Annotated in this window: 49 protein-coding genes (2 of these 49 cut by a window edge); 14 read left to right on the top strand and 35 right to left on the bottom strand. The window is 60.2% G+C overall.

What is annotated here, in order from left to right:
* The 11 genes from ACYVI2_RS02315 to ACYVI2_RS02265 all read right to left on the bottom strand — a co-directional run.
* On the bottom strand, positions 1-378 hold the 5' portion of the coding sequence (locus ACYVI2_RS02315; RefSeq protein ID WP_415822219.1) for a hypothetical protein. It extends 9 nt beyond the left edge of the window; only the first 378 of its 387 coding nucleotides appear in the window; the start codon lies at positions 376-378; the stop codon falls past the left edge of the window.
* Positions 379-484: 106 nt separating this feature from the next.
* Positions 485-1,162 carry a 3-oxoacid CoA-transferase subunit B gene (locus ACYVI2_RS02310; protein WP_415822220.1) on the bottom strand — a complete coding sequence of 226 codons (678 nt, stop codon included), beginning with the start codon at positions 1,160-1,162 and terminating at the stop codon, positions 485-487.
* Entirely contained in the window at positions 1,152-1,844 is a 693-nt protein-coding gene (locus ACYVI2_RS02305) for a 3-oxoacid CoA-transferase subunit A (RefSeq protein WP_415822222.1), read from the bottom strand. Before ACYVI2_RS02305 ends, ACYVI2_RS02310 begins: the two co-directional genes overlap by 11 nt.
* A 33-nt stretch (positions 1,845-1,877) precedes the next feature.
* A complete protein-coding gene (locus ACYVI2_RS02300; protein WP_415822223.1) occupies positions 1,878-3,050 on the bottom strand; it encodes a thiolase in 1,173 nt (390 codons plus the stop codon).
* On the bottom strand, positions 3,047-3,436 hold the full coding sequence (locus ACYVI2_RS02295) for a Zn-ribbon domain-containing OB-fold protein (RefSeq protein WP_415822236.1): 390 nt from the start codon (positions 3,434-3,436) through the stop codon (positions 3,047-3,049). Before ACYVI2_RS02295 ends, ACYVI2_RS02300 begins: the two co-directional genes overlap by 4 nt.
* A gap of 43 nt (positions 3,437-3,479) precedes the next feature.
* Positions 3,480-5,576, bottom strand: a complete 2,097-nt coding sequence (locus tag ACYVI2_RS02290; RefSeq protein ID WP_415822224.1) for a 3-hydroxyacyl-CoA dehydrogenase NAD-binding domain-containing protein — start codon at positions 5,574-5,576, stop codon at positions 3,480-3,482.
* Positions 5,573-5,785 carry an acyl-CoA carboxylase biotin carboxyl carrier protein subunit gene (locus ACYVI2_RS02285; protein ID WP_415822225.1) on the bottom strand — a complete coding sequence of 71 codons (213 nt, stop codon included), beginning with the start codon at positions 5,783-5,785 and terminating at the stop codon, positions 5,573-5,575. Before ACYVI2_RS02285 ends, ACYVI2_RS02290 begins: the two co-directional genes overlap by 4 nt.
* 10 nt (positions 5,786-5,795) lie before the next feature.
* On the bottom strand, positions 5,796-7,160 hold the full coding sequence (locus ACYVI2_RS02280; protein ID WP_415822226.1) for an acetyl-CoA carboxylase biotin carboxylase subunit: 1,365 nt from the start codon (positions 7,158-7,160) through the stop codon (positions 5,796-5,798).
* A gap of 10 nt (positions 7,161-7,170) precedes the next feature.
* Positions 7,171-8,718, bottom strand: a complete 1,548-nt coding sequence (locus tag ACYVI2_RS02275; protein ID WP_415822227.1) for an acyl-CoA carboxylase subunit beta — start codon at positions 8,716-8,718, stop codon at positions 7,171-7,173.
* A gap of 29 nt (positions 8,719-8,747) precedes the next feature.
* Entirely contained in the window at positions 8,748-9,725 is a 978-nt protein-coding gene (locus ACYVI2_RS02270) for a Bug family tripartite tricarboxylate transporter substrate binding protein (protein WP_415822229.1), read from the bottom strand.
* Between the two features lie 99 nt (positions 9,726-9,824).
* The gene (locus ACYVI2_RS02265; protein ID WP_415822231.1) at positions 9,825-10,790 is read right to left on the bottom strand and encodes a tripartite tricarboxylate transporter substrate binding protein; all 966 of its coding nucleotides are present in this window, start codon (positions 10,788-10,790) and stop codon (positions 9,825-9,827) included.
* A gap of 176 nt (positions 10,791-10,966) precedes the next feature.
* Between ACYVI2_RS02265 and ACYVI2_RS02260 the strand changes: the two genes are divergently transcribed.
* From ACYVI2_RS02260 to ACYVI2_RS02250, 3 genes are read left to right on the top strand one after another with little or no spacing between them, the layout of a single operon-like run.
* On the top strand, positions 10,967-12,430 hold the full coding sequence (locus ACYVI2_RS02260; RefSeq protein WP_415822232.1) for an aldehyde dehydrogenase: 1,464 nt from the start codon (positions 10,967-10,969) through the stop codon (positions 12,428-12,430).
* A 30-nt stretch (positions 12,431-12,460) separates the two neighbouring features.
* Positions 12,461-13,360: an NAD(P)-dependent oxidoreductase gene (locus ACYVI2_RS02255; RefSeq protein WP_415822233.1), complete on the top strand. Its 900-nt coding sequence runs from the start codon at positions 12,461-12,463 to the stop codon at positions 13,358-13,360.
* 15 nt (positions 13,361-13,375) lie between these two features.
* Positions 13,376-14,095, top strand: a complete 720-nt coding sequence (locus tag ACYVI2_RS02250) for an IclR family transcriptional regulator (RefSeq protein ID WP_415822235.1) — start codon at positions 13,376-13,378, stop codon at positions 14,093-14,095.
* 508 nt (positions 14,096-14,603) lie between these two features.
* Here the strand turns inward: ACYVI2_RS02250 and ACYVI2_RS02245 are convergent.
* The 7 genes from ACYVI2_RS02245 to ACYVI2_RS02215 form a co-directional block, all read right to left on the bottom strand.
* On the bottom strand, positions 14,604-15,371 hold the full coding sequence (locus tag ACYVI2_RS02245; RefSeq protein WP_460490255.1) for an ABC transporter ATP-binding protein: 768 nt from the start codon (positions 15,369-15,371) through the stop codon (positions 14,604-14,606).
* Entirely contained in the window at positions 15,368-17,206 is a 1,839-nt protein-coding gene (locus tag ACYVI2_RS02240) for a branched-chain amino acid ABC transporter ATP-binding protein/permease (protein WP_415821143.1), read from the bottom strand. The genes ACYVI2_RS02245 and ACYVI2_RS02240 overlap by 4 nt, the downstream gene beginning before the upstream one ends.
* Positions 17,207-17,211: 5 nt before the next feature.
* On the bottom strand, positions 17,212-18,249 hold the full coding sequence (locus tag ACYVI2_RS02235) for a branched-chain amino acid ABC transporter permease (protein ID WP_415821142.1): 1,038 nt from the start codon (positions 18,247-18,249) through the stop codon (positions 17,212-17,214).
* 150 nt (positions 18,250-18,399) lie between these two features.
* Positions 18,400-19,566, bottom strand: a complete 1,167-nt coding sequence (locus ACYVI2_RS02230) for an ABC transporter substrate-binding protein (protein ID WP_415821140.1) — start codon at positions 19,564-19,566, stop codon at positions 18,400-18,402.
* A 334-nt stretch (positions 19,567-19,900) separates the two neighbouring features.
* Entirely contained in the window at positions 19,901-20,464 is a 564-nt protein-coding gene (locus tag ACYVI2_RS02225; protein WP_415821151.1) for a biotin transporter BioY, read from the bottom strand.
* Positions 20,464-21,060, bottom strand: coding sequence for an energy-coupling factor transporter transmembrane component T family protein (locus ACYVI2_RS02220; RefSeq protein ID WP_415821150.1), 597 nt, complete (start codon positions 21,058-21,060; stop codon positions 20,464-20,466). The genes ACYVI2_RS02225 and ACYVI2_RS02220 overlap by 1 nt, the downstream gene beginning before the upstream one ends.
* Positions 21,060-21,737, bottom strand: coding sequence for an energy-coupling factor ABC transporter ATP-binding protein (locus tag ACYVI2_RS02215; protein WP_415821139.1), 678 nt, complete (start codon positions 21,735-21,737; stop codon positions 21,060-21,062). The genes ACYVI2_RS02220 and ACYVI2_RS02215 overlap by 1 nt, the downstream gene beginning before the upstream one ends.
* 65 nt (positions 21,738-21,802) lie before the next feature.
* Here ACYVI2_RS02215 and msrB point away from each other — a divergent pair, with 65 nt between their 5' ends.
* The 4 genes from msrB to ACYVI2_RS02195 all read left to right on the top strand — a co-directional run bounded on the left by msrB (position 21,803) and on the right by ACYVI2_RS02195 (position 23,953).
* Positions 21,803-22,204, top strand: a complete 402-nt coding sequence (gene msrB, locus ACYVI2_RS02210) for a peptide-methionine (R)-S-oxide reductase MsrB (RefSeq protein WP_415821138.1) — start codon at positions 21,803-21,805, stop codon at positions 22,202-22,204.
* Positions 22,201-22,785 carry a septation protein A gene (locus ACYVI2_RS02205; RefSeq protein WP_415821137.1) on the top strand — a complete coding sequence of 195 codons (585 nt, stop codon included), beginning with the start codon at positions 22,201-22,203 and terminating at the stop codon, positions 22,783-22,785. The genes msrB and ACYVI2_RS02205 overlap by 4 nt, the downstream gene beginning before the upstream one ends.
* A gap of 103 nt (positions 22,786-22,888) precedes the next feature.
* Positions 22,889-23,167, top strand: a complete 279-nt coding sequence (locus ACYVI2_RS02200) for a BolA family protein (protein WP_415821136.1) — start codon at positions 22,889-22,891, stop codon at positions 23,165-23,167.
* A gap of 9 nt (positions 23,168-23,176) precedes the next feature.
* The gene (locus tag ACYVI2_RS02195) at positions 23,177-23,953 is read left to right on the top strand and encodes a peptidylprolyl isomerase (protein ID WP_415821135.1); all 777 of its coding nucleotides are present in this window, start codon (positions 23,177-23,179) and stop codon (positions 23,951-23,953) included.
* 752 nt (positions 23,954-24,705) lie between these two features.
* On the opposite strand, the gene ligA is transcribed toward ACYVI2_RS02195, so the two are convergent.
* The 3 genes from ligA to smc are packed head-to-tail and all read right to left on the bottom strand — an operon-like array spanning position 24,706 to position 31,453.
* Positions 24,706-26,805 (bottom strand): NAD-dependent DNA ligase LigA, encoded by a 2,100-nt coding sequence (gene ligA, locus ACYVI2_RS02190; RefSeq protein ID WP_415822485.1) that lies wholly within the window; start codon positions 26,803-26,805, stop codon positions 24,706-24,708.
* Complete coding sequence (locus ACYVI2_RS02185) at positions 26,805-27,878, bottom strand: cell division protein ZipA C-terminal FtsZ-binding domain-containing protein (RefSeq protein ID WP_415822483.1); 1,074 nt, start codon at positions 27,876-27,878, stop codon at positions 26,805-26,807. Before ACYVI2_RS02185 ends, ligA begins: the two co-directional genes overlap by 1 nt.
* Before the next feature lie 44 nt (positions 27,879-27,922).
* Entirely contained in the window at positions 27,923-31,453 is a 3,531-nt protein-coding gene (gene smc / locus ACYVI2_RS02180; protein WP_415822482.1) for a chromosome segregation protein SMC, read from the bottom strand.
* 261 nt (positions 31,454-31,714) lie between these two features.
* Between smc and lplT the strand changes: the two genes are divergently transcribed.
* On the top strand, positions 31,715-33,025 hold the full coding sequence (lplT, locus tag ACYVI2_RS02175) for a lysophospholipid transporter LplT (RefSeq protein ID WP_415822481.1): 1,311 nt from the start codon (positions 31,715-31,717) through the stop codon (positions 33,023-33,025).
* A gap of 143 nt (positions 33,026-33,168) precedes the next feature.
* Here lplT and ACYVI2_RS02170 read toward each other — a convergent pair whose 3' ends face one another.
* Both ACYVI2_RS02170 and tsaB read right to left on the bottom strand, forming a co-directional pair.
* Positions 33,169-34,251, bottom strand: coding sequence for a uracil-DNA glycosylase (locus ACYVI2_RS02170; protein WP_460490254.1), 1,083 nt, complete (start codon positions 34,249-34,251; stop codon positions 33,169-33,171).
* Positions 34,248-35,576 carry a tRNA (adenosine(37)-N6)-threonylcarbamoyltransferase complex dimerization subunit type 1 TsaB gene (gene tsaB, locus ACYVI2_RS02165; protein WP_415822479.1) on the bottom strand — a complete coding sequence of 443 codons (1,329 nt, stop codon included), beginning with the start codon at positions 35,574-35,576 and terminating at the stop codon, positions 34,248-34,250. The genes ACYVI2_RS02170 and tsaB overlap by 4 nt, the downstream gene beginning before the upstream one ends.
* A 133-nt stretch (positions 35,577-35,709) precedes the next feature.
* On the opposite strand from tsaB, the gene risA reads away from it, so the two are divergent.
* The 4 genes from risA (at position 35,710) to ACYVI2_RS02145 (ending at position 39,064) form a co-directional block, all read left to right on the top strand.
* Entirely contained in the window at positions 35,710-36,444 is a 735-nt protein-coding gene (gene risA, locus ACYVI2_RS02160; RefSeq protein WP_094821448.1) for a response regulator transcription factor RisA, read from the top strand.
* A 34-nt stretch (positions 36,445-36,478) separates the two neighbouring features.
* Complete coding sequence (gene risS, locus ACYVI2_RS02155; RefSeq protein ID WP_460490253.1) at positions 36,479-37,873, top strand: two-component system sensor histidine kinase family protein; 1,395 nt, start codon at positions 36,479-36,481, stop codon at positions 37,871-37,873.
* A 69-nt stretch (positions 37,874-37,942) separates the two neighbouring features.
* Positions 37,943-38,491, top strand: coding sequence for a peroxiredoxin (locus tag ACYVI2_RS02150; RefSeq protein ID WP_415808391.1), 549 nt, complete (start codon positions 37,943-37,945; stop codon positions 38,489-38,491).
* A 54-nt stretch (positions 38,492-38,545) separates the two neighbouring features.
* Complete coding sequence (locus tag ACYVI2_RS02145) at positions 38,546-39,064, top strand: carboxymuconolactone decarboxylase family protein (protein WP_094821451.1); 519 nt, start codon at positions 38,546-38,548, stop codon at positions 39,062-39,064.
* A 488-nt stretch (positions 39,065-39,552) separates the two neighbouring features.
* Here ACYVI2_RS02145 and ispF read toward each other — a convergent pair whose 3' ends face one another.
* Together ispF and ACYVI2_RS02135 are read right to left on the bottom strand one after the other, a co-directional pair.
* Complete coding sequence (gene ispF / locus ACYVI2_RS02140; RefSeq protein ID WP_415821905.1) at positions 39,553-40,041, bottom strand: 2-C-methyl-D-erythritol 2,4-cyclodiphosphate synthase; 489 nt, start codon at positions 40,039-40,041, stop codon at positions 39,553-39,555.
* 229 nt (positions 40,042-40,270) lie between these two features.
* Entirely contained in the window at positions 40,271-41,065 is a 795-nt protein-coding gene (locus tag ACYVI2_RS02135) for an IspD/TarI family cytidylyltransferase (RefSeq protein WP_415821904.1), read from the bottom strand.
* 29 nt (positions 41,066-41,094) lie between these two features.
* Between ACYVI2_RS02135 and mfd the strand changes: the two genes are divergently transcribed.
* Both mfd and serB read left to right on the top strand, forming a co-directional pair.
* Complete coding sequence (gene mfd, locus ACYVI2_RS02130) at positions 41,095-44,556, top strand: transcription-repair coupling factor (protein ID WP_415821903.1); 3,462 nt, start codon at positions 41,095-41,097, stop codon at positions 44,554-44,556.
* Between the two features lie 139 nt (positions 44,557-44,695).
* Positions 44,696-45,565: a phosphoserine phosphatase SerB gene (gene serB / locus ACYVI2_RS02125; RefSeq protein ID WP_415821902.1), complete on the top strand. Its 870-nt coding sequence runs from the start codon at positions 44,696-44,698 to the stop codon at positions 45,563-45,565.
* Positions 45,566-45,682: 117 nt separating this feature from the next.
* Here serB and ACYVI2_RS02120 read toward each other — a convergent pair whose 3' ends face one another.
* From ACYVI2_RS02120 to nuoG, 10 genes are all read right to left on the bottom strand, one after another.
* Positions 45,683-48,133 (bottom strand): ankyrin repeat domain-containing protein, encoded by a 2,451-nt coding sequence (locus ACYVI2_RS02120; protein ID WP_415821901.1) that lies wholly within the window; start codon positions 48,131-48,133, stop codon positions 45,683-45,685.
* A 154-nt stretch (positions 48,134-48,287) separates the two neighbouring features.
* Positions 48,288-48,614, bottom strand: a complete 327-nt coding sequence (locus tag ACYVI2_RS02115) for a DUF2818 family protein (protein ID WP_415821900.1) — start codon at positions 48,612-48,614, stop codon at positions 48,288-48,290.
* A 61-nt stretch (positions 48,615-48,675) separates the two neighbouring features.
* The gene (gene nuoN, locus ACYVI2_RS02110; RefSeq protein ID WP_415821899.1) at positions 48,676-50,160 is read right to left on the bottom strand and encodes an NADH-quinone oxidoreductase subunit NuoN; all 1,485 of its coding nucleotides are present in this window, start codon (positions 50,158-50,160) and stop codon (positions 48,676-48,678) included.
* Positions 50,161-50,169: 9 nt separating this feature from the next.
* Positions 50,170-51,672 (bottom strand): NADH-quinone oxidoreductase subunit M, encoded by a 1,503-nt coding sequence (locus ACYVI2_RS02105; RefSeq protein WP_415821898.1) that lies wholly within the window; start codon positions 51,670-51,672, stop codon positions 50,170-50,172.
* Entirely contained in the window at positions 51,669-53,714 is a 2,046-nt protein-coding gene (gene nuoL / locus ACYVI2_RS02100) for an NADH-quinone oxidoreductase subunit L (RefSeq protein WP_415821897.1), read from the bottom strand. The genes ACYVI2_RS02105 and nuoL overlap by 4 nt, the downstream gene beginning before the upstream one ends.
* A 17-nt stretch (positions 53,715-53,731) precedes the next feature.
* The gene (gene nuoK / locus ACYVI2_RS02095) at positions 53,732-54,040 is read right to left on the bottom strand and encodes an NADH-quinone oxidoreductase subunit NuoK (RefSeq protein ID WP_094821460.1); all 309 of its coding nucleotides are present in this window, start codon (positions 54,038-54,040) and stop codon (positions 53,732-53,734) included.
* Positions 54,037-54,684, bottom strand: a complete 648-nt coding sequence (locus tag ACYVI2_RS02090) for an NADH-quinone oxidoreductase subunit J (RefSeq protein WP_415821896.1) — start codon at positions 54,682-54,684, stop codon at positions 54,037-54,039. Before ACYVI2_RS02090 ends, nuoK begins: the two co-directional genes overlap by 4 nt.
* A gap of 17 nt (positions 54,685-54,701) precedes the next feature.
* A complete protein-coding gene (gene nuoI, locus ACYVI2_RS02085) occupies positions 54,702-55,190 on the bottom strand; it encodes an NADH-quinone oxidoreductase subunit NuoI (RefSeq protein WP_094821462.1) in 489 nt (162 codons plus the stop codon).
* A gap of 21 nt (positions 55,191-55,211) precedes the next feature.
* Positions 55,212-56,285 (bottom strand): NADH-quinone oxidoreductase subunit NuoH, encoded by a 1,074-nt coding sequence (nuoH, locus tag ACYVI2_RS02080; protein WP_415821895.1) that lies wholly within the window; start codon positions 56,283-56,285, stop codon positions 55,212-55,214.
* 1 nt (position 56,286) lies between these two features.
* Positions 56,287-57,671 carry the 3' portion of an NADH-quinone oxidoreductase subunit NuoG gene (gene nuoG, locus ACYVI2_RS02075; protein ID WP_415821894.1) on the bottom strand. It continues 943 nt past the right edge of the window, so 1,385 of the gene's 2,328 nt are visible here — the last part of the coding sequence; its start codon lies beyond the right edge, outside the window — the gene reads right to left on this strand; it ends in the stop codon at positions 56,287-56,289.

Here is a 57,671-nt window from a genome sequence, read left to right as displayed (position 1 = left end):
CTCCTCGCGGCCCGTAGCCAACAGATCTTTGACATACTGCAGGTTGGCCATCAAGGGCTGCAAATTGCCCAGAAACTCCAGCTCGCCGCGCTTGCTGAGTGCAAAAATGTCGTGCCAACCTGGGGCCGGTGTTGCCCGCCAAAATTCCTGCCAGGCGTGCTCCGACGCACGCACAGCAAAATCCCATGCGCACATGGGCGGCAACTGCATTTTCACCTGCATGACCGCGCCATCGCGTATGCACACCCGCACAGGGCTGGTGCCAAACTGCACCAACATATCTGCAGTGAACAGACGGTCCCGCGTAAATGTGCTTGCAGCCTGCACAAAACGCGCAGCCAACTGCGCCCCGGCAGACTGGTTTATCTGGATATTCATGTCTCCATTCCCATGGACCGTTCTTTTTGACAGAACATTTATTCTTTCTATAAGAACATTCTAGGCAAGCCAGTTTCTCGCTGTCAACCAACTTGCCGCACAAAAATCAGTTTGCTTCGACGATCAGCTCGCGCCAATTTGGCGCCAAACTCAACGGGTAGTCCGTCACCGCCTGCAATGCCTCCAGCGTCAGGCCAGCCACCATCCCCCGCACTATCAGTTCACCAGGCGTGATATCCATGATGGCGAGATCCGTATAGATGCGATCGACCACCCCTGAGCCCGTCAGCGGGTAACTACATTGCTGGACAATCTTTGGTTCTCCGCGTTTGGTCACGTGCTCCATCGTGATATAGACCTGGCGTGCGCCGGCCACCAGATCCATGGCACCGCCCACGGCCGGAATCGTCCCCGGCTCGCCCGTATCCCAATTCGCCAGATCCCCGCGGCCTGACACCTGAAACGCGCCGAGCACAGTCAGATCCAGGTGACCACCGCGCATCATGGCGAACGACATCACATGATCGGTGATCGACGCACCCGCCAGCAACGTGACTGCCTCTTTACTGGCGTTGATCAGATCCAGATCGAGGGGCATCCCGGGATCTCCAGGCCCCATGCCTACGATACCGTTCTCGGTATGCAAAATGACATCGCGATCGCTGGGCAGGAAAGCAGCCACGAGCGTAGGAATGCCTATGCCCAGATTCACATACGCCCCATCGGAAATATCCTGTGCGACCAGGCGGGCGATTTCCCGCCGCGACAACTTTTCAATGGACATGTTGATCTCCCGCGTGCACCACTCTCTGCACAAAAATCCCAGGGGTCATCACGTGCTGCGGCTCAATTTCCCCCAAGGGCACAATCTCATCCACCTGAGCAACCGTAAGCGTCGCTGCTGTACACATCACCGGCGCAAAATTGCGCCCCGCGTAGCGATAAACGAGATTGCCCCAGCGGTCGCCTTGTTGGGCTTTTACTAAGGCGAGGTCGCCTTTTAGCGGCGTTTCGAGCACATAACCCACGCCATCGATGACCCGCGTTTCCTTGCCTCGCGCGAGAGGTGTACCGTAGGAGGTTGGCGTAAAGAAAGGGCCCATTCCCGCACCGGCGGCCCGCATCCGCTCTGCCATCGTGCCTTGCGGCACGCATTCCAGTTCTATGCGTCCGGCACGATAGGCATCAGCAAAGGCCGCGGCATTGGGATTCTTGCGATCCGATGACCGGGCGAATGAGCAAATCATCTTGCGCACGCGCCCAGCCTCGACCAACTGACTCAGACCACGGGGACCATTGCCCGCGTTATTGTTCACGATCGTCAGATCACGAGCGCCCTGTTCGAGCAAAGCGCAAATCAATGCGGTCGGCACACCGGAAGCGCCGAATCCCCCTATCAGCACCACGGCTCCATCCTGCACATCGGCTACTGCCTCATGCAACGATTCCACGATCTTGTCCAACATGGTTTTCCTTGAGATTTGTCGCAAGACCTGCGCTTAACGTGTCGACGGGCCACCCAACAACGCGGTGGATTGGCTGGACAATGTCCCCCCGTTACCGTGTACCAGGGCAATGTCGGCGTCAGGAACCTGACGATCGCCGGCTTGTGCTCTCAATTGCCTGACTGCCTCGATAATCAGGAAGATGCCGTACATGCCAGGATGAACGCACGACAATCCCCCGCCATTCGTATTCACCGGCAGCCGGCCTCCCGGCGCGATGCCACCATCCTGCACAAAGGATCCGCCCTCACCCTTGCCGCAGAAGCCGAGGTCCTCCAGGAACAACAATGTGTTGATCGTGAACGCGTCATATAGCTCCACCACGTCCACATCGGCAACGCTCAGGCCGGCCATGCCAAAGGCACGCTGGCTGGATTCAGCGGCCGCGGTCACTGTCAGATCAGCCATGCACGAGATCTGACGATTCCACACCGCCGTGGCGCTACCCAATACGTACACCGGAGGCTGCGGCAAATCGCGCGCCCGGTCGGCACGCACCATCACATAGGCACCAGCGCCGTCCGTGACCAAGCAGCAATCACGCACGCTCAGCGGGTCCGACACCATACGCGCGCCCAGCACATCATCGATCGTCAGCGCGTCGCGCATGGCCGCCTCGGGATTGAGCTGCGCCCACTGCCGCGCGGCGACCGCGACTTCGGCCAAATGCCGCCGCGTCGTTCCGTACTCATGCATGTGCCGTGCGGCGGCCAGTGCATAGGAAGTGATGGGAGAAATCGGTTCGTAGGGTTGCTCGAATGGCTGAGGGTCGAGCAAGGCGCGGGCTTTTACCCCAGCCTGACGCCCGAATGTGGCCGTTTTTTGTGTACTGCCGTAGCACACCAATACCGCATCGCATTGGCCCGCTACCAGCGCCATCACCGATGGCAGCAGGTGCGCGACAAAGCTGGAGCCGCCCAACATCGTCGCCTCGATATAACGAGGCCGCAACCCTAGATACTCGGCAACAGGCATGCTCCACATGGTGGCCGACGAACTGCACGTGGCCAGGCCATCGATGTCGCTCATCGACATCCCGGCATCCGCGACCGCTCTCGCGGCCGCCTGCGCCAGGATTTCCATTTCGGTATACCCGTGGGCCGCCCCCAGGCCCGCATGCCCTACCCCGACGATCGCCACCTGGCCGCGCAAACTCTCCAGATTCATTCTGCAGCCTCCGTCACGAAAACCAGCCGCGGTGCGGCATCCTTCTGGCGTACTCGCGCCTGAACCGCCATACCGATACGCACATCCGTAGCGGCAATCCCTTCAACCTGACTCATGAGCCGTACCCCCTCCTCCAGATCGATCAGGGCCACGTTGTAATCCCCGCCTGCCTCAGGCTTGCGCCGTACAACACTCGTGGAATACACCGTGCCTCGTCCAGAAGGACGGATCCAAGTCAGATCCTGTGCACCACAATGCATACACACCGTACGAGGGAAAAACTGGCAGGCCTGGCAAACGCCACAATGCTGTATCTCAAACCGTCCCTCGGACAGCGCGGCAAAGTAATGCGCCTGCGGCCCCACTCCCACGGCCTCACTGGCCATACCCGCTTCCTTTTTGGTATCCAAACGCGTTCTCCTATGCGTCTCAGGCATCACCGAAACTGCGACCGTCACGCACCAGCCGCTGAAGCAGCGGCGCCGGCGTCCACAACTCGCCATGCTGACGATGAAACCGTTCAATCGTGTTCAATACATTCGCCAACCCTATCTGGTCGGCATAGAACATCGGCCCGCCGCGATGTATAGGAAAGCCATACCCATGGGCATAGATCACATCGATATCCGATGCTCTGGCGGCAATACCTTCATCCAGGATGCGCGCGCCTTCATTCACCAGGGCATACACCGTACGCTCGATGATCTCTGCATCACTGATGTCCCGACGCGTGATGCCATCCTCGTGGGCACATTGCTCGATCAGCAGATCCACCTCAGGATCAGGCAGCGGGCTTCTGCTGTCCTTTTCATAGCGATAGAATCCCGCACCGGTTTTCTGGCCGAACCGTCCGCGCTCACACAAGGTGTCCGCGACCCTCGAATAACGTTGATGGGCGGGCCGTGTGGGCGCCAGCCGCTTGCGTGCCGCCCAGCTGATGTCCAGCCCCGCCATATCCGCCATGCGCAATGGCCCCATGGCGAAGCCGAAACGCTGCAGAGCCCCATCCACCTGCGAGGGTGATGCGCCCTCCTCCAGCAGAAAATGGGCTTCGCGCGTATAGGGACTCACCATTCGATTGCCGACGAATCCATCGCATACACCCACCAGTACGGGCAGTTTTTTCATGCGGCGTGCCAGGTCAAATACCGAGGCGATGACTTCGTCTGTCGTCGCTGCCCCGCGCACGACTTCAACCAGGCGCATCACGTTTGCGGGGCTGAAAAAATGCGTGCCCAAGACCAAGCCCGGCCGACCCGTTGCTTGCGCCAGCAGATTGATATCCAGACGGGAGGTATTCGATGCCAGCGCGGTTTGCGGCTTGCAGATCTGATCCAACGCGCGGAACAGTTCAAGCTTGACGGCCATGTCTTCGAAAGCGGCCTCGATCACCAACTCAGTTTCCGCTAGATCCGCCAGACTCAAACTGCAACGAATGCGTGCCAATCGCGCATCACGTTCCTGTTCGGTCAATCGGCCCTTGGCAACCGTTGCGGCATAGTTGCGCTGAATGAGCGCCCAGCCGCGGTCGAGCGCAGCTTGCTCGCGTTCAACCAGAATCACCTTGACGCCCGCGTTAGCCAGGCTCATGGCGATGCCGCCGCCCATCGTTCCGGCGCCCACGACCCCCACGATCTGAAACGAGGCGTTTGCGCGCCCTTGCGTGGGAGGTCTCTGCGCTTTGCGTTCGGCAAAGAACAGGTGACGCTGGGCCTTCGATTGTTCGCCATTGACCAACTCGACGAAACGCTGGCGCTCGTGGACCAAGCCTGCATCAATATCACTGCTGACAGCTTGTTCGATGCAATCTACGCAAGCATCAGGAGCCACGCATCCACGATAACGGCGAGCGCCCTCAGCTCGCGCCCGGGCGTACACCGCAGGATCGGCAGGCGCTTGCGCGCGGCGTGCGCCCAGCACTCGCGCTTGCAACAGGTGTGCGGCCTGCTCGAGAGCATAGGCAACCGCTCGCTCCACAAGCTGGCCGTCGAATACCGCGTCGATCAGGCCCCATTGCATCGCGGTGCCGGCACCGATGGGATCGCCAGTGACGATCATGTTCAGCGCGCGCTCGACACCGATAGCGCGCGGCAAACGCTGCGTCCCTCCGCCACCAGGCAGGATGCCCAGCTTCACCTCAGGCAACCCCAACGAGGTATCGGTATGCGCCACGCGATAATGGCAGCCTAGCGCCAACTCCAGCCCACCGCCCAACACCGTCCCATGCATTGCCGCCACGATGGGTTTACCGGCCTGCTCACACTGCCGCACGATGTCTCGCAATGTCGGCTCTCGTACCGAAGCAGGGGTATTGAATTCGCGGATCTCCGCGCCACCGCAAAACAAGGCGCCCGCGCCGGTCAACACAACAGCCAGCACACCGGGATCCGCCAGGGCTGACGTCAACGCATCATGTAGCCCCTGGCGTATCGACGCACTCAAACTATTGACCGGCGCATTGTCCAGCGTCAATAGCGCAACACGGCCATTTGCGCGATGTTCGGTATGAATCGATGCCGTACTCATGCCAGTTCCAGCAGAGCCTGACCTTCCTCGACCTCGTCACCCACCGCGATCAGAACCTGCGCAACCGTGCCGGCACGCTCCGCCTCCACCGGCAACTCCATTTTCATCGACTCGATCGTTGCTATCGTGTCACCCTCTGCAACGCGAGCGCCGACGGCGACGGTGACTGACAGCACACGGCCTGCTACCGGTGTTTCCAATTTGCTCATTGTGGTCTCCTTACGATATCTGCGCGGGTTCGCGCGTGGCAGTCAATACACGGCTGGCCATGCCAGTCGAGACTCGGCCTGCACGAAAATCTGCATCTGCCAACACTTGCATGACAAATGGAATATTGGTTTTGATACCCTCGATCCGGAATTCGGACAGCGCCCGCTCGAGCAGATTGATCGCGTCGGCCCGAGTCGCCGCATGCGCAATGACTTTGGCCACCAAGGGATCGTAGTGACTCGAGACTCGGCAGCCTGCGGCATATCCCGTTTCGACACGAACACCGGACATGGCAGGCAGCTCGAAGCTCGTCAGCATTCCAGGCGAAGGAAAAAAGCGAACAGGGTCTTCGGCATAGACCCGCGCCTGCACGGCGTGGCCCATAGGTGCCGGTACGGAATCAAGTACGGTGTCCAGACGTTCGCCGGCAGCCAATCGCAACTGCGCCGCCACGATATCCACACCGGTGATCTGTTCGGTCACCGCGTGCTCTACCTGAAGACGCGTGTTGACTTCCAAAAAGGAAAAGCCTGTCTCCGGGGTGTACAGCATTTCGACAGTGCCAATCACGTCGTAGCCCAGACCGCCAAGAATGTTCTGCAGTTGAGTAGACATCGCAGCGAGCGCAGCGCGATCGATGCCGGGCGCCGGCGCTTCTTCGATGACTTTTTGATGGCGCCGCTGTGTTGAGCAATCACGTTCATACAAGCAACGAACATTGCCATACCGGTCTGCCAGGAACTGAAACTCCACGTGGCGTGGCTCTCCCAACAGCTTTTCGAGATACAGATCCGCACGGCCAAAACTGCGGTGCGCCATATCGCGGGCGCGCGCCCATTGCGTTTCGATATCATGCGGTCCGCTCGCAGGCAGCATGCCGATACCACCACCGCCTGCCGCGGGTTTGATCAACACCGGATAGCCCAACGCTGACGCAACGCGCTGCAATTCCTGAGCATCGCCCTCCAACACCGCACTGCTCGCCACCATCGGCATGCCGAGCGCGCGCATCGTTTCCCGCGCCTGCGTCTTGTGCCCAAGCAGACGGATCCAGCGTGGCGAGGGCCCGATAAATATCAGCCCTGCGTCCTCTACCGCCTGCGCAAAATCCGCGTTTTCTGACAGAAAACCATAGCCAGGATGCACTGCATCCACAGCCTGTTCGCGTGCGACGCGCATCAAGGTTTCGACATTCAGATAACTGTCGATCGCTGCTGCCGGACCGATCAGGCATTGATGGTCGGCCTCTTGTATATAAGGCATCGCTGCATCCGCCTCCGAATACACGGCGACAGACTCCATACCCAGCACGCGCAATGCGCGGATGACGCGCCTGGCCACGGCGCCACGATTCGCAACTAGTACCCGTTTCATCTGCCGCTCCTTATGGCCGATAGCCCACGGCGCGCTCGCCCGGTTGGCGCAACGGGATTACCACGTCAATGAATTCCCGCAATACGTCACGGGTCTGCGCGGGATCGATAATGTCTTCGACGACAAATGCCTCGGCACTACGCATAGGCGACGTCAGGCTGCGGACACGCTCCTCGATCTCGCGAGTTTTCGCTTCGGCATCGGTGGCCGCTTCGATTTCGGCCTTGTACGCAACCTCCAGCCCCCCTTCGATAGGCAGGGATCCCCATTGTGCCGAGGGCCACGCATAACGAAAATTGAATCGGCCCGCGCTTTGATGTCCGCCCGCGGCCACGCCGAAAGCCTTGCGCACCAGAATGGAACACCAGGGTACCGTGGACTGCGCGACCGCCGTCAATGCGCGCACGCCGTAGCGCATCGCACCTGATTTTTCAGCCGCCAGCCCGATTTGAAAACCCGGGATATCGACAAAGTTGACCACCGGCAAATGAAACGTCTCGGCCAGATCCAGCAGTCGCGTGAACTTCTCGGCTGCGGGGCCATCCCAACCGCCGCCATACACATAAGGGTCGCTGGCAAACACGGCAACGGGCCAGCCATCAATGCGCGCCAAGCCAGTGATGATGGCACGCCCCCATCGCCGCCCGATCTCCATGAACGAACCCGGGTCCATCAATGCATCCACGATGGGCCGCATCTTGTACACGCTGCGTCCGTCACGCGGTATGGCTTCGCGTAACCAAGCCAAATCAGGCATATCGCCCTCAGGCAACGGCCCACGCGCAGGCAATTCGTGTACCGAACGAGGCAGGTATGAAAGAAAGCGGCGCGCCATGGCAAATGCCTGCTCTTCGGACTCCGCCTCGTCGTCGACTACGCCATTACGAGTATGGATGTCACTGCCGCCCAACTCGTTCTTGCTCAACACCTGGCCGATGCGAGCGACAACAGGCGGACCCGCAATGAACAGCTGCGACGTATCACGCACCATGACCGAATAATGACTCGCCGCTACCCGTGCCGCCCCGAGTCCGGCGACGGAACCCAATGCCAGCGACACCACCGGCACGCAAGCCAGATTCTGCGTCATCAGCGGCCACATGCGCAGTTTAGGCAACAGGGTATGTCCTTTGAGCTCGATGTTTCGCACCGAACCGCCGCCGCCCGTACCATCGACCAGCCGCACCAATGGCAAGCGTAGATCGTGCGCCATCTGTTCAGATTCAACCAGCTTGTCGCCCACTGCACCATCGTTGGCGCCGCCACGCACAGTGAAATCATCAGCGGCCAGCACGATGGGACGGCCTTGCACACGGGCCCGGCCGATCAGCAGATTCGATGGCGTCAGGTCAAGCAATCGTCCTTGCTCATCGTATTGCGCGCTGCCGGCCAATCCGCCGACCTCATGAAAAGACCCCGCATCCACCAAACGCTCAATACGTTCCCGCACAGGCAATTTCCCGCCGTCTCGATGACGCTGAACCTTTTCTGCTCCGCCCATCTGAGCGGCCAGTTTCTTGCGTTGTGCCAGTTCGTCCAGTTCTTTGTGCCACGCCACGCTCTGCTCCTTGTCTTGGGTCGGTACGATCAATCGATCTTGATATTGGCACGATGAATGAGCGCTTGATTCTGTTTAAGCTCATCCCCGATTTTGGTGCGGAACGCCTCGGGGGATTGTGTCAACGGGCGGCCCTGCAACGCCAGGCGCTGGCGGACTGCGGGATCGGACACCACATCGGCAATTGCTTCATTCAACTGCTTCACAATCTCGGGCGGCGTGCCGGCGGGGGCGAATATGCCGACCCAGAACGAAATATCGAAATCGGGATAGCCGAGTTCTGCGACGGCGGGGACATCTGGCAAATCGTGCCAACGATTCGCCGTCGATACCGCCAATGCCTTCAGCTTGCCCGCCTTGATCAACGGCACGCCCGACAAGGTGTCAAAACCAAAGTCAACCTCGTTGGCCAGCAAGCCTGCCTCCATGGGCGCCGCCCCCCGGTAGGGCACGTGCAGCATTTGCACGTCGGCCATCGTAGCCAGTTGTGCGCCGGCCAGATGCATCAGATTGCCATTGCCGGCAGAGCCATAGCTCACCGATGCCGGTTTCGCACGCGCCTGAGTGATCAGGTCTTGCACACTGCCCACATCACGCATACGGCTGTTGTTTGGATTGATCGTCAATACAAACGGCACCTCCACCACCGTCGTGACCGGCGCGAAATCCTTTAGCGGGTGATAGCCGAGGTCTTTGTAGAGCAGCGGGTTGACTGTAATGGAGCTGGAGTTGCTGACCAGGATGGTGTAGCCATCCGGAGCCGCCTGAGCCACCGCCCGGGCAGCAATCATGCCATTGGCGCCCGTCTTGTTTTCGACGACAACAGACTGCCCCGTGCGCGCCGACAGCGCGTCCCCCACAATACGCGCAACGGTATCGATCGTACTGCCAGGGCTGAATCCCACCACGAATTTCACCGGCTCGCTAGGATAGGCCGCATGTGCCGCAATGGTGATCAAACTCATTGCCGCGCCAGCCGCAGCCAGCCAATTGCAAAGACGCTTCATCAATGTCTCCTCATTATGGATATATGTCGCGTCGGACGGTAGCGATAGACCGACGCTGTCGTTAGCTCGATTGCGACGCGCTCAGGGCGTCCTGCATTGCTAAGGTTTGGCTGCGCCTGCAACCTGCACTGCCTTGCCCCATTTTTGTTGCTCGGCGGTAATGAAATCGGCAAAGGCCTGCGGCGTACTGTTCACCACTTCGCCACCCAGGGCCTCGATCCGTTCGCGCATTTTCGGCGTGGCGACAATGCGCGAAATATCTTGATAGATGCGTTGTGCGCGCTCCGGCGGTAACGATGCGGGCGCCAGAACACCAAACCAGGTTGCCGCCTCAAAACCCGGCATGCCTGCCTCATCGAAGGTCGGCACATTGGCCAATGCTGGGACACGCGTGGCGTTTGCGACAGCCAGCGCGCGCAGCTTTCCTGATTCGATCAACGGCAATGCCGAGGTGATGGTCGCCAACATCATCTGTACCTGACCACCGGCGAGATCGGTAAACGCGGGTGCATCGCCGCGGTATGGGACATGGGTGATCTTCGACTGGGTCGCCAGCTTGAATAGCTCACCGCTCAAATGCTGGGCGGTCCCGTTACCCGGCGATGCAAAATTGACCTCATCGCCATGTGTCTTCAGGTAGGTCAGAAACTCAGGCAGCGTGGCCGCAGGTACGCCGGGATTGACCACCAGCACGAGGGGTACTTTCGTGACCAACGTGATGGGCGCGAAGTCCTTGACGGGGTCATAGGCCAGGTCCGGATATAGATATCCGCTGATGGTGTGCGCCGAGGTCGTCATGAACAAGGTATAGCCGTCACCCGGTGCGCGTGCGACGGCCGCGGCGGCAATTGTCGTTCCTGCGCCGCTCTTGTTTTCAACAACGACGGGCTGCTTCCAGAGTTGCGTCAGTTGTTCGGCAACAGCACGTGCGACCACGTCTGTTGCGCCCCCTGCGGGATAGGGAACGGTCATGCTGACAGGCTTGGCCGGATACGAATCCGCATGAGCAGCAGCACCGACTAATGCAGCAGCACAGAGACCTGCGCGCATCCATTGTTTGAGCATTTTTACGAATCTCCTCTTGTCATTTGCGAGCGGTTTGCTTTATTCTTTGCGTTCTGTTTAGCAGAACGTATATTCTATTTTATAGTTTTAGCCTCTTTAGGTGTCAACAAGAAAATGCTGTCATCCAGGTTTTCCCCAACCTGCAGGCAGCCATGCCAAAACAAGGAACTACGTGCATGCCAGCCGCATCTGCATCCCCTAATACCGTCAAGCCACTGCTGATTTCTGGCGAATGGATCACCACTGCCACCAGCACTTTTGAATCGATCAATCCCGCAAACGGAACAGCCAACTTTCTGATCAGTGCGGCCTCGGAGTCACTGGTTGACCAAGCCGTCGAGTCCGCATGGCAAGCGGTGCGTCAGCCTGCCTGGCGCGATATGCTGCCGCACAAACGTGCGTCCATACTGCGTGCGATTGCCGACGGCATGGAGCGTCATGCCGACACATTGGCGCGACTGCAGATGATCGAGAACGGCAAAGTGTGGGCTGAATGCCAAGCACAAGTCGCCAGCGCTGCAGCCACGTTCCGTTATTACGCCAGCGTCTGCGAGACCCTGAATGCAGAGGTCACGCCATCTCGCGGCAATTATTTATCGATGACGCAATACGAACCCTACGGCGTAGTGGTAGCGATCACACCATGGAATTCACCCATGACCATGGAAGCGCAAAAGGTCGCACCAGCGCTCGCAGCGGGTAATGCCGTCATCTTGAAACCCTCCGAGGTCACCTCGTCACCGGCTCTCGAATTAGGACGTATTGCCCTGGAGGCCGGCTTGCCGCCGGGCATTCTGAATGTAGTCACCGGTCTCGGAGCGACCGTTGGGAAACGACTGGTCGAGCATCCCGGCGTACGCATGGTGTCCTTTACCGGCGGCACCGCCAGCGGTCGCGCCATTGCGCTCGCAGCGGCCGAAAAACTCATGCCCGTGGCGCTGGAACTAGGCGGAAAATCGCCTCATATTGTGTTCGCGGACGCCGACTTGCCTAAAGCAGTCGAGGGCGTGATCGGCGGCATCTTTGAAGGCAGCGGCCAATCTTGTGTGGCAGGTTCGCGACTCTATGTGCAACGAGATATCGCTCAGCAATTCATCGACATGCTGGTGAAGCGAGCCTCGCAACTAAAGGTGGATCTGCCCGATGCGGCAGGTGCGCAAATGGGCCCGATTGCCTCGTTCGCCCACCGCGACAAGATCGAACGCATGGTTGGCACCGCATTGGCAGACGGCGGCGAGGTCCTGCTGGGCGGTCAACGGCCCACCATCGACGCACTGCAATCCGGCGCATTTTATCTGCCCACAATTCTGGGCAGCCTCACCCGCAATGCACATGTCGTGCGCGAAGAAATTTTTGGCCCGGTCCTATGCGCGCTGCCCTTCGATGACGAAGACGATCTGATCGATCAGGCGAACGATAGCGCCTACGGCTTGGCCTCGGGTATCTGGACCGCCGACTATCAACGCGCGTGGCGCGTGGCCCGCCGTCTGGAGGCCGGCAGCGTATGGATCAACACCTACAAACAGTTGTCGATTGCGACTCCTTTCGGAGGCTTTAAACAAAGCGGTATCGGGCGTGAGAAAGGCTTGTCGGGGCTGCGTCTGTACCAGCAATCCAAGGGCATTTATTGGGGCATGTAAGCCTTTTTCCATCTTAAGGAGACTATTCACATGACGAATTTCCAGCATGCCGGATTCATCGGCATGGGCGTAATGGGCGAGCCCATCTGTCGCAACCTGGCGCAAAAAGGCGGACTGCCGGTGCGAGGCTTCGACAGCAACCCTGAACCGTTACAGCGCCTGGCGGCGCACGGCGTGACCACGGCAGCTTCGGTGGCCGAAGTCGCTCAAAATAGCGACATCGTATTTTTGTCACTGCCTTCGGGTGAAATCGTCGCGGACGTCGCCCGCGGCCCCGAAGGCCTGTTAACCCATGCCCGCGCGGGACAAATCATCGTCGATACCAGCACCTCGCCCATCGACGTGACGCGAGCACTGGCTGACGAGTTTTCCTCACGCGGCGCGATCTTTATTGATGCTCCGGTGGCTCGCACCCGTGCAGCGGCGGAATCAGGCACATTGTCGGTCATGGTGGGCGGCGATACCGCTGTCTTTGAACAAGTACGCCCGATCATCGCAACCTTTGCCTCCGAGATCACCCATTGCGGCCCGGTCGGCAGCGGTCAGGTCGTAAAGATCCTGAACAATATGGTGTTATTCGAAACGGTGACGGCGCTATCCGAAGCGCGGGCAATTGCACGCCGTGCCGGCGTAGACCCGCAGGTCTTGCTAGAGACATTTACGCGTGGCTCAGCGGACAGCTTCGCGTTGCGCAACCATGGCTTAAAGGCTATGCTGCCCGGAAACTTTCCCGAGAAAGCCTTCTCGGTCGAGTACGCCCGCAAAGACCTGCGCTACGCTCTGGCCCTGGCGGCACAGACTGGCGTGAATGCATCAGGTGCCCGCAATGTCGATGATTGGTTCGCTGCCGCCATCGAACAAGGCCAGGGCACCTGCTATTTCCCGGTCATCAGTCGATACATCGATGCGGACTCGGCCGGCCCCGATTAACTTCTTGCCCGACCAATGAACCGCAGCTCTCAACCTGAACCTTCCTCCGACGGCGTCGCCGCCGTCGAACGTGCCCTATCGATCGTCGACGCCATTGCGCAACGGACCGAGGCAATCAGCCTGGCTGACCTCTCGCGGGCCACAGGGTTCTACAAGAGCACATTGCTGCGACTGATCGCCTCACTGGAAAAATCCGCATTGGTCGTACGCCGTGCGGACGGCCGCTACGCGCTGGGCACCTATGCCCATCGCTTGGGCCGTGCCTATGAGGCGACCTATCGCCTCGCCGAGGCCGTCCAGCCGCTATTGCGGCAGTTGGTCGACCAAGGCACCGAAAGCGCGTCCTTCCACGCTTACCATGACACGCAGTCGCGCGTGTGCCTGTTACGCGTCGACTCGCATCACTCCACGCTCGACCGTATCCGTGTGGGCGATCTGCTGCCGTTGGACAAAGGGGCCGCTGGCCGATTGCTGACGACGTATCTGGTCAAGCACCAGCCCCTGCCCCCGTCCGAGCTGACGCTCATCTCCATGGGTGAACGAGACCCGAATTGCGCGGCCGTCGCCTGCCCGGTGTTTGGTCCAGATGGAGAAATGTGCGGGGCAATCTCTTTATCCGGGCCGAAAGAACGCTTTACGCCAGCAGCCATCAAAAAAATGTCGCGCCTTGCCAGTCAGGCTGCTGCGGCTGCGACACAGGCACTCGGTGGGCGGTGGCCGGTTGGTAAAGGTTGAGTTGAGGTTGAGTACTGATGGACGTCGATCGGGACAAAAGGTCTCTCGAGCTGCATTGACGTGAAGCCAAGGAATGACACACGCATGTAATAGATGCACCATCAAAGAAGTGCACTACGCATCATCGTCACAGGCCTCACTCGCGGCCAAGCAGATCTTCCAACCAAGCACCACGCCACCCCGCCGCATGCCCGGACCGATCGTTTGAGGGGGACGCGCTGGGCGTCCGCCGAAAGCAGCACCGCAAGATCTTTCTCTCTACCAATGCGGCTGCAAAAAAACGCCAAGCACAAGAGTCGTGCCAGCGGTGCAGAGAATTCTAATTGCTGCCAGTCGAGCCGAGGCAATCGGCCTGGCCGGGCGCCTCAAAGTCGAGTGGAGCGGATGCTGAAGGTAGGCCCGCAGGGGCCGGACGAAGCGAGCGAACACGATGTCCGGCGCCCGCGCGCCGGACCGACTTTGTGAAGCCCGGCCGGGCCGATTGCCTCGGCTCGACGACCAACATAACTCACTCCCCCCCCTCAGCCGCCCCCTTCCCCAGTCCAAGATAACTCTCAATCACCCGCGGATTCCCCGCCAACTCCCGCGCCGGCCCGTGCAAGATCACTTCACCTGTCTCCAGCACATACCCATAATCAGCCACCTGCAACGCCGCCCGCGCATTTTGCTCGACCAGCAAAATCGCCACACCCGTTTCACGCAGCCGCGCAATGATGTGAAAAATCTCGCGAACGATGCGAGGCGCCAGTCCCAGGCTAGGCTCATCCAGCATCAGCAAACGGGGTTTGGCCATCAGTGCCCGCCCTACAGCCAGCATCTGGCGCTCACCGCCCGAGAGCGTACCCGCCTCCTGGCGACGACGCTCTTTCAACCGCGGAAACAAGGTGAATACTTCCTCCAACGTATCCCGCCAACCGCTTTCGCGCGCGCGATAACGGCGAAAGCCTCCCAGCAGGAGGTTGTCCTCGACCGACATGCTGCCAAACAATTCGCGGCGTTCAGGGACCAAAGACATGCCGGCCCCGACACGGCGCTCCACACCCCAACCGGACACATCTGCTCCGGCGTAATGCACAGCACCCGAGGCATGGCCCGTCGTCGGCAAGGCCCCCATCATCGCATTCAATAACGTGGACTTGCCTGCACCGTTCGCGCCAATCACCGTCACGATACTGCCCGGCGCCACCGTCAACGAGGCCTCGTTGAGCGCACCGACTTTGCCATAGCGAGCGCTGAGGCCCCGCACATCGAGGATCACATTCTGAGCTTGCGTCATTGCACACTCCCCGTTACCGGTGCGCCTTGATCGGCTTCGGGCAGATCATCATCGATGCCTCCCAGATAGGCTTCGAGCACAGCAGGATTCTGCTGAACCTCCGCAGGAACGCCCTCGGCCAACTTGGTGCCAAAGTCCATGACGACCAGATGATTGGTCAAACGCATCACGAAATCCATATCGTGCTCGACCAGCAAAATGCTCATACCCTCGGCACGCAATTGCTCAAGCACTTGTGCCAACTCTTGCTTTTCCTTGTAGCGCAGGCCAGCTGCAGGCTCGTCCAACAACAGCAAAATCGGATCGCTCGCCAACGCGCGCGCGATTTCCAGAATACGTTGCTGACCTAGGGCCAGGTTACCCGCCTGCTCGTAGAGATAATCGCCCAGACCTACGCGCTTGAGCTGTGTGGCGGCCTCGTGCAACAAACGGGCTTCCTTGGCCCTGTCGCTATGCAGCGCCCCCGCCACGACACCGACGTCAGCCCGCATGTGCGCACCCAGCGCGACGTTTTCGAGGACAGACATCCCCGGCAGGAGCTGCACATGTTGAAAGGTGCGCCCTACGCCACGGCGCGCGATGTCGCGTGCGCTGCGGCCGTTGATGGATTCGCCCAGGAAACGCACCTGGCCGCGCGTCGCCGGCAACACGCCGCTGATCAAGTTGAAGGTCGTGCTTTTGCCCGCACCATTCGGACCAATCAGGCCCACGATCTCGCCAGCGCGGACTTTGAACGAAATATCATTGACCGCAACCAAGCCGCCAAATTCCTTGCGTATGCTTTCTACATCCAGCACCAGTTCACCGCGCTCTGGACGATCGCGTTGCGGCAAGGCTTCGGCATTGGGAGGAGGCGCCCGATGACGACGCGATCCCTCGCTGCCCGTCAAGCGAGCCCAACCCGCAGACAAGATCGGCCATAAGCCATTCGCGGCGTACTGCAACACCAAAATGAGCAACACGCCGAAAACGATGAGCTCGAAATTGGCGTCCGTGTCCAACAGCTTAGGTAACAGATTCTGCAATTGGTCTTTCAGGCCCAGAATCACGGCGGAGCCCACCAAGGCGCCCCATACGTGACCTGCGCCCCCCACGACGGCCATGAAGAGATATTCGATCCCGTAATTCAAGCCGAATGGACTGGGACTGACAGCACGTTGCATGTGCGCATAGATCCACCCCGACAAACACGCCAGCAAGGCGGCCCAGACAAAAATGATGATCTTGTATGAGCCGGTGTTCACCCCCATGGACTCGGCCATGCCCGCACCGCTTTTCAGTGCACGGATGGCGCGGCCCGGACGGGAACTGAGCAGGTTGCTGGTCGCCCACAACGACAACAGCAGGAACACCCAGATCAGGTAGTAAATATGACGGCCGTTGGCTAATGAAAAACCGAACAGGCTGATTGGCTCCAGGCCCGCGATCCCATCATGCTTTCCTAGCCAATCCAGATTGCCGAACAAGAAATAGAGCGACAAGCCCCAGGCGATGGTGCCCAACGGCAAATAATGGCCGGACAGACGCAAGGTGATCAGGCCCAGCAAATAGGCGATGACCGCGGTCAATAATAGCCCTGCCAGCAATGCCAGCCACGGCGAGGTGTCGTAATGGCTGGTCAACACGGCGGTGGTGTATGCCCCCAGCCCGACAAAGGCTGCCTGGCCAAACGACGTCAGTCCGCCCACACCCGTCAACAACACCAGCCCCAACGCCACCATCGCGGCCAGTCCGATGTAATTGAGCTGCGTAATCCAGAACTCGGGCGTCGCAGGCACCATGGGCAATATCACCAACAAGGCGATGAATGCGATTAACAGAATACGGTTGCTCATGGCGATCACTCCTCGTCATCCGTATGGTGGCTGCTGAACGATCGCCACACGAGCACCGGAATGATCAGCGTGAACACTATGACTTCCTTGTAGGCGCTGGCCCAAAACGAAGAAAACGCCTCAAGCACACCCACCAGCACCGCACCCGCGGCCGCAAGCGGATAGCTGGCCAAGCCGCCAATGATCGCGCCCACAAAGCCTTTCAGGCCGATCAGAAAACCCGTGTCGTAGTACACCGTCGTGATCGGTGCGATCAACATGCCGGACATGGCGCCGATCGCCACCGCCAACGTAAAGGTCAAGCTGCCCGACATCGTAGTGCTGATGCCGACCAGCCGCGCGCCGCGGCGATTCACCGCCGTCGCACGCAACGCACGGCCGTATAGGGTTTTGCCAAAGAACAACCACAGCGCAACAATCAACAGCGCGCAGGTCCCGACGACAAAGAGGCTCTGCGCCGACCACGTGGCAGGCCCCAGATTCACTTGCCCACTGACAAAGGCGGGCGTACGCCATCCCTCTGCGCCAAAGAACACCAAGGCCAGTCCCGTCAGCGCAAAGTGCACCGCCACGGAAACAATCAGCAGGACCAACACCGACGCCTCGGCCAACGGCTGATACACAATGCGATAGATCATCGAACCCATCGGAATGATCAGCACCAAGGCGAGCAACATATTCAGCCATAGCGAGTTATCCGGCGCGGCATAGACCGAGGCCAACCACAACAACGCCAGCGGCAAGATCACACACGTCAATACGACTTTGGGCAACGCGGCCCAACTGCCTGTACGCACGGCACGCAGCAGTTCCAGCACCAACACTACGGCGCCCAGCAGCGGCAACAGGTATGCGGTACCCGGCACACGGCCATTGACCAGCATGGCCAGGGTCAACGCGCCAAACGCGACGAACTCGCCCTGAGGAATAAAGATGACGCGCGTCACGGTGAACACCAGGACCAGCGCCATACCCAGCAATGCATAGATGGCACCGTTGACGATACCGTCCTGCAACAGGATGAGGGCAATTGAAAAATCCATGAAACTGCCTTATGGGATTCTGACAAGACTGCCTGATGACATGGATACGTCATCAGGATTGACGTGGATTATCGCGGATATGACACACCGGCCCTCAGGCCGGTGTATTGAAAACCAGCAGACGTCAGCGCCACGTCGGCGATGGCTGCCTCACAAATCAGGCTGGTACACCCACTTGCCCTTCTCAACCTTGACCATGACGCGCGAACGCTCGTCAAAGCCAGCATGTTCGGTGGGGCTCATGTTGAAAACACCTTGGGATGCGGGCAAGTTCTTGATGCCTTCCAGCGCATCGCGCATCGCCGCGCGAAACTCGGGGGTGCCAGGCTTGGCGCCGCTCTTTAGTGCCACAGGCAAGGCCGCAACGATCAACTGGCCTGCGTCCCACATATGGCCGCCAAAGGTATTGGTGGTGCCGGCGCCATACTTGCCTTCGTAGGCAGTGGTGTAAGCCAGGGCCGATTTTTTCACCGGATTGCTGTCAGGCAATTGCGCCGCGACCAGCAACGGGCCTGCAGGCAGCAGCATGCCGTCGCAATCTGCACCGCAAACACGCAGCACGTCATTATTGGCCGCACCGTGCGTTTGATAAATCGTGCCTTGGTAATTGCGCGCGCGCAGTTCTTTTTGCGGCAGCGCCGAAGGCGTGCCGGCGCCGGCGATGAGAATCGCATCGGGTTTGGAGCTGATCAATTTCAGCACCTGGCCCGTGACACTCGTGTCCGTGCGGCCGTATTTTTCGACCGCCGTGATCTCGATGCCCTTGCCCTTGACGGCCTCGCGCATCACTGCCAACCAACCATCACCATAGGCATCGGCAAAACCGATGAAGCCCAAGGTTTTCACCTTGGACTTGGCCAAGGCATCGGCCAAGGCACTGGCCATCAAGGCATCGTTTTGCGGCGTCTTGAACACCCAGCGGCGTTTGTCATCGACCGGCTCGACGATCTTGGCGCTGGCAGCGACGCTGATCATCGGGACTTTGGCCTCGGCGGCGACGTCCACCATGGCTAGCGAGCCCGGCGTGACAGAGGTCCCCACCAACACGTCGACTTTGTCGTCGGACACGAGTTTGCGCGAGTTTTTCACAGCCTGAGTCGTGTCGGTCGCATCATCCAGCACGATCCATTCGATTTTTTGACCGGCGACTTCGGTGGGCAGCAATGCGACCGTGTTGCGCTCGGGGATCCCTAGCGAAGCAGCGGGGCCGGTACTGGCGATGGTGACTCCCACCTTGACTTGGGCACTGGCCAGTAGCGGCAGGCTCAGCGCCACAGCCGCGGCGGCCGCGGACAAGCCGAAATACTTGCGCGTCATGTTGTTGTCTCCTGTGTGGGCTCTTGTTATGGCCCCGAAATCGGGAAAGTGAGCCCGGTTGATGTTATACAGAAATTCAGATATTTGAGCCAGAAGTGTATCAAATAGCCTTCAAATAAAACCCCGTGACTTCCCTAGTCCGCCCTCGCACGCATGCAAGCACGTCGACGCAAAAGCGAGCCCGCAATCCAACCTGCAGCTATTCGCACGGGCGACGGGTCGGCCGCGTTTGGCGAAGGCCGTCCCTCCCCGTTCCACACGGCCAGGTGGGCACGCTAAAAAATCAAATGCATTCAACAATAGCGAATGTTGCCTCTGACCGGGAACGGCGTCATTAAGGGGATTCCCGCAGAATCGGCCATACGCGTTCGACACGCCACGCCACCCAGGAGGCAACGGCAACCTTGACCAGATCGCCGGGGATGAATACCAACATCGCCATCATCGCTTTGCCCAAGCCCATCTGCGTCACGGAGGCGAGCCACAGCACGCCGATCAGATACACGGCGCCAATACCGCCGGCGATGCACGCCAAGCCATAAGCCAGCACGGTCCTGACGCTCTGGCCCGGGGTGCGGACCCAGCTACGCGCCAGCCAACCGGTGACGACGGCGCCCAGCGCCATGCCCAACAGGAAACCGCCGGTCGGCCCGAAAAACACGCCCAGCCCACCGCGGCCTCCCGGCAGCACAGGCAACCCGATCGCAGCCAGCAACAAATACAGCAAGCACGCCAACCCGCCGCGCACCGGCCCCAACATGGCGCCCGTCAGCATGACGCCCAGGCTCTGCAAGGTCACCGGCACCGGAATAGCCGGCAAGGGGATCGGCGGTACCAGGCTCAGCACCACAATCAGCGCCGCGAACAGCGCAATCAACACGGTATCTTGGGTTTTCATCATTCACCACGCGCATCAATGGCCTGAGCGACTTGCTGGGCCCGTTTCAATGTCCGCACCACCAATGGCACCAGCAATGCCAAAGGATGTCGGGCCAAACCGCGGGCCGCCTGCGCCTCGCGGATTTCCTGATAATGACGCCAGATTTCCGGCACGAAACGCAAGGTCAACGCCAGGGCCAGCGCTACCTTGCTCGCATCTACCCATCCTAGCCGGTCCAGCGGCGACAAAGCGCGTTCGCAGACGGCGATCAGGTCCGAACTCCTCGTCGACAGCGTCACCGCCAAAGCCAGACCGACCAAGGCCGCGATGCGCAGCAACACGATCACCGCCGGCAGCCAACCCTGGAACACCACGGCAAACACGCCAATCGCCGCCAGCACCCAAACGAGGCCCCGCACCTGACGCCAGCAAGCGGCCGCCCCCACGCCGGTCGACCATACCAACACGCAGGACACCGCGAACGCAATCGCGAGCCCCCAGGCATTCTGCACGAAAAACAATCCGATGCCCGCGACCACCAGCGCCGCTAATTTATAGCCGGCTGGCAGCCGATGCAGCCAGCGATCACCCTTTATATAAAGGGGCTCGATCATCATGCGCAATGCTCCCGATACCAGCGTAACGCAGGGCCGGGGCAGTCATCCGCGGCGATCTGCCCATCGACCACTACCAGGACACGGTCAAAGTCCTGCAGCAGCTCCAGGTCATGGCTGACGACGACGGCTTGCTGTTCCAGCCCGGCAATCGCGCGGGCGACCCTATTACGATTGCGCAGGTCCAATTGCGTCGTAGGCTCGTCAAACACCACCAAGGCCGGCTGCATCACCAGCACCGATGCCAACGCCACCAGTTGGCACTCACCGCCAGACAAGGTGTGGCTCGCCCGGTCCACCAGATGCCCTACCCCCAAACCGTCCAGGCTGGCTTGGATACGCTGCGCCGACTCTTGCGCGGGCAGGCGCTGCGCTTTCAGGCCAAAAGCCATGTCCTCGCGCACAATGGGGTATACGATTTGGTTTTCGGGGTTCTGGAATACGAATCCCACCTGACGGCGGATCGCCTTGATATCGTGCCGGGTATCCAGGCCGTCGAGGGTCACCCGGCCGGCCGTCGGCAGCACCAGGCCGTTGAGCAGCTTGGCAAAGGTGCTCTTGCCGGCCCCGTTCGGCCCGACCACGCCCACCCGGCGCTGGTCGAGGGTCAAACTCACCCCCCGCAATGCCTGGGAATGCGGTGTGGCAACAACGGCGTGATCAAACTCGATTAACATGGGGCGAAATTATGCCCGAACCCCATGCTTGAACCATTTCAATCATCCGGGCTCCAAGAGGTGACATGGAAAAAGTACGTAAAACCGACGAGGAATGGCGCGCCCAACTGACGCCGCAAGAATACGCGGTAGCGCGCCAGAAAGGCACCGAGCGCGCCTTTACCGGCCGTTATTGGGACACGACACAGCTGGGTATTTACCGTTGCGTCGGCTGTGGCACTCCGCTATTTGCCTCGGACACCAAGTTCGACGCCGGCTGCGGCTGGCCCAGCTATTTCGAGCCTATCGATCCAGCACGCGTGCGCGAAGAGCGCGATATCTCTCACGGCATGGTGCGCACCGAAGTCCTGTGCAATATCTGCGACTCGCACCTGGGCCACGTATTCCCCGACGGGCCAGAGCCCACCGGACTGCGTTATTGCATCAACTCGGTATCGCTCAAATTCGAACCCATCGAGAACGAATGAAGAAATTCCTGTTTGACCTATTCCCACTGATTCTTTTCTTCATCGCGTACCGATTTGCCGATATCTATACCGCGACAGCGGTGGCGATCGCCGCCTCGGTTGCCCAGTTCATTTGGTTACGGGCAACAGGCAAACGTATCGAAATGACACACTGGATCAACCTGTCGGTCATCGTGATTTTCGGCGGTGCGACGTTGTGGCTGCACAGCGATGTGTTCATCAAATGGAAGCCCACTGTCCTGTACTGGCTGTTTGGCGGCGCCCTGCTCGGCTCTCGTTTCCTGTTCGGCCGCAACCTGATGCGCCGGCTGCTGGGCGCCCAAATTGAACTTTCCGATACAGCCTGGGACAAACTCAACCTGAGCTGGGCCTTGTTTTTCCTGGCCGCAGGCGCCATTAATCTGTACGTGGCGTTTTCCGGCCATTTCACGGAATCGCAATGGGTGAATTTCAAGGTCTTCGGGCTGATGGGGTTGTTGCTGGTATTTGTGATTGGCCAGTCGTTATGGCTGAGCAAACACATGCAGCATCCCAGCCAACCAGAGGCCAACGATCCTCAACGCGAAATAGGCAAAGACTGATGCTCAGCGAGGACTCATCGTCCGATTTTTATCCGTTTGAGTTATCTGCTTGTATTTTCTATTTAAGGTCTGATCGTTTTATCCATCGTTCATCGTTTGACTCATGCCCGACACCACTGACCGCATCGCGCTGATACGCACCCGCCTGGCTGCCCTGGAGCCGACCGCACTAGACATCCGCGACGACTCGCACCTGCACGCCGGACATGCGGGTGCACAGGGTGGCGCCGGCCACTACCATGTACGTATCGTGGCCTCGCGCTTTGCCGGTTTGACGCCTGTTGCCCGGCATCGTCTGGTGTATGATCTTTTGCAAGACCTGATCCCTCATCCTATCCATGCGCTTGCGCTTGATGCCCAAGCCCCTCTGACAAATTCCTAAAGGAAATCCATGAAACGCATCGTGATGCTGGCCGCTGCTTGCGCGGTCGCGGTACCCGCATTTGCGCAGAACGTCGCCACCGTCAATGGCAAGGCGATCTCTCAGCAAAGCTTGGATCAATTCGTCAAACTGCTGGTCAGCCAGGGCGCAACCGATTCGCCGCAACTGCGCGAACAGGTCAAGCAGGAAATGATCAACCGCCAGATCTTCGTCCAGGCGGCCGAAAAAGACGGCGTCGCCAAGCAAGCGGACGTCCAGACCGAAATCTCGCTGGCCCGCGAAGGCATCCTGGTTCGCGCGCTGATGGCCGACTACCTGAAAAAGCACCCTGTCACCGACAAGCAGATCCAGGACGAATACAACAAGGCCAAGCAGCAACAAGCTGGCCAACAGGAATACAAGGTCCGCCACATCCTGGTCGAAGACGAGAAAACTGCCAACGACCTGCTCGCGCAGATCAAGAAAGACAAGAGCAAGTTCGCCGATCTGGCCAAGAAAAACTCCAAGGACCCTGGTAGTGGCGCCAATGGCGGCGATCTGGGCTGGGCTCCTCCCACCAACTACGTGAAGCCATTTGCCGACACCGTCGGCAGCCTGAAGAAAGGCCAACTGGCCGACAAGCCGGTGCAGACGCAGTTCGGTTGGCACATCATCGAGGTCGAGGACACCCGTCCGGTGGAATTCCCCCCGCTGGATCAGGTCCGTCCGCAACTCGAAGAAATGCTGCGTCAGCAGGCTTTGGGTGAATACCAGAAGCAACTGCGCGAAAAAGCTACGATCAAGTAATGATGACGGTGAGCCTGGCTGCGGTGTTGTACTGTGGTCAGGTTTGGCTGGAGGCGTTCGTTAACGACTCTTGCTAGTTAGCCGTTGCATGATGATTGTGAAGAAGGGCCCTGGTTTTGAACTGGGGCTTTTTTTATCGCTGTTGGGGTTGTGGGCGGTTGCTGCTCTTGATTGTCTCTCTGAAGGCGTCCCTGTCGCGTGCCTGGGCGTGGTGCCGGGCCTATCGCACGGACTCGGCCCATGACCAGGGGCCTCGGTCCGCTGCGCGGACTAAATCCGTGCTCAACGGCCCGGCACCACGCCCAGGCACGCGACAGGGACTCACGATGAGGGAATGCAACGAGGGCTGATTGCCATCGGCGTTTTTTGAAGCTGTCTTTGCTAATGCGATGGGCAGGGTTCATGTCACGTGGCCAAACTGGACGCAAATCAACGGAGTCTGCTCAACAACGAGCAGCGTACGAACATCCGTCAATGGCAGACATTGCGAGCAGGAGGTTGGCGTGTAAAAGCCCCGCCGGGCCGTTGAGCCGCGATTTAGCCCGCGAAGCGGGCCGAGGCCCCTGCTCATGGGCCGAGTCGCGGCGATAGGCCCGGTGGGGCTTTTACACGCCGACCTCCTGCGCCAAAAGAACTCCGCACTACGCATGCCACAGACAGCAACCCCGGCATCCCAAAAGGCCCACACGCTACGCCTTCAGCCTGCTGCCCCCAGGGAGCATTTTTTGCCTCGAAACGGGATCAGATCAAAATCAAACGCCCAACAGAGCCTTCAACCCATCCTCATCCAGCACCGTCACGCCCAATTCCTGCGCCTTGGTGAGCTTGCTGCCAGCCTCTTCCCCCGCCACCACATAAGCGGTTTTCTTCGAGACCGAACCACTGACTTTACCCCCCGCCGCCAGGATGTACCGAGTCGCCTCGTCACGCGTCCATGTAGGCATGGTGCCGGTCAAGACAAACGTCTTGCCTGCCAGCGCATTGCCCTCAGGCCCTGATTCGGCAACCGCATGCACGCCCTGGGCCTTGAGCAGCTCGATGATTTCACGATTATGCGGCTCGGCGAAAAAGCGCCGAATCGAACCGGCAACGACAGGACCGACATCGGGCGCACCAGACAAGGCTTCCTCGTCCGCATCCATGATGGCCTCGATGCTGCCGAAATGACGGGCCACATCGCGAGCCGTGGTCTCGCCTACATGACGAATGCCCAGTGCAAACAACAGACGCCCCAGCGTAGGCGTACGCGCCTTGTCGATCGCTGCCACCAGGTTTTCGGCAGACTTTTTGCCCATGCGGTCGAGAGCGGCCAATTCAAATGCCGTCAGGCTGTACAAATCAGCCAACGACTTGACGCGCCCGCTTTCGACCAATTGATCGACCAGCTTTTCTCCCAGGCCATCAATGTCCAGCGCTTTGCGTCCCGCCGCATGCCAGAGAGTTTGTTTGCGCTGCGCAGCGCAGAATAAGCCACCCGTGCAGCGGGCAATCGCCTCGTCTTCTGTGCGCTCGATCGCCGAATCGCAGACGGGGCAGCGAGTCGGCATGACAAACTCGCGCACATCCTGCGGCCGTTGGGTCAGCACCGGGCCCACGACCTCGGGAATCACGTCGCCAGCGCGGCGCACAACGACCGTGTCACCGATGCGCACGTCTTTGCGGCGGATTTCATCCTCATTGTGCAGCGTCGCATTGGTGACCGTGACGCCGCCCACAAAAACAGGCTGCAATCGCGCCACCGGCGTGATGGCGCCGGTACGCCCCACCTGCACTTCGATATCCAGTAGTCGCGTCGTGGCTTCTTCGGCGGGAAACTTGTGCGCTACAGCAAAACGCGGCGCACGTGCGACAAAGCCCAGCACCTTTTGCGCCGCCAGGGAATCGACCTTGTAGACCACGCCATCGATGTCATACGGTAAGCCCGGCCGCTCGCGACCGACTTGTTCGTAAAACGCCAGCAGCCCTTCGGCGCCGGTGACGCGTTTGTTGTATTGCGTGTTGACGGGCAGGCCCAATTCGGCCAACCAGCTCAGCATCGCGCCATGCGAATCATGCGGCAGCGTGGATTGCTGGCGCGCATTGCCGGTGGGTTCCTCGAACAAACCGGGTTGCGTGCCCGGCAAACCGTGGACCTCGCCCCAACTATAGGCAAAGAACCGCAGGGGACGCTGGGCCGTGATGCGCGGGTCTAATTGCCGCAGGCTGCCCGCCGCCGCGTTACGCGGATTGACGAAAACCTTTTCATCACGCGCTGCCTGAGTACGATTCAAACGTTCGAAGTCGGAGCGATTCATCAGCACCTCGCCGCGCACTTCCAGCACACGGGGAGCCGCGCCTTTCAAGCGCAAAGGTACAACGCGAATCGTGCGCACGTTAGCCGTTACGTCCTCGCCGGTCTGGCCGTCTCCGCGTGTCGCCGCCTGGACGAGCACACCGTCCTCGTAGCGCAAGCTAATAGCCAAGCCGTCGAATTTCAACTCACAGAAGTATTCCGGAGATTGATCGAGGCGCAACAGACCTGCCCCACGCAGGGTGTCGGACACGCGACGGTCAAACGCCTGGACATCCTCGGCCTCGAAGGCATTGCCCAAGGACAACATCGGCACGGCATGTTGTACGCTGCCAAATGCGGCCAAAGGCGCCGCGCCCACGCGTTGGGTGGGCGACTCAGGGGTGACTAACTCGGGGTGTTCTGTTTCCAGTTTGACCAGTTCACGCATGAGCGCGTCATAGTCGGCATCTGATATCGCGGGCGCATCCTGCACGTAGTAGTGCACATTGTGCTGTTCGATCTCATGGCGCAACTCGGCGGCCCGCTGCGCCGCCTGGGTGGCGCTGGCGTGCTCAGCCATCAGGCAAACACCCGTTGTGCACGCTCACTGCCTGCAGGCAAGCCGGCTTGGTCCAATTGCTGGAACAGCTTTTGCAATTGCTCGTCGATACCTGTTTCCATGCCATCGACGACGGATTTGCCTTGATCGTCGACCAGCTCTGCCTGTAAACGCCGGGCCAGGTCACGACCCACATCGACCATGCGGCCAAATGCGCGCGGGTCTTCGGGGCTGCACGGCACATCCAGCAACAGCACCAGACGATCCACCACCGCCATACCGTCGTCGAAACCTGCGCCGTCACTGCGCGACAGGGTAAAACGCGCCACGCCGTTATCGGCCAGCCACGCCAGGCGTGCGCCATCCACGGCAAAACCCAACTCGCGCGCTACACCGATAACCTCGGCAGTGGCTCGCGGAGCCCCCATCAACAGCGTCAAACCGACTTGCGCATCGAGCGAGGCGCAAAGCGTGTCGAGCTTGCCTGCACGATCCAACACCACTTGCTGGTCCGGGCCTTCGATTGTCGCTTCGAAACGATCGGCGAGGTCTTGCGCACGCGCCCAGGCCTGCGACCATTCGATGGCAGTCAGCGGGCCGCTGCGATTGGCGAGCAACACAGCCAGCTGCAACGATGCATAGGACTCTTCGGGATGAATACGGGCACGATGACGGCCACGATCGGTGGACGCAAAAAGGCGCACCGGTTTACGGCCAGCCTGATGCAGGTCCTGCACCGCGGCCAATAAATCGGCTCCGCGCACAGGTTCGCTAAATTGGACTTCGATCACGATTTCACAAGCGGGATCGGGCTCTTCGGTGTCATCCAGGTCATTGCTTGGCGCCGCTGCAACCGCAGCCGCAGCTTGGGCCGGCGCCTGCCCTACCCCCATGCCAGGCTCACGGCGCTGTGCCTCAGGAGCAGCGGTACGCCCGGCAGCCTCGTTGGCGCCGAATAAAGGATCTTGCTCGGAAGCAGGAAAACGCGCTTGCATACGACTGCGCGCACGGCGGTCTTGCCACCAGTTGAATCCCAATACCAGCAGTATCAGCAGTACACCCAGGACAATCAGCCCAATCTGCAAGTCGCTCATGTGTCAATCCTGCGCTGCGAGGCAGCGCCCTTCCGTTGTAGTGGTTATGCGGCTTCGGAGGCCATTTGCACGGCCGAATCAATATCAACAGCAACGATACGCGAAACCCCTTGTTCTTGCATGGTAACGCCAACCAATTGTTTGGCCATTTGCATCGCGATCTTGTTATGCGAGATGAACAGGAACTGCGTCTGCTCGCTCATGTTGCTCACCAGGTTGGCGTAGCGCTCGGTATTGGCGTCATCCAGCGGTGCGTCCACCTCGTCCAGCAGGCAGAACGGAGCAGGGTTCAGTTTGAACAACGCGAACACCAGTGCCGTAGCGGTCAGCGCTTTTTCACCACCCGATAACAAATGAATCGTGCTGTTTCGTTTGCCCGGTGGTTGCGCCATGACCTGCACGCCCGCATCCAGGATTTCGTCGCCGGTCATCGTCAGCTTGGCCTCACCGCCCCCGAACAGCCGTGGGAACAGTTCGCCAAAGTGACCGTTGACCGTATCGAACGTCGCCTGCAGCAGCTCGCGCGTTTCGCGATCGATTTTGCGGATGGCGTCTTCGAGGGTATCGATCGCGGTCAACAAATCCTGTTGCTGGGAGTCGAGAAACTCCTTGCGTTCGCGCGAGGCGTTGAGCTCATCCAACGCGGCCAGATTCACGGAACCCAGCGAATCGATTTGACGTGAAATACGGCCGACTTCGGATTGCAGCCAGTTGGCACGGCGCCACTCATCGGGGCGATCGGCCAATTCCCGGGCCAGCGTCTCGCGGTCTACCTCACGCGCATTCAGTTGCTCGGTGAATTGTTCTTCGGCCAGACGCGCGGCCTGCTCTTGCAATTGCAGTTCGGTAATACGTGCGCGCAGAGGCTCCAGCGCACGCTCTTGTTGCATGCGCTCTTCGTCGGCGCCGCGCAACAGGGCCGACAGATTGTCGAGTTCCTGGCGCGCCCGGGTCAGGGCTTCTTCGCGTTCGGCGCGTGCCTCGAGTGCGTCTTGCAAGCCAGCTTGCGACGCAGACGCGTCGAACTCCGCCAACTCGACCTGCAGCTGTTCGAGCTCGACGGCCCCGCGCTGGCTCTGATCGATCGCCAACTGGCGATTGCGCTGCAGATCCGCGATACGGGATTGCACGCCGCGCTCGGCAAACTCAGCCTCCTGGGCCGCGCGCTCGAGTTCGCGCAATTTGGCGCGTGCGGCCTCGGCTCGAGCGGCGAGATCTTCGCCCTCCATCTCGGCATCGGCAAAACGCGACTGGTGCTCGCCCAATTCCTGGTCCAGCGTTTCGAAGCGTGCTTCGGCCTCCTCGCGCGTCGCACGCAGGTCTTCTTCGTGGGAGGCGATTTCCTCCAAATCCTGGCGCAGGCGTGTCGCCCGTTCACCCGATTGTTCGGCCTGCTGTTGCAAACGCGAGTGTTCGAGCTGGATGTCGTGCACCCTGCGAGTCACCTCAGCCACGCGCTGGCGCGCCGGCGTAATGGCCTGCGACACCTGTTGCCATGCGGTCTCGGCGCGTGCCACAGCGGCTCGCGCCTGGTCTGCTATCAGCTGATGCGCCTTGATCTCGCGCTGCAGGTTTTCGATTTCCTGCTGGCGGGCAAGCATGCCCGCCTGCTCGGAATCGGGAGCATAGAACCGCACGCTATGCGCATCAACCAGATGCCCGGCCTGCACCACGCACGCTGCACCGGGGGGCAGTGCCGCACGAGCAGCCAGCGCCTGGCCCATGTCGGCAGCGGTATAGACGTTACGCAGCCAGTCGTTCAGCAAGGTGCGCAGGTCCGGATCGGTAATGCGCAACAAGCTCGCCAAGGGTGTCAACCCTGCGGGCGCAGCCGGTGCCGGCGCCGCGGCCGGAACCTGATAGAACGCCAGGCGCGCGGGCGGTGCGTCCTCGGCAAAGGCTCGCGACCAGTCGAGGTTGCGCACCTCCATGGCGGCCATGCGCTCGCGCAGAACGGCTTCCAGGGCGTTTTCCCAACCGGGCTCGATATGCAGCTTTTGCCACAGCCGTGCCAGGCCGGTCAGCTCATGCTTGGCCAGCCAAGGCTCTAGCGCGCCTTGCTTCTGGACGTCTTCCTGCAGCTTGACCAACGCGGCCAAGCGAGCCTCGAGGCGGGCCAGGGTCTGGGCGTCTTGCTGGGCGGCTGTCTGTGCGCGGCCGCGTTCGGCGTCGGCCTCCGGGACTTGGGCCTCCAGGTCGGAAAGCTGTTGCTGGGCTTCTTCGAGTTGGTCCTCGCCCACCGCACGGTCGCCCGCCAATTGTTCCAGCCTGGCGAGATCCGGGGTGTGTAATTCGCGTAATTCCTGCTGCAGGCGCTCGCGGCGCTGCTCCAGGTTCTGCAGTTGGCGATCGGCATCGCGTTGCGTCTGCGCTGCCAGGGCCAGATTCTGTTCGACACGAGCCAATGCCCCACGCATCTCGTCGCGCGCAGCCGCGGCATCGCGCACCCGCGATTCCGTTGAGGGCAGACTGGCCTGGGCGTCTTCGGCCAGCGCACGGGCTTCTTCGGTACGAGCAGCGCTGGCGGCCAAGTCTTCCTCGGCCTGGGCGATCTGCTCGACACAGTGGGCTTGCTGGGTTTCCCATTCGGCGATCTGCTGCTGCAGTTGATCCCGCCGCGCCTGCAGGCGGTTGCGCGAATCGACTACGTGGCGGATCTCCGCCTCCAGGCGGCTGACCTGCGCGTTGGCTTCGTAGAGCTGCCCCTGGGCAGTGTGCACGGCATCACTGGCCGCATAGTGGGCCTGGCGGCGCGATTCCAGCTCGAGCTCACCCGCACGCAGCCCCGCGACGGCCGCCTCGAGGTTGGTCTGGGCCTGCGCCATGTCCTGGTTCTTCCGCTGACGCTCATCGCGTGCACCGGTTTCTTTCAAGAGCCAGAGCGCAAATTGTTTTTTCTCGCCGTCGGCCTGCAGCTCGCGGTATTGGCGGGCGACCTCGGCCTGCGCCTCGAGTTTTTCCAGCTGCGACCCCAATTCGCGCAGAATGTCTTCGACGCGGGTCAGGTTTTCCCTAGTATCCGAAAGGCGATTTTCGGTTTCACGGCGGCGTTCTTTGTAGCGCGAGACACCGGCGGCTTCTTCGAGGAACACCCGCAATTCCTCGGGGCGCGCCTCGATCAGGCGGTTGATCATGCCCTGACCGATGATGGCGTACCCACGTGCGCCCAGGCCGGTACCCAGAAAAATATCGTGGATATCGCGGCGGCGTACCTGCTGGTTGTTGACGTAGTAACTGCTGGTGCCGTCGCGCGTGAGCACGCGGCGCACCGCGATCTCGGAATAAGCGCTCCATTGGCCCGCGGCGCGGCCCTCGCTATTGTCGAACACCATTTCGACGGATGCACGCGCGGCAGGTTTGCGATGACCCGAGCCGTTGAAAATCACGTCCTGCATGGATTCGCCACGCAACTCGGAGGCCTTGGCCTCGCCCAATACCCATCTGACGGCATCGATAATGTTGGATTTGCCGCAGCCATTAGGACCCACGACCCCCACCAGCTGACTGGGTACGGGAATCACAGTGGGGTCGACGAACGATTTGAATCCGGCGAGTTTTAGTTGAGTCAGGCGCACAGTACGATGAATGGACGGGTGGGGTTAAACGAATGCGTTGAACAGACCTGCCCTACGAATAGCGAACCGGCCCCTCGGGGACCGTAGAATGGCGAATCTAGTGTGGCTCGTATGATACCCCAGGCCGTTGCCGCCCCACGCTGAAAACGACGCAAATCCCCTCATCCACACGTCAGACGCTATACTCGCTGACACTTTTTTTTCATCCGAAACAGATTTTTTACCGCTGCCGGTTTGCCGGCAGCCACCGGGGACTCTCTTTTGAAACGCGGGTTTTATCTGGTCATGGCCGCTCAGGCCTTCTCGTCTCTGGCGGACAATGCGCTGTTCATCGCGGCGATCGCCTTGATTCTGGAATTACATGGCCCAGACTGGATGGCGCCGCTGATGAAATGGTCGTTCGCACTGTCGTACGTGGTGCTGGCGGCCTTTGTCGGCGCCGTCGCTGACTCGTTCCCCAAAGGGCGGGTGATGTTCGCTACCAATGCCCTCAAGGTCTCCGGCTGCCTGCTGATGTTCCTCTATGCCAACCTGGGCATTCCCGATGAATACCAGACCTATCTGGTCTGTGTGGCCTATGGCCTGGTCGGCGTCGGCGCGGCCGCCTACTCGCCCGCGAAATACGGCATCGTGACCGAAATGCTGCCCCCGGAGATGCTGGTCAAGGGCAATAGCTGGATCGAAGGCCTGACGGTGTTCTCCATCATTCTGGGCACAGTACTGGGAGGCGTGCTGATTTCTCCGGCCGCCTCGACCGTGCTGCTCGATCACCACCTCATCGGCAAATGGGTGCAAACCCCCGCCGAAGCCGCCATTCTGGTCATCGCCTGCGTCTATCTGCTGGCCGCGCTCTGCAATCTGCTGATCCCGAACACCCATGTGCGCTACCCGCCGCAGCAGAAAAACCCCATCAAGCTCACACGCGTCTTTGCCAGCTATGTCCGCGTCCTGTGGCAAGACAAACTGGGCCAGATTTCCCTGGCCGTCACCACCCTGTTTTGGGGAGCCGGTGCGGTCCTGCAGTTGATCGTGATCGAGTGGGGACGGCAGCATTTGGGCTATAGGCTCGACGAGGCCTCAATGCTGATGGGCGTCGCAGCCGTCGGCACCGTCGTAGGTTCGATTCTGGCGGGACGTATTCCCCTGCGCAAAGCCCTATGTGTTTTACCCGTCGGCGCGCTGATGGGTCTGGTAGTGCTGCTCATGCCTCTGGTGCAGAGTACGTGGGCGGTGTATGGCGTGCTGCTCTTGACCGGCGGGCTGGCCGGATTCTTTGTCGTACCCATGAATGCGCTGCTGCAGCACCGGGGACATGTCCTGTTATCGGCCGGCCACTCTATCGCCGTGCAAAACTTCAACGAACAGCTCAACATCCTGTTGATGGTGGCGATTTATACACTGATGCTGTGGCTGGAAATGCCCATCAACGTCATTATCGTGCTGTTTGGCGTGCTGGTTGCCATCCTGATGGTGTTGTTCATGCGCTGGAGCCGCCGCAACCTCAATGCGAATCCCGCATTGCACGAACAAATCGGCCAAGAGGGGCACGGCCACGCGATCAAGCAGCACTGAACGCCTGAGCGATGAGCGCCCGTGCTGTTGGGCGCTCATTTGATCGCCACGGCAATTATCCTGGGCGGCGTCTGTGTAGCGTGGCACTCGGCCTCGCGCCGTTGCCTCGCTGAACTCGTCCAGCCTTAAGGGCTGCGCCGTGATCAGGTCAGCGCCACCGCAAGCTGCAGATCCTGCCAGGCGCGCGCCTTTTCGACCGGGCTGCGCAGCAAATACGCTGGGTGATAACTGACCACGACGGGGATACGGTGCCCATCGTCCATGGTCCACACATGCTGGCGCCCACGCAAACTGCCTATCGTGGCATCCGTTCCCAACAGTGTCTGGGCGGCAAAACGGCCCAACACCAGAATCCGCTCTGGCCGAATCAGCTCGATCTGGCGCTTCAGATAGGGACTGCACGCGGCGATTTCCTCGGGCTTGGGATTGCGATTGCCCGGAGGCCGGCACTTGATCACGTTAGCGATAAAGACGTCTTTTTCGCGGCTCATCCCCACGGCGCTCAACATCGCGTCCAGCAGTTGACCAGAGCGCCCCACGAAAGGCAGGCCCTGACGGTCCTCTTGTTCGCCCGGCGCCTCGCCCACAACCATCCAGCGCGCAGGACGAGCTCCCATGCCGAAAACGGCATGGCGGCGCCCCTGGCACAGGCCGCAGGCAGTGCACTGCTGGACTTGCTCGCGCAAAGCGTCGAAATCGGTCGCGGCGACAACGGGTTCTGCCACAGGGGTCGGCGCACGCGCCGCGGGCGCCGCGCCTGCTGTTGGACGGGTCGGCGCCGACACAGGCCGCACGGGTGTGCCACCACGTTCGCTCTGCGCGGACGCCCCAGCAGTCGAAGCAGCGCCGGCAACAGGCGCTGCCACGCCACGGTGGCCCGCTGCGCCAGGAGCATCCGCGGCTCCGTCTGCATCGGGATGGCCGGCGCCGACTGCGGCACCCGAGCGAGTCGCTGGGCCACCGACGGTATCGGCGTGCCCCCCTGCCCGCAGCGCGTCTCTCGCCTGCGCCGCTGGGCCTTGGCGTGCGCCCGCATCGGGGTCTGATTCAGCCGCCTGCGCCGAGGCCGTCGACGCCGCCGATCCTGGCAGCGGATCTGCGGCTTTTAGCCACGTTTTCTCAATACCGATTTCGCGCAGCCAAAGCTTTTGCAGCGCATTGATGCGGGGAGCCTCCAGCGCGACACCGTCGGCCGTATGTGCCAGGTCGTCAAGCACCTGCGTCATTGCGACGATCCCTCGCTCACCAGCATTTTCTGCATCACCAAGGCGTCCTCGCGCTGTCCCTTACCCGTAGGATAATAGCCGCGCCGCACCCCGATACGCCGAAAACCGCATTTTTCATAGAATGCCAGTGCCGAGGTGTTGGACGGGCGAACCTCCAGCATCACGGCAGGTAAATCGTGTTGCCGCGCGATTTGCTCGCACCACCCCAGCAGCACGCTGCCGAATCCGTGGCGATGCTGTGCGCGAGACACGCCTATCACCAGCAAATGCGCCACATCAGGCGCCAGCATCACCAAGCAGAACCCGACAACGTTACCGCCCTGGCGCAACACGCAGGCCTCGTACCCGGATGCCAATGCATCGGCAAAATTGCCTCGCGTCCATGGGAACGCCTGCAAACTGGCCTCCAAATCGGCCACAGCCTCCACATCCGTCTCGGCCATGGGTTCAAGCACGGGTGCGGGCCAGGCGGGTGCGGCCTTGGGGTTGCCACCCAGACCGCGCTCACGTTCTGCCGTGGTGAAGGCAATTTTGTCTCGCACATACAGGGGTGCAGCCAACTCGGGAGCCGCAGCCTCGCCACGCAACCATGCCTGCCGCGCCAAATGCGCCACGGCGCTGGCCTGCGGCCGGGAGGCAGCGTTGCGCCGCCAATTTGCAGGCGGCGCCATCTCGGCCGCGTAAACGTCCCAGGCATCGCCTGCCAAACGGAGTGGCATTGTCCCAGGCGAAGCCATCAATCCTCCGACCAAGCCCCCCGCCAGACCGTCAACCAGCCCTCCGGCCAAGCCATGGCCCAGCCGCCCATTCTGGTCATTGGTCGCCCATGACGGCAGATGATGCGCCACCCATGGCACCGCCTCGTCCGCGGCGATCAGCATGGGAGCCTGCAAGGTCAGCCAGGGACGCTTGCTGTCTGCCCCATAAGCGTAGACGGCCAGATAGACCTCGTTCATCCGTGCATCCAGCGCCACCAGCACCCTGTCGCCCGGTTGAGCGCCGGTTTCGTACGCCACGGCCAGATGAGACACGACGGGCACGACGGGTATCCCCAGCGCCAAACCCATCCCCTGAGCAACGCCGCAAGCCACCCGCAAGCCCGTAAAGCCGCCAGGCCCCTGGCCGAACGCAATCGCGTCCAGATCGTCCGGCGTGAGCCCCGCCTGCTCCAGGAGCTGTCCCGCCATCGGCAGCAATCGCTCGGCGTGTTCCTGGGCGCCTTCGTGTTCCAGCACGGAAACCGTGCAGCCGGCATCGGTTTCGCGCAAAAGGGCCACCCCGCAACGCGAGGAGGAGGTTTCGAGGGCCAACAGGTTCAAATTCATAGGGGGAGATTGTACGAAATCCCAAGAACCCCCTTCTAGGACCAAGGGGGGGATTTCAACCTTAATGCGCAATGTGTAATATCTTGTGAATACCCACTAGCCGTTGATTCTTGTCACTGTTACATTTCCGGCCATGAATACGCAAAACACCAATCCCGTCCGCAAAATTCTCGTCGTCGATGACGATCCTCGCCTGCGCGATCTGCTGCGCAGGTACTTGTCGGAACAAGGATTCAACGTCTTTGTCGCCGAAGACGCCAAAGAAATGGGCAAGCTCTGGCAGCGCGAGCATTTTGACCTGCTCGTTCTGGACTTGATGCTGCCCGGTGAAGACGGTCTGTCGATCTGCCGCCGCCTGCGCGGTGGTCACGACAATACCCCCATCATCATGCTGACAGCCAAGGCCGAGGAAATCGACCGCATCGTCGGCCTCGAAATGGGCGCTGACGACTATCTGTCCAAGCCCTTCAACCCCCGCGAGCTGTTGGCTCGTATCAACGCCATCCTGCGCCGCCGGGGCACCGAAGAACATCCCGGGGCTCCCAGCCAGGAAAACGAGTCCATCGCGTTTGGACCGTATACCCTCAATCTGTCGACCCGTACGCTCACGCGCAACAACGAACAAGTCCCCATCACCACGGGCGAATTCTCCGTGCTCAAGGTCTTTGCGCGTCACCCCAAGATCCCGCTGTCGCGTGACAAGCTGATGGAATTGGCCCGCGGCCGCGAATACGAAGCCTTCGATCGCAGTCTGGACGTGCAAATCTCGCGTTTGCGCAAGCTGATCGAACCCAACCCGTCCAAGCCGGTCTTCATCCAGACGGTCTGGGGTCTGGGCTACGTCTTCGTTCCGGATGGCGGCAGCTGATCGTCCCAAAGGATCTCGACAAGCACGACGTCTTGTGCCCGGTGTACGCAGGATCCTCCGCAACCTGACCTCACGACTCAGGTTAGGGCTGTTCGGCCGCACGTTTTTGCTGCTGGCAGCCCTGATGCTCGTGAGCCTCGGGGCATGGCTGCAGGTTTTCTTCAGTATGGAACTAGGCCCGCGCGCCAACCAAATGGCGCAACGGGTCATTACGGCCGTCAATATCACCCGCACGGCGCTGATCTATTCCGACGACACCGAGCGCAGCAAGCTGCTGCTGGATCTGGCCACCAACGAGGGGATTCAGGTCTATCCTCGCGAGGTCACGGATTTCACCGAGGCCTTGCCCGAAGACGACTACTGGCAACGTGTCGCTCAGCATATACGTACCCGCTTTGGCCCCGAAACCCAGATCATGTGGGGCGTCAATCAAGTCCCGGGCTTCTGGGTCAGTTTCCAGATCAATCAGGACCTGTATTGGCTGGTCTTCGAACGCGAACAAATCGGCCTGACGGGCGGTATAGAATGGCTGGGCTGGGGTGCGACCGCCCTGCTGCTCTCTCTCGTGGGGGCTGCCGTCAGCGTAGGCTTTGTCAACCGGCCGCTCTCCCGATTAGCGCGGGCCGCGCAGGTATTGTCTCGTGGCGAAACGCCTGCCTCCCTGCCCGAAAATGGCCCGCTGGAGATCCGGGATCTCAACGCCTCGTTTAACCGGATGGCAAAAGACCTCCGGCAAGCCGAAGCCGATCGCGAACTCATGCTGGCAGGGATCTCGCATGATTTGCGCACCCCGTTGGCCCGTATGCGGCTCGAGATCGAAATGAGCGGCGTATCCGAGGATGCGCGCCAGGCGATCGACGATGACCTGGGGCAAATCGATCACAGCATCGGCCAGCTCATGGAATATGCCCGCCCCGCGGGCACGCTGCCCCAAGTCGCCACGAATATCTCTGAAGTCCTCGCAGAGCTATATGAACGCGAGCGCAGCCATACCGCCTCATTGGGCGGTAATCTTGACGCGTTCATCGAACCCGACCTGCACGCCCGCGTAACGGCCCTGGACCTCAGGCGCGTCGTCAGTAACCTCATCGAAAATGCGCGCCGCTACGGCCGCTCTGCCGACGGCCAGGCTCATCTCATCATGAGCCTGCATAGCGAAGGCGGCTCGCTGATCATCGAGGTCTCTGACCGCGGGCCGGGCATCGCCCCCGATGACGTCGATCGCCTGCTCCGTCCCTTTTCACGGGGCGAAGCTGCCCGCACTGGCGTCAGTGGGGCGGGCTTGGGCTTGGCCATTGTTGAACGCTTGCTCAAACACGTAGGCGGGTCATTGAAAATGCTGGAACGCCAGGGCGGCGGATTGACCGCACGGATAGAGATTCCCAAAGCTCGATTTAGAAATTATCAATTAGACAGCGATAGCCAATAGCGTAAAATTTGGGTCTTAGCACGCGATACTGTGTGCCTTCATTCCACCCAACAACTTACGGGAGCATTCATGAAAACTGTTGGCGATAAACTCGAGCCCTTCAAGGTTGCCGGTGTCAAGCCTGGCTTCAATCAGCACGAAGAAAACGGTGTTTCGGCGTTCGAAGACATCACCGAAAGCTCCTTTCCCGGTAAGTGGAAAATCATCTACTTCTACCCGAAAGACTTCACGTTCGTGTGCCCGACCGAAATCGTCGGTTTCAACAAACTGGCCAACGACTTCGCAGACCGCGACGCCGTTCTGTTGGGCGGTTCGGTGGACAACGAGTTCGTAAAGCTGGCATGGCGCCGTGAGCATCCGGACCTGAACAAGCTGGGTCACTACCAATTCGGCGACGTCACCGGCTCGCTGATCGACCAACTGGGCATCCGTGACAAAGAAGCTGGCGTGGCTCTGCGCGCTACCTTCATCGTCGACCCGGACAACACCATCCAGCACGTGTCGGTCAACAACCTGAACGTGGGTCGCAACCCCGAAGAAATCCTGCGTTTGCTCGACGGTCTGCAAACCGATGAGCTGTGCCCTTGCAACCGTACGGTTGGCGGCGCAACGCTGTAATTTCTCAGCCCGGCCCTGCCGGGCTTTTCCTGATCCAGATTATAGGTAAAAACTATGGAATTCATCTCAGCCATCAAGGAACAACTGCCGGATTGGGCCAAAGACATTCGCCTGAATCTGGACGGCGTGATTGCTCGCTCGACGCTGGCCCCGGAAGACGCCGTAGGCGCAGCGCTGTCGGCCGCCTTTGCGGCGCGCAGCCCCGTGCTGATCGAGGCGTTCAAAAGCGGCCTGTCGGAAACCGACGCCAATGCCGCACTGACGGCCTCGGCGTTGATGGGCATGAACAATATCTGGTATCCCTACGTTGAGATGACCGGCGACGATCAACTCAAAAGCCTGCCGGCTCAATTGCGTATGAATGCATATGCGACGCATGGTGGGGTAGATAAGAAACGCTTTGAGCTGTTTGCCTTGGCGGCTTCTATCATCGGCAAATGCCATTTCTGCGTGCAGTCGCACTATGAGAATCTGAAGAAAGATGGGTTCAGTGTGGAGCAGTTGCGGGATGTGGGGAGGATTGCGGCTGTGGTGAATGCTGCGGCGTTGTCGTTGGCGGCGCAAGGGAAGTGATTTTGCTGTAGGGTGTTTAGTAGTAGTACTTATGGACGTCGATGCGGGGCAGTGGCCGCGTGGGGGCTTCACGTGGCCGGTCCGGCGCCCTGCGCGCCGGACACCGTGTTCGCTCACCTCGTCCGCGCCTTCGCGCTCCCTACGGTGTCCGCTCCACTCGGCCACGAGGCGCCCCCACGCGGCCACTGCCCCGCATCGACTCGCAGTAACTCAAGCTCATCACATCGCTGGCACGGCTTTCTTGCTTGGCGTTTTTCTGCATCAGCCTGGGTGAAGAGAAGGATCTTGCAGGGCTGCGATTTTCGGGGGCCCTGCACCCCCGAAAATCGCGTTCGGGATCGGCATGCACAGGCTGTGGCACCGTTGCATGACAAAAGATCTCTCGAGTCACATTGACGTAATGCCACTCATGGCGCTCGTTATAGCGCGGCTCGACGACCAATAGAACTCCTAGCTCGCCCTAAGCACCAAACCGCAAAAAAAGCCCTTCACTCCATTCTAGCCAGCAAGGCAACCACGGTAGCGGCAATTCCTTCTTTACGCCCCAGATACCCCAGCCCCTCGTTAGTCTTGGCCTTGATGTTGATCACGTCCACCTCAACGCCAACATCAGCAGCGATATTCGCCACCATCGCGGCTGCATGAGGACCGATTTTCGGCGCTTGGGCATGAACGGTAGCGTCGATATTCACCGGCACCCACCCGGCCGCGCGAATTTTGGCAACAGCATCTCGCAATAGCACACGACTGTCGGCGCCCTTATAGGCAGGATCCGTGTCCGGGAAATGCCGCCCGATGTCGCCCAATCCAGCCGCCCCAAGCAACGCATCCGTCACCGCATGCAGCAACACATCCGCATCCGAATGCCCCTGTAAGCCATGCGTATGCGGAATCGTGACGCCGCCGATAATCAACGGACGGCCCATCACCAAGGCATGCACGTCAAAGCCCTGACCGACTCGGAAAGGAAAACTCATTCAATACTCCAGAAAAAACTTGCTGCCCCCAAGGAGGCATTTTCGCCTTGTGGCGGCCCGGCGGCGAGAAAAAACCCCACGTCGCGCCTTTGGCTTGCTGCCCCCCCAGGAGGCATTTTCGCCTTGTGGCGGCCCGGCGGCGAGAACCCCCCCACGCCGCGCCTTTGGCTTGCTGCCCCCCAGGGGGGCATTTTTTTGCCTTGGGGCGGCCCGGCGGCAAAAAGCAGCGTCAAAGCCATGTCCCCATCAATTCAAAATCATCCGGCCACGTCACCTTGAAATTGCGTAACGACCCGGGTACCAGCAAAGGCGTATAGCCAGCCGCCTCAATCGCCGACGCCTCATCAGTAACCGCCACCCCCGCAGATTGCGCGCTCGCCAATGCCGTGCGCAGCAGGCCAGCCCGGAACATCTGAGGAGTCTGTGCCAGCCATAACCCCTCGCGATCCAGCGTTGCACGCACCCGGGGCTCAGCATGAGTTGACGAGTCACTTGGGACACCATTGTCACTAGTCCCGTCACCAACCGGCATCAATGCCTGGGCAGCAGACTGGCCGCGCGAAGTCCCGGTATCGAGCCTGCGCTGCGATTTCACCGTATCCGCCACCGGCAATGCCAGCAGTCCGCCCACAGCGTCAAAAAGGCAAGCATCGATCAGACGAGCCAAAGCCCCCGCCGGCAAACCAGGACGCGCTGCATCGTGGACCAGCACCCAGTCATCATCTGCCGCCCCACTGTCGGCCAACGCCGCTGCCACCGTCTCAGCCCGTGTGGGGCCTCCACACGGCCTGCAGACGGTGCGGGGCAAGCCAGCCAGGGCCTCAGCGGCCCAGCCGTCATCGGCAGACACTGCCACCCGCACCTGGGCAATACGGGCGTCCGCCAGCAACGCCTGCACCGCGTGGCGCAGCATAGGCTGCCCCGCAATCAGGCGATATTGCTTGGGCGGGCCCGATTCACCGGCCCGTGTAGCACGCTGGCCGACGCCGGCGGCAGGAACAATTGCAATTAGAGAGTCAGTCATGGCCGAGAGATTTTATAATCTTCCGCCTGATGTCTGATTCCTCACTCCTGAATGCGGCCTCGCGGATCCCCGCCACTGCCGCCACACTGTCCGCCCTGAAACCCGGCGCACGCTACGCGCAGCCGCGTCCACCAGGCTCGGCCGACGCATGGCTATTGGCCGACCTCGCCCGGCAAAGCGGCCGGCCGCTTGTCGTTCTGACGGCGGCTCCCCTGGAGGCACAGCGGCTCGCCGACGAGATCCCCCAGTTCGCGCCCGACCTGCGGGTACGGCAATTGCCCGACTGGGAAACGCTGCCGTACGACGCGTTCTCGCCCCATCAGGATTTGGTGTCGGAACGCCTGCATACCCTGCATGCCCTCATGCAGCATACGGTCGATGTGCTGCTCGTGCCGGTCACGACGGCCCTGTATCGTCTGGCCCCGCCCTCGTTTCTGGCTGCCTATACGTTCTCGTTCAAGCAGAAAGACAAGCTGGACGAGGCCGCGCTGCGCGCCCAACTGACATTGGCAAACTACGCCCACGTCACCCAGGTCACGGCGCCCGGGGAGTTCTGTCTGCGCGGGGGATTGATCGATCTGTTCCCCATGGGGTCGGCGGTGCCCTACCGGCTGGACCTGTTTGACGACGAAATCGAGTCCATACGCAGCTTTGACGTCGACACGCAACGCAGTCTGTACCCGGTGCGCGACGTACAGTTGCTGCCGGGCCGCGAGTTTCCGATGGACGAAGAATCGCGCAATCGATTCAGGGCACGTTTTCGCGAGGAATTCGAAGGCGACCCGTCACGCGCCTTGCCCTACAAAGATATCGGCAACGGCATCGCTTTTGCCGGTGTCGAGTATTACCTGCCGCTGTTCTTTGACGAGACCGCAACGCTATTCGACTATCTGCCGGCCGATGCGATTACCGTCACATTGGGCGATATCGAAGACGCGATCCAACGCTTCAGCCAGGACACCAGCACTCGTTATACGTTCCTGAAAAGCGACCGCGAGCGCCCTGTACTGCCGCCCTCGGCCCTGTTTCTGGACAGCGAAGGGCTGCATGGCCGATTCAAGGCGTTTCCGCGCCTGGCATTGACCGAGGGAGCACCGCATCCGGATTTCTCCACGGCGCCCAACGTCAGCATCAGCCGCCGCGCCGAAGACCCCATCGCTCGCCTGCGCGCCTTGTTGGCGCGCGGCGAATCGCGCGTCTTGCTGTGCGCAGATTCGGCAGGCCGGCGCGAAACGCTGGCGCAAATGCTGACCGAGTTCGAGCTGCCACCGGATGCGCAGCCGGAAACGCTGCAGGAATTTCTCGTTTCTCAGTCCTCTTTTGCCCTGCTCGCGGCGCCGTTGTCGGCGGGCTTTGGCATCCCTTCGGCCGAACTGCTGTTTCTCACCGAAAACGACCTGTATCCGGGCAATGCCGGTGGAACGCGGCGTGGCCGGCGCGATCAGGAACGCACCAGCAACGTCGAAGCCATGGTGCGGGACTTGTCCGAGTTGCGCGCCGGCGACCCAGTCGTCCACGCGCAGCACGGCATCGGGCGATACCATGGCCTGATCAACATGGACATGGGCGACGGCGAGATGGAATTCCTGCATCTCGAATACGCCAACGGCAGCACGTTATACGTGCCCGTTTCGCAGCTGCATGTCATTGCCCGCTATAGCGGCGCAGACCCCGATGCCGCACCGCTGCATCAACTGGGATCGGGCCAATGGGACAAGGCTCGCCGCAAAGCCGCCCGCCAGGTGCGCGACACGGCCGCCGAACTGTTGGCGCTGTACGCACAACGCGCGGCACGCGAAGGCTATACCTTTAACCTGCCCATCAACGACTATGAAGCCTTTGCCGAAGGCTTTGGCTTCGAAGAAACGCCCGACCAGGCTGCCGCGATTCAAGCCGTCATTAGCGACATGACCTCGGGCCGCCCGATGGATCGCCTGGTGTGCGGCGACGTCGGCTTTGGCAAAACCGAAGTCGCGCTGCGCGCCGCCTTTCTGGCCGTCGCCAATGGCAAACAGGTGGCTTTGCTCTGCCCCACGACACTGTTGGCCGAACAGCATGCCCAGACCTTTGCCGACCGCTTTGCCGATTGGCCTGTGCGCGTGGTCGAGCTCTCGCGTTTCCGTTCCTCAAAAGAAGTCGCCGATGCCATCACAGGCATCAACGATGGCCGTGTCGACATCGTGATCGGCACGCACAAGATCCTGTCTAAAGACGTACGTTTCAAGCGCCTGGGCCTGGTCATCATCGACGAGGAACACCGTTTTGGCGTACGCCAGAAAGAGGCGCTGAAGGCCCTGCGCGCCGAAGTCGATGTCTTGACGCTGACCGCCACGCCCATCCCGCGCACCCTGGGCATGTCGCTCGAAGGCATACGCGATTTCTCCGTCATTGCCACCGCACCGCAAAAGCGTTTGGCGATCAAGACCTTTGTCCGTCGCGAAGACGGCAGCACCATACGTGAGGCCCTGCTGCGCGAACTCAAGCGTGGCGGCCAGGCCTATTTCCTGCACAACGAAGTCGAGACCATCCACAACCGTCGCGCGCGCCTCGAAGAACTCGTACCCGAAGCCCGCATCGCCGTCGCGCACGGCCAAATGCCCGAGCGCGAGCTGGAACAAGTGATGAAGGGCTTTTATCAGCAGCGCTTTAACGTGTTGCTATGTACCACCATCATCGAAACGGGCATCGACGTGCCCAGCGCCAACACCATCGTCATCCATCGCGCCGATCGCTTCGGCCTGGCGCAATTGCACCAGCTGCGCGGCCGGGTCGGGCGCTCTCACCACCAGGCTTATGCTTACCTGATGACGCCTGGCGAAGACGCGATTACCTCCAACGCCAAAAAACGTTTGGAAGCGATTCAGGCGATGGAAGAGCTGGGCTCTGGTTTTTATCTCGCCATGCACGATCTGGAAATCCGCGGCACGGGCGAAGTCCTGGGCGAATCGCAATCCGGCAACATCCACGAAATCGGCTTCTCGATGTACAACGAGATGCTCAACGAGGCCGTGCGCGCGCTCAAGGCAGGCGAAGAACCCGATCTGGATGCGCCGTTCAACCTGGCATGCGAGGTCAATCTGCATGCTCCGGCGCTGCTCCCCTCCGACTATTGTGCGGATGTGCATGCACGTCTGGCTATCTACAAACGCCTATCGCACGCCGAAGACGAAGACGATCTGATCCGCATCCAGGAAGAACTCATCGATCGCTTTGGCAAACTGCCCGAGGCCGCACAAGTACTGCTGACGACGCACCGCCTGAGACTGGCGGCGCAACCGCTGGGCATCATCAAGATCGATGCCAGCGAAAACCAGGCACTGATCCAGTTCGGCCCCAAAACCACGGTCGATCCCGCTCGGATCATCGAGCTGATACAAAAACAGCGCCATATCAAATTGGCCGGCCCGGACAAGTTACGCATCGAGTTCACCGTCGTCAAAGTCTCCACGCGTGCCGATGCCGTACGCGCGGTACTGCGCTCATTGAAATAGCCCATGCGTGCCGACGAACTCGATCAAACACCCTTTGCATGGCGCTGAAAATGCGCCTGCAAAATAGTCTCTTTCAGGTCCGCGTTATGCTTTGAGCTGCATTCGCACGCACCGGCCCTTCACCGACACACTTTCTGCCATGTCTACCACTCATCTCGTCATTCAATCCCCAGCACTCGGCGCTGCGCAGGTCGAACAATTAGCGGCCCTGGCGCAAGCTCAAGGCGTCGTCCATCTCAGCGCCACAGCCTCTCGTCTATTGGACGTATCGCAAGACGCCGACGTGCGCACACAGGTCACGGCCTGGGGAGAACAGCACGGCATCGACACGGCATTCGTACCTGCCGGCGTTCGTCTGTCGCAATGTAAAGTATTGGCGATGGACATGGATTCCACGCTGATCAACATCGAGTGCATCGACGAAATCGCCGGCGTCGCCGGGGTCAAACCCAAAGTCGCCGAGATCACCGAGGCGGCGATGCGAGGCGAGATCAAGGACTTCTCGGAAAGCCTGCGCCGTCGGGTGGCCTTGCTGGAGGGCACCCCGGCATCGGCACTGGAACAGGTATATGCAGACAAACTGCGCCTGAATCCGGGTGCGGAGCAATTGATATCAACGGCACAGGCGGCCGGGATCAAGGTGCTATTAGTGTCAGGGGGATTCACGTTCTTTACAGAACGCCTGCGCCAACGCCTGAATCTCGATAGCGCGTATGCCAACACCTTGGAAATCAAAGATGGCGTGCTGACTGGCAAAGTGCTCGGCGATATTTTGGATGCAGACGCCAAACTGATGCATCTGCGCGCGTTCGCGCAAACATATGACGCACGTCCAGACCAGATCATTGCTCTGGGTGATGGGGCTAATGATCTCAAGATGTTGGGGTTTGCCCGCTATGCGGTGGCTTATCGGGCCAAGCCGATTGTGAGACAGCAGACGCCTTATGCGTTGAATGTAGCGGGGTTGGATGGCGTGCTGAATTGGTTCGAAGGCGGTCTGGGTGCTTAGCCTTCGTAGGCAGTGACGTTTGCCGCGAGAAGGATGTTGCAGGATTGCCATAACTGGGCGCCTAGGGGCGCGCCAGTTACAGCGATCGAGATCTGCATGCGGCTGCCGTGGCGCCTATTACCCCTCTGCATCCCTTAATAGAGACCGAGTTGACTCATCGTCTGGATTGTTCCGCACATACTCGCGTACCCGAGAGATATCACCACCCAAGTTAAGTAACGTTTGTGCGGAGTCACGCTCATGGTCCGTAAATGCGGCCACCAACGCCTGCGAGACATCCGCCCCAAAAGCGATGAGCCCTTTTGCAAGGTCAATGTCGCCGTCATTAACCGCATAGTACAAGTCGTTATGGAGATCGGTCTTTGGCGCTACCGCACCTAAGTCTCTCAGTGCGTTTACCAACTCGATATTGCCCTGCCCAGTTGCGCGAACCAGGGCGATGCTAGCCTCTGGGCCGACGTCAATGCCAGCGGCGATGCCCACTTTCAATAATTCTGTATTGCCCTGCTCAACGGCGTGGCTTAACGCCCGTTCACTGCGTTGATTAAACTCTACGCCCGCGGCCACCAACGTCCGTGCCAGATTTGTATTGCCTTCGGTAATCGCGCGCTCCAATGCATGCGTCCCCTTAATCAGTCGAGGGATAAACTGCTTTAGCGCCGATACGTCATTCCTCTGTGCTGCCACATCGAGCATGTCGAACACGTCGATATCCTTCTTCTCAATGAAGGCCTTTGCTAGCTCCTCTTGCCCTACCTCGAGTAGCTCGGCCACCATCTCATACGGCTCATAGCCCACATCAAGCATAAAAGACAACAGCTCCGTGCCAGCATCCCGTTGCCGTTGCCACTCATACCGTGAGGCGAACGCCAAGACCACGAGCGGACTCGCGCCCGCAGCGGCCAGTACACGGCCCAACGGTACGTTGCCGCCGCGAGAGAGGTCCAACATTACTCGAGCGGCAGCATCCTCCTTCCCATCCTCAATCTCACCCTCAAAGAGCTCCTTGATTGCCGCCCAGTCGCCCAGCACAACGGCACGCAGCAGATCAGCACATTTCTGATTGGCCGAGGCCTCATATGCGTCGGCCAACACCATTAACTGCGCCCGAGTGTCGGTCCTCGCAGGATCAGCAATATCGTCGCGCGCGTAAAGGATGTTTGCTAGCAGCGTAATGTCGTCGTCGCCGGTCTGCTGCATTGCCGCCCGTACCTCCGCCACGTCGCGGGCCGCATTCTGTAGCGTCTGCTCAATCGTAGACCGTTCGGCAGACGAGGCGTGATGCAGTGCGGCAGGAACCTTCGCACCGGCAGCAATCAGAACTTTAATCGCCGTCGGATCCTTCGCATCCTTGGCGATCTCATACAAGGTTCGTGACGGGTCCACCCCGGCACTGATCAAAACTGCCAGTCGCTCAATCACGCCTGCCGGATATTCGTGGCCGCCCAGGGCCAACGCGGTCAATTTCTCCGAGGAGTCCGCGTCTGCGTCGACCAATACCTTGACCGCTCTCTTATTACCGGCCTCTAACACGTGCGCCAACGCCGCAGCAAAGTCTAGCCCCTCAGCGAGCAATAGTTCGACAGCATGCTGATAGCCGCTCTCCGCCAACTCCACCAATACCCGGGTTTTATCCAGTGCGTTATTCGGCGCGTTACCAAGCAGGAATCTCACCGCGTCGACGTTGGCGTTCTTGGCATGGTGGATCAGCGCCTGCTCACCCGATGCTCCCAGCATCAATAACTTTTGGACAGCGTCTTTGTTGATGATCCTTTCCGCGAGCGCCTGCTTCAGCGCTTCGGTCGGATCTGCTCCGGCCGCTATCAAAGTCCGTACCGCCATCGCAGAGGCAACGCCGACCTGGTTCCACATCGTCGATACCACTCTCATCAAGGTATATGACGGGTCCATGCCTGCAGCAATGAAGGTTTTTGCACTATCTATGTCGCCTTGCTCACAAGCCTCGCGCAGCTGTTGCCTTGCGTCACGGAATCGGAAGTCCAAACTTCGAATGTCACGCTGGATCGCCAACGTAAAGGCCGCGGACATATCCCCTGCGGTTTCCAGCAAGAGCTGCGCGGCGGCGATTGTGTGTGATTTGTCCTTTAGCCGGCTTTCCGAGCAATTCACGTCGTCGCCGACGTGGACGGTCGATCCGTTCTCAATCAAGGATTTGCTCAGCGAGATATTGCCTCTCTCCACAGCAAGCATTAGCGGCGTGTAACCCTCTCGATTCCGTGCATTCAACGCCTGATGACCCGCTGGCAACTTGGCAAGCATCTGCGCAGCAATCTCGTGTCTGCGCAATGAAATAGCCAGGTGAATTGGAGTCTGCCCCTCATCATCGATGGACGACAAGTCTGGCTCATACTGATTGAGAATCTCAACGGCGGTACGCACGTCAGCGCCTTTAATAGCTGCAAATAAACTCGCGAGGTGCTGCGTGGCGATTAAACCGTCAGAAGGCGTGTAGGAGGGAATGTTAGCGACTGAGTCCGGATTGATATTCATTGTCGAGCGGCCTTCGAGCAGGGGATGAAAAAGGAGGCCGTTGCGCTTCTCCAACATATCCGTTGGCACGTGCGACAACTACTCGGCCCATTTCCCGCTTAAGTGACCGCAGCACAGCAACGGTTCCATCGAACTGCTGTACGGACTTGTGGTGGCCTGATTCCGGTGGACATACCGGTAGGTTGATTAGCGGACGACCTATATTTATTAATTAATCCGCGCGCGCCACAGGATGTCGCTTGAACAGATACCGAAACACAAAGCCCGGATATCCCAGCACCAGATATAAACTCAAGGTAATCGCGTAAAACTCCCACCCCTGCGCAAACGGATTCCCCAAGGCCGCTTCAAAAGCAAACCCCAGGCCCATCACAATTGCGTAATACAGCAAAAGCTCAACCATACGCAGCCAGAACGGCTTGACCACGGCGCCCCGTTTCCACGGCAGCACCGTCAACACTCGCTCAGTCAAAAACGGCAAATTCGCGCTGACTAAAGCAAGAGCGATGAGCAGCCAAACAGCCAGGGTCTGGTTCATGACCATCCCCCTATCGTGTTCGACCGCATCATCGCCCTATTACGCACAGGTATCGCCTACCTCACAGACCCAGAGAGGTCTGAATCGCGTGCACACACAGCGCCATCAAGCCGCCCGGCAGAATGCCCAGCACCAGGATCAATGCGCTATTGACCGACAAGATACCGCAATGGCTGCAAGGTGCCGCGATCTTGCCCGCATCAGCCGCTGGCTCGTCAAAGTACACCACCTTGACCACGCGCAGGTAGTAGAACGCGCCGATCAGCGAGAACACCACCGCCACCACAGCCAACCACACGTAGCCGGCGTCCACCAGCACTTGCAGAACAGCCAGCTTCGCGTAGAAGCCCACCATCGGGGGAATACCCGTCAGCGAAAACATCAACAGCAGCAGCAACGCGGCATGCCACGGGCTGCGACGGTTCAGGCCTTTGAGGTCATCGATCTGCTCGCACTCAAAACCCTGACGCGACAACAGCAGAACCATGCCAAAAGTGCCCAGCGTGGTCAGCACATAGATCAGCATGTAAAACAACGACGCACCGTAGGCATTCGCCGATGCATCGGGCTTGCCTGCCACGACACCCGACATCAACCCCAACAGAACGAAGCCAACATGCGAAATCGTGGAATACGCCAGCATGCGCTTGAAGTTCGTCTGCGCGATCGCAGTCAGGTTACCAATGGCCAACGACAGAATCGCCAGGATCATCAGCATCGGTTGCCAATCGGCAGCCAGACCATGCAGGCCTTCGACCAGCAAACGCAGCGTAATCGCAAACGCAGCCAGCTTCGGTGCAGCACCCAGGATCAGCGTCACAGCAGTCGGGGAACCTTGGTAAACGTCAGGCACCCACATATGGAACGGCACTGCACCCAGCTTGAACGCCAGACCTGCGACCAGGAACACCACGCCGAACACCAGCGCCATATTTTCCTGTTTGCCCGCCGCGATGACATTGGAAATCTCGACGATATCCAGATGGCCGGTCGCCCCGTACACCATGGACATGCCGTACAGCAGGAAACCCGAGGCCAACGCGCCCAGCACGAAGTATTTCATGGCGGCTTCGGTGGCGACCACATCGTCGCGACGCAGTGCGATCAGGGCATACAGCGCCAGAGACATCAGCTCCAGGCCCAGATACACGCTGATCAGGTTGCCCGCCGAGATCATCACCATCTGACCCAACAGAGCCATCAGCGACAACACATACAGCTCACCGCCGCGCAGCATGTCGCGGACTTGCGCGTAGGCACGGCCATAAATCAGCGTCACCGCAACGGCAATGTACGACGCGACCTTGAGCAGGTGCGACAGATTGTCGGCCACATACAGGCCATTAAACGTACGACCCACCGTGCCGTTTTTCCATTGCAACAACGAGACGACGGTCACCACGCCCAAGGCCAGCAGCGTCAGCACAAAAGTCGGCTTGCGCTCGGGATGAGTACTGATCGCATCGATCAGCAGAATCGCCAGACCGAAAATCAGTAACAGAATCTCGGGCGTAGCCAGGGCGAAATCAATGTGAGATTGCATCATGAGTCAGTCTTACAGTTTCGAGATGGCAACGTGTTGCAGCAGGGCCTCGACCGAAGCATGCATGACGTCGGTAAAGGGCTTGGGATAGATACCCATGTACAACACAGCGATAGCCATCACGCCAAGAATCAGGAATTCGCGGCTGTTGATATCGGTGAGTTCACGCACATGGTCGTTGGCGATATCGCCAAAGGCCACGCGCTTGACCATCCACAGCGAGTACGACGCACCCAAAATCAGCGCCGTCGCAGCCAGCAGACCGATCCAGAAATTGTGCTCGACCGCACCCATGATGACCATGAACTCGCCCACGAAACCGCTCGTGGCGGGCAAGCCGCTATTGGCCATGGAGAACAGCACAAAGAACGTCACAAAACGCGGCATGACGTTGATCACGCCTCCGTAATCAGCAATGCGCCGCGAGTGCATGCGGTCATACAGCACCCCGATACACATAAACATCGCACCCGACACGAAACCGTGCGAGATCATCTGCACGATCGCACCCTCGACACCAGCGGTGTTGAAGATGAAAAAGCCCAGGGTCACAAAGCCCATGTGCGCCACGGACGAATATGCGACCAGCTTTTTCATGTCGTCTTGCACGATGGCGACGAGGCCGATGTAGATCACGGCGATCAGCGACAGCGTGATCATCAGGCCAGCCAGGCTATGCGAGGCGTCCGGAGCGATCGGTAACGAAAAACGCAGGAAGCCGTAGGCGCCGAGCTTGAGCATGATGGCTGCCAGCACGATCGAGCCGCCGGTGGGCGCCTCGACGTGAGCATCCGGCAACCAGGTGTGCACCGGCCACATCGGCACCTTGACCGCGAAAGCCGCGAGCAAGGCCACAAAGATCAGGATCTGCGGCGTATGGCCCAGTTTGACTTGGTGCCAGGTCAGGATATCGAACGAGCCGCCCGAGACGTTCCACAGGTAGACGAATGCAACCAGTGTCAGCAACGAGCCCATCAGCGTGTACAAGAAGAACTTGAACGCGGCATAGACACGGTTGGGACCGCCCCACACCCCGACGATGATGTACATCGGGATCAGCGTCGCCTCGAAGAACACGTAGAACAGCATGCCGTCCAGCGCCACGAACACGCCCACCATCAGACCCGAAAGGATCAGGAAGGCGGCCATGTACTGCGACACGCGGCTGGTGATGACCTCCCAGCCAGCCAGCACCACGATGATGGTGATGAAGGCGGTCAGCAGCACGAACCACAACGAGATACCGTCGATACCGAGGTGATAGTTGACGTTGAAGGCTTCGATCCAGGAAGTCTTTTCGACGAACTGCATGGCAGCCGTCGAGGAATCAAAACCGGTGTACAGCGGAATCGTGACCAGAAAGCCCGCAATCGCGCCAATCAAAGACAAGCCACGTGTCAGCCCAGGCCGGTCGTCGCGGCCCAGGGCCAGCACCAGCAGGCCGAATGCGATCGGAACGAAGATCGCAAGCGTTAGCCAGGGAAAAGTGTTGGATGCCATGTCGCTTGCCGTCATTGGGGAATCAGCACAAAGAAAGTAATCAGAGCCATGATGCCGATGATCATCGCGAACGCGTAGTGATAGATATAACCGGACTGCAGATGACGGCTGATCGCGGCCACCCAGCCCACCACACGAGCGCTGCCATTGACCAGCAAGCCATCGATCAAGCCACGGTCACCGCGTTGCCACAGGCTGTAGCCCAGGCAGCGCGCGCCGCGCGCGATGATCTGTTCGTTGACCCAGTCGACGAAGTACTTGTTCTCAAGCACTTTGTTCACGCCCGACAAGCTGGACTTGATCGCAGCCGGGACCTTGGGGTTGATCAGGTAGCAGTACCAGGAGACCACTGCGCCTGCGACCACCAGCCAGAACGGCAAGGTCTGGAACGCATGCATGCCGAAGGCCACCCAGCCGTGCCATTCTTCGTGCAGTTCGTGCATGGCGGGATGCTGCGGCAGCACCTTGATCACGCCGTCGAAGAAACCGCCGAACAGCATCGGGTCGACCACCCAGGCGCCGATCAGCACCGACGGGATCGCCAGCAACACCAGAGGCAGCGTCACGACCCACGGGGACTCGTGCGGCGTACCGCCATGATGGCCATGATCGTCATGACCGTGGCTGTGATCGTCGTGACCATGGTCGTCATGACCATGACCGTGAGCGTGGCCGCCGCTGGTATCAAAGCGTTCTTTGCCATGGAAAACCAGGAAATACACGCGGAACGAGTACAGCGAGGTCACGAACACGCCAATCAGGGTCGAGTAATAAGCAAAAGTCGCGCCCCACACGTTGGCGGCACCCGCTGCCTCGATGATGTGTTCCTTGGAATAGAAACCCGAGAAGAACGGCGTGCCCACCAAGGCCAACGTGCCCAAGAGGAACGTGATCCAGGTAATCGGCATGTACTTGCGCAAGCCACCCATGTTGCGGATGTCCTGATCGTGGTGCATGCCGATGATGACCGAGCCTGCCCCCAGGAACAACAGCGCCTTGAAGAACGCGTGCGTCATCAAGTGGAAGATCGCGACCGAGTAGGCCGAGGCGCCCAGCGCCACCGTCATGTAACCGAGCTGCGACAGTGTCGAATACGCCACCACGCGCTTGATGTCGTTCTGGATGATGCCCAGGATACCCAGGAACAGCGCGCCGATCGCGCCGATCACGATGATGAACGACAGTGCCGTATCCGACAGTTCGAACAGGGGCGAGAAACGCGCCACCATGAAGATACCGGCGGTCACCATGGTGGCCGCGTGGATCAGCGCCGAGATCGGGGTCGGGCCTTCCATCGAGTCGGGCAGCCAGGCATGCAACGGCACCTGGGCCGATTTACCCATCGCGCCGATGAACAGGCAGATACATGCCACGGTCAACAGCATCCAATCCGAACCGGGCAGCGTTTGAGCGGCCAGCGTATCGGCTTGGGCGAACACCTCACCGTAATGCATGGTACCGGTGTAGGCGAACAGCAGGCCAATCCCCAGTACGAAACCGAAGTCACCGACGCGGTTGATCAGGAACGCCTTCATGTTGGCGAAAATCGCCGTCGGACGGGTGTACCAGAAACCGATCAGCAGATACGACACCAGGCCCACGGCTTCCCAACCGAAGAACAGCTGAACCATGTTGTTGGACATGACCAGCATCAGCATCGAGAACGTGAACAGCGAGATGTAGGCGAAAAAGCGTTGATAGCCGGGGTCATCCGCCATGTAGCCGATGGTGTAGATGTGCACCATCAACGACACCGAGGTGACCACCACCATCATCATGGCCGACAGCGGATCGATCAGGAAACCGATCTCGAGCTTGGTCTGGCCGATCAGGCTCCAGGTGTAGACGGCGCCGTCAAAGGTGTGGCCGTTGAGCACATCGCGCAACACGATCACCGAGCCGATCGCGGAGATCAACACCCCCAGGATGGTGATGACGTGCGACCCGCGGCGGCCAATGGGCCGGCCCAGGAACCCGGTGCCGAACAGCCCGGCGAGGATCGCACCGGCCAAAGGGGCCAGCGCGATCAGCAAGTACAGATTGGGTGAACTAGACATTTTCTTCCAATACCCCGTCAGCCCTTCAGGCGATCGAGTTCGTCAACGTTGATCGTGTTCAGGTTACGGAACAGCAGCACCAAGATCGCCAGACCGATGGCGGCTTCAGCAGCGGCCACCGTCAGGATGAAGAACACGAACACCTGGCCGGCGGTATCGCCAAACCAGCTGGAAAACGCCACGAAGTTCATGTTGACGGCCAAAAGCACCAGCTCGATGGACATCAGCAGGATGATCAGATTGCGGCGGTTCAGGAAGATGCCGAAGATGCCGATGGCGAACATGATCGCCCCCAGCACCAAATAATGAGCCAGCGTCAACGTCATTGTTTTTCTCCTTGGGCACCGTCGGCCGGCTTGGCAGCGCGGCCCTGGGCACGATCGCTCTGTGCAGGCATGCTGACCAGACGGAAACGGTCTTTGGCACGCACGCGCACGGCGGCGGCGGGGTCGTTGTACTTGGCGTCGCGACGGCGGCGCAGGGTCAGCGAGATGGCGGCAACCATACCGACCAGCAGCAACGCGGCGCCGACTTCGACGGCGTACACGTACTGCGTGTACATCGCCTCGCCCAGGGCACGGCTGTTGTTGTAGTCGCCGGCAGTCACCGCCTGCGGGCCCGCGCCGTACCAGGTGCTGGCCAGCACGAACGACATTTCAAGCACCAGCACGACACCGATGATCAGCCCCAGCGGCAGATAGGTCTTGAGTCCGCCGCGCAAGGTGTCGATACGGATATCGAGCATCATGACCACAAACAAGAACAGGACCATCACGGCGCCGACGTACACCAGCACCAGCAGCAGCGCCAGGAACTCGGCCCCCAGCAGCATCCACAGCATGGCCGCGTTGGCGAACGCCAGGATCAAATGCAGTACGGCAGTCACCGGGCTGCGCGCCGTGATGACGCGGAACGCGGCGATCACCAGGACCGCAGACAGTATGTAGAACAGGACAGTGGTAAAAGTCATGAGTCAGACCTTGGGCGTCAACGGTATGGCGCGTCTTCGGCCCGGCGGCGGGCGATTTCGGCTTCGTAGCGGTCGCCGACGGCGAGCAGCATGTCTTTGGTGAAATAAAGGTCGCCGCGCTTTTCACCGTGGTATTCGTGAATGTGGGTCTCCACAATCGAATCCACGGGGCAGCTTTCCTCACAGAAACCGCAGAAAATGCACTTGGTCAGATCGATGTCGTAACGCGTGGTGCGGCGGGTACCGTCGTCACGCACGTCCGATTCGATCGTGATGGCCAGGGCCGGACATACGGCTTCGCATAGCTTGCACGCAATGCAGCGCTCTTCCCCGTTGGGATAGCGGCGCAACGCGTGCAGCCCACGAAAACGCGCCGACGTCGGCGTTTTTTCCATCGGATAACGCAAGGTGACCTTGCGCTTGAAAAAGTACTTGCCCGTCAGGCGCATGCCCTTGAGCAACTCGGCCAGCATCAGGCTGCCGAAGAAATCTTTGATCGCTTCCATATCCTGCCTCAGCTTGACGCGTTAACGCCAAATGTTCCAGGGCGTCTGCATCCAGATCGCCACCACGACCAGCCACACGCCGGTCAGCGGGATGAAAATTTTCCAACCCAACCGCATGATCTGGTCATAGCGGTAACGCGGGAACGACGCGCGGAACCACACGAACAACGACACCACGCAGAATGTTTTCAGACCCAGCCACAACCAGCCCGGAATCCAGGTCAACGGCGCGATATCGATCGGCGGCATCCAACCTCCCAGGAACATGATCGCTGCCATGGCTGACAAGAGAATCATGTTGGCGTATTCGCCCAGGAAGAACAGTGCAAATGCCATACCCGAGTACTCGACCATGTGGCCGGCCACGATTTCGGATTCGCCTTCGACCACGTCAAACGGGTGACGGTTGGTTTCGGCCACGGCCGAAATCACATAGATCACGAACAGCGGCAACAGCGGCAGCCAGTTCCATGACAGGAACGTCAGGCCACGTTCGGCAAACCAGCCGCGGCCCTGCCCCATCACGATCTCGGACATGTTCAGGCTGCCGGAAACCAGCAACACCGTCACCAGCACGAAACCGATGGCCAATTCATAGGACACCATCTGTGCCGAAGCCCGCAGCGCGCCCAGGAAGGCGTACTTGGAGTTCGATGCCCAGCCTGCCACGATCACGCCATACACACCGATGGAGGTAATCGCCATCACGTAGAGCAGACCCGCGTTGACGTTGGCCAACACGATCTCGGGGCCAAACGGCACCACCGCCCAGGCGGCCAAGGCCGGCATCAGCGTCACGACCGGCGCCACGATGAACAGGATCTTGTTGGCCTGCGTGGGAACAACGACTTCTTTAGTGAGCAGTTTGAACACGTCGGCAAACGGCTGCAGCAAGCCCCGGAAACCGACACGGGTCGGCCCCAGACGCACGTGCATCCAGCCAATCATCTTGCGTTCCCAGTACGTGAGGTAAGCCACGCACAAAATAATGGGAACCGCGATGACGACGATCTTGACGATCGTCCAGATCACCAGCCAGGCCGTCGGGCCCAGCAAGGCCTGACCGTGGCTTTCAAGAGTATTGAGCCATTCCATGTCAGGCACGCTCCACGCTGATTTCACCGAATGCGCCACCCAGGGCGGCGGTTTGTTCGAAGGCCGCCGCAATACGCACCGAACGATCGGCCACGGCATCATCCTGGACGGTTTCAAGCTCGACCGAACCGGCCGCACCGGCTACGCGAACCTTGACGCCGGCAGCCAGGCCCAGCCCAGCCAACGTGGCGCCGTTCATGCGTGCCGTGGGCGCCTGCGACGCGGGTGCGTCTTGCAGAGGCCACGAACGACGCACGATGGCATCGGTACGATAGATCGGCACATCGGTCACACGCTCGAGCGATGTGGCCACCTGACCCAGGCCACGCTGGGCCTTGATCTCGTTGGACAGACGGCCCTCGATGCCACCAGCCAGCGCGGTGTCTCGCACGGATTCGGAGGTCTCGTCGTCAAAGCCCGGCAATTGCAGCACATTGCCCAGCACGCGCAGGACTTTCCAGCCCGGACGCGTCTGACCCAATGGGGTAACGGTGCCCTTGAAACTCTGCGGCAAGCCTTGGGCGTTGACAAACGTACCCGAGGTCTCGGTAAACGGCGACACGGGCAGCATGACGTCGGCCCAATCCTCGGCAGACGACGCATACGGTGTGAGCGCCACGGCGAACTCAGCAGCACGCAACGCAGCCACGGACTGAGGACCGTTGTCGGTATCCAGGGAAGGCTCGGCATGCAGCACGATGTAGGCCTTGAGCGGCTCGGCCAGCATGGCAGCGGCGGTCTTGCCGCCCTGCCCCGGCACCGCACCGGCCAGATAACCGCCCACCGTGTTGCCACCGGCGGTCAGGAAACCGAAACGCGCACCGGCGATATCGGCGATGCTGCGCGCATTGGCGGCCAAGAGCGAAGCCTGCGGCGATGCGACGGCCATGTTGCCCATCAATACGCCGACATTGCTGCCCGAAGCCAGGCTGGCGGCGATACGCTTGGCGTTTTCGTCCGGCGTCACCGAGGCGAACTCGGCAGGCACGGCTTGCTCTTTAGCCTGGGCCAGCGCCACCGCGACTTGGGCCAAAGCCAACGGCAGGCCGGACGGCGCAACCGTGATACGACCAGCCACCGGCAGCAACGGATCGTCCGCAGCGCTGTCGACCAGCAATACTTGCGTGCCGCGTTTGGCGGCCTGGCGCAGACGCTGCGCCATCAGCGGGTGATCTTTGCGCAGGAACGAACCGACCACCAGCACACGATCCAGCGAGTCCAGATCGGCAATCGGCATGCCCAGCCACGGCGCACCCGACAAGGCAGCGTCGAAGCTCGCGTCCGTCTGACGCAGACGGAAATCGATGTTTTCCGAACCCAGGGCGCGCACGAGGCGGCCCAGCAAGGCGAATTCTTCGGTCGTGGCGTACTCGGCAGCCAAGGCGC

This window comes from Bordetella tumbae, assembly GCF_054780995.1.
Note: the sequence above shows the minus strand (reverse complement) of the source record. Positions and strands in the feature narration are given on the sequence as shown.

Coding starts and splice junctions, on each gene's coding strand:
- ACYVI2_RS02310 (WP_415822220.1), bottom strand. CDS start 1,162: ATGTCCATTGAAAAGTTGTCGCGGCGGGAAATCGCCCGCCTGGTCGCA.
- ACYVI2_RS02305 (WP_415822222.1), bottom strand. CDS start 1,844: ATGTTGGACAAGATCGTGGAATCGTTGCATGAGGCAGTAGCCGATGTG.
- ACYVI2_RS02300 (WP_415822223.1), bottom strand. CDS start 3,050: ATGAATCTGGAGAGTTTGCGCGGCCAGGTGGCGATCGTCGGGGTAGGG.
- ACYVI2_RS02295 (WP_415822236.1), bottom strand. CDS start 3,436: ATGGCCAGTGAGGCCGTGGGAGTGGGGCCGCAGGCGCATTACTTTGCC.
- ACYVI2_RS02290 (WP_415822224.1), bottom strand. CDS start 5,576: ATGAGTACGGCATCGATTCATACCGAACATCGCGCAAATGGCCGTGTT.
- ACYVI2_RS02285 (WP_415822225.1), bottom strand. CDS start 5,785: ATGAGCAAATTGGAAACACCGGTAGCAGGCCGTGTGCTGTCAGTCACC.
- ACYVI2_RS02280 (WP_415822226.1), bottom strand. CDS start 7,160: ATGAAACGGGTACTAGTTGCGAATCGTGGCGCCGTGGCCAGGCGCGTC.
- ACYVI2_RS02270 (WP_415822229.1), bottom strand. CDS start 9,725: ATGAAGCGTCTTTGCAATTGGCTGGCTGCGGCTGGCGCGGCAATGAGT.
- ACYVI2_RS02265 (WP_415822231.1), bottom strand. CDS start 10,790: ATGCTCAAACAATGGATGCGCGCAGGTCTCTGTGCTGCTGCATTAGTC.
- ACYVI2_RS02260 (WP_415822232.1), top strand. CDS start 10,967: ATGCCAGCCGCATCTGCATCCCCTAATACCGTCAAGCCACTGCTGATT.
- ACYVI2_RS02255 (WP_415822233.1), top strand. CDS start 12,461: ATGACGAATTTCCAGCATGCCGGATTCATCGGCATGGGCGTAATGGGC.
- ACYVI2_RS02250 (WP_415822235.1), top strand. CDS start 13,376: ATGAACCGCAGCTCTCAACCTGAACCTTCCTCCGACGGCGTCGCCGCC.
- ACYVI2_RS02245 (WP_460490255.1), bottom strand. CDS start 15,371: ATGACGCAAGCTCAGAATGTGATCCTCGATGTGCGGGGCCTCAGCGCT.
- ACYVI2_RS02240 (WP_415821143.1), bottom strand. CDS start 17,206: ATGAGCAACCGTATTCTGTTAATCGCATTCATCGCCTTGTTGGTGATA.
- ACYVI2_RS02235 (WP_415821142.1), bottom strand. CDS start 18,249: ATGGATTTTTCAATTGCCCTCATCCTGTTGCAGGACGGTATCGTCAAC.
- ACYVI2_RS02230 (WP_415821140.1), bottom strand. CDS start 19,566: ATGACGCGCAAGTATTTCGGCTTGTCCGCGGCCGCCGCGGCTGTGGCG.
- ACYVI2_RS02225 (WP_415821151.1), bottom strand. CDS start 20,464: ATGAAAACCCAAGATACCGTGTTGATTGCGCTGTTCGCGGCGCTGATT.
- ACYVI2_RS02220 (WP_415821150.1), bottom strand. CDS start 21,060: ATGATCGAGCCCCTTTATATAAAGGGTGATCGCTGGCTGCATCGGCTG.
- ACYVI2_RS02215 (WP_415821139.1), bottom strand. CDS start 21,737: ATGTTAATCGAGTTTGATCACGCCGTTGTTGCCACACCGCATTCCCAG.
- msrB (WP_415821138.1), top strand. CDS start 21,803: ATGGAAAAAGTACGTAAAACCGACGAGGAATGGCGCGCCCAACTGACG.
- ACYVI2_RS02205 (WP_415821137.1), top strand. CDS start 22,201: ATGAAGAAATTCCTGTTTGACCTATTCCCACTGATTCTTTTCTTCATC.
- ACYVI2_RS02200 (WP_415821136.1), top strand. CDS start 22,889: ATGCCCGACACCACTGACCGCATCGCGCTGATACGCACCCGCCTGGCT.
- ACYVI2_RS02195 (WP_415821135.1), top strand. CDS start 23,177: ATGAAACGCATCGTGATGCTGGCCGCTGCTTGCGCGGTCGCGGTACCC.
- ligA (WP_415822485.1), bottom strand. CDS start 26,805: ATGGCTGAGCACGCCAGCGCCACCCAGGCGGCGCAGCGGGCCGCCGAG.
- ACYVI2_RS02185 (WP_415822483.1), bottom strand. CDS start 27,878: ATGAGCGACTTGCAGATTGGGCTGATTGTCCTGGGTGTACTGCTGATA.
- ACYVI2_RS02170 (WP_460490254.1), bottom strand. CDS start 34,251: ATGACGCAGGTGCTTGACGACCTGGCACATACGGCCGACGGTGTCGCG.
- tsaB (WP_415822479.1), bottom strand. CDS start 35,576: ATGAATTTGAACCTGTTGGCCCTCGAAACCTCCTCCTCGCGTTGCGGG.
- risA (WP_094821448.1), top strand. CDS start 35,710: ATGAATACGCAAAACACCAATCCCGTCCGCAAAATTCTCGTCGTCGAT.
- ACYVI2_RS02150 (WP_415808391.1), top strand. CDS start 37,943: ATGAAAACTGTTGGCGATAAACTCGAGCCCTTCAAGGTTGCCGGTGTC.
- ACYVI2_RS02145 (WP_094821451.1), top strand. CDS start 38,546: ATGGAATTCATCTCAGCCATCAAGGAACAACTGCCGGATTGGGCCAAA.
- ispF (WP_415821905.1), bottom strand. CDS start 40,041: ATGAGTTTTCCTTTCCGAGTCGGTCAGGGCTTTGACGTGCATGCCTTG.
- ACYVI2_RS02135 (WP_415821904.1), bottom strand. CDS start 41,065: ATGACTGACTCTCTAATTGCAATTGTTCCTGCCGCCGGCGTCGGCCAG.
- mfd (WP_415821903.1), top strand. CDS start 41,095: ATGTCTGATTCCTCACTCCTGAATGCGGCCTCGCGGATCCCCGCCACT.
- serB (WP_415821902.1), top strand. CDS start 44,696: ATGTCTACCACTCATCTCGTCATTCAATCCCCAGCACTCGGCGCTGCG.
- ACYVI2_RS02120 (WP_415821901.1), bottom strand. CDS start 48,133: ATGTTGGAGAAGCGCAACGGCCTCCTTTTTCATCCCCTGCTCGAAGGC.
- ACYVI2_RS02115 (WP_415821900.1), bottom strand. CDS start 48,614: ATGAACCAGACCCTGGCTGTTTGGCTGCTCATCGCTCTTGCTTTAGTC.
- nuoN (WP_415821899.1), bottom strand. CDS start 50,160: ATGATGCAATCTCACATTGATTTCGCCCTGGCTACGCCCGAGATTCTG.
- ACYVI2_RS02105 (WP_415821898.1), bottom strand. CDS start 51,672: ATGACGGCAAGCGACATGGCATCCAACACTTTTCCCTGGCTAACGCTT.
- nuoL (WP_415821897.1), bottom strand. CDS start 53,714: ATGTCTAGTTCACCCAATCTGTACTTGCTGATCGCGCTGGCCCCTTTG.
- nuoK (WP_094821460.1), bottom strand. CDS start 54,040: ATGACGTTGACGCTGGCTCATTATTTGGTGCTGGGGGCGATCATGTTC.
- ACYVI2_RS02090 (WP_415821896.1), bottom strand. CDS start 54,684: ATGACTTTTACCACTGTCCTGTTCTACATACTGTCTGCGGTCCTGGTG.
- nuoI (WP_094821462.1), bottom strand. CDS start 55,190: ATGGAAGCGATCAAAGATTTCTTCGGCAGCCTGATGCTGGCCGAGTTG.
- nuoH (WP_415821895.1), bottom strand. CDS start 56,285: ATGGAATGGCTCAATACTCTTGAAAGCCACGGTCAGGCCTTGCTGGGC.